The organism is Phenylobacterium aquaticum (genome assembly GCF_022695515.1).
Classification (GTDB): domain Bacteria; phylum Pseudomonadota; class Alphaproteobacteria; order Caulobacterales; family Caulobacteraceae; genus Phenylobacterium; species Phenylobacterium aquaticum.
Map to the genome: position 1 here is coordinate 1 of NZ_JALDPT010000015.1, position 57,671 is coordinate 57,671.

Sequence of the window (57,671 nt, forward strand, 5' to 3'; positions counted from 1 at the left end):
CCCGCGAGGGCCAGGGCGCGCTCGCCGGCGCCCTTCAGGCCCTGACCCGCGCCTCGGCCCTGGACGGCGGCGCCGCGCTGGCCGCGCGGGCCGCCCGCGAGCGGATGCGCATGAAGCTGAACTGAGCCCCTGGCCTTGCCGCCCCGCGCGGCCTATCTCAGGGGCCGCCTGTCGAACCCGCGAGGAAAAGCCGATGTCGTTGAAGGTCGCCGTCCAGATGGACCCCCTGGAACACATCCGCATCCAGGGTGACACGACCTTCCTGATGATGCTCACCGCCCAGGAACGCGGCCACAGCCTGTTCGTCTACACGCCCGAGCGCATGTCCCTGGAAGAGGGCAAGGTCTTCGCCCGCGGCCGGTCCGTGACGGTGAAGGACATCGAGGGCGACCATGCGAGCTTCGGCCCCTGGGAGCGCCGCGACCTGTCGGAGTTCGACGTCGTCCTGCTGCGCCAGGATCCGCCCTTCGACATGGCCTATATCACCTCGACCCACTTCCTCGACGTGATCCACCCCAAGACCCTGGTGGTGAACAATCCGACCGAGGTGCGCAACGCCCCGGAAAAGCTGTTCGTGACCGCCTTCCCGGGGGTGCAGCCCCCGACCCTGATCACCTCCGACATCGAGGCGATCTATGATTTCCGCGCCCGCCACGGCGACATGGTGCTGAAGCCGCTCTATGGCGGCGGCGGCTCCGGCGTCGCCCGGCTGCTGGCCGACGACCCCAATCTCGACGCCCTGATGGACCTGCACCGGATGATCGGCCGCGAGCCGGTGATCGCCCAGAAGTTCATTCCCGCCGTGGTCAAGGGCGACAAGCGCATCCTGCTGGTCGACGGCGAGCCGGTGGGCGCCATCAACCGCGTGCCCGACAAGGGCCAGATCCGCTCCAACCTGGCGGTCGGCGGGCGCGCCGAGGCGGTGGAGATCACCGAACGCGACCATGAGCTGTGCCGCATCATCGGGCCGGAGCTCAAGGCCCGCGGCCTGATGTTCGTCGGCATCGACGTGATCGGCGACTATCTCACGGAAATCAACGTGACCTCGCCCACCGGCGCCCGCGCCCTGAAGCGGTTCACTGGCATCGACGCCACCGAGATCCTCTGGAATCGCGTGGAGCAGATTCGGGCCACAGCCTAGACTTGTCTGTGAAGAGGCGGCCCTAGGTCACGGAATCGTCTCGTCTTCTTGAAAAGTTCTATATTTGTTCTTGATCCGACCCGCAATGCGTGCTGGGGTTGTGGATAAATCGTGCCCATTTTGAGGGATCACAACCATGGCCGCTCGCGTCGTGACCGTCGCCTTCCAGGGGGTTGAGGCGCGCCGGGTGGACGTCGAGGTTCAGCTCACCGGCAACGAGAGCTTTTTCGTGATTGTCGGCCTGGGCGACAAGGCAGTGGGCGAGAGTCGGGAACGGGTGCGCGCCGCCTTCGCCGGCCTGGGCCTGGCCCTGCCGGCCAAGCGGATCATCTGCAATCTGGCGCCGGCCGACCTGCCCAAGGAGGGCAGCCACTACGACCTGCCCATCGCCTTGGCGATCATGGCCGCCATGGGGATCATTCCGCCTGACGCCCTGTCCGGCTGGGCGGCCATGGGCGAGCTGTCCCTCGACGGGCGCGTGGTTCAGGCGGCGGGCGCCCTGCCCGCCGCGGTGGCCGCAGGCGCCATGGGCCTGGGGCTGATCTGCCCGGAGGCCTGCGGGGCGGAGGCCGCCTGGGCGGGGGACACCGCCATTCTCGCGGCGCCCTCGCTGATCGCCCTGGTCAACCACTTCCGCGGCCAGCAGATGATGTCGCCGCCCCGGCCGGGCCCGCTGATTGAGGGCGCCGCCGTCCCCGACCTGAAGGACGTCAAGGGCCAGGAGAACGCCAAGCGCGCCCTGGAGATCGCCGCGGCGGGGGGACACAACCTCCTGTTCATCGGCCCGCCCGGCTCCGGCAAGTCGATGATGGCCGCCCGCCTGCCCGGCCTCCTGCCGCCCCTGTCGGCGACCGAACTCTTGGAAACCTCCATGGTCCATTCGGTGGCTGGGCTGATCGCCAAGGGGGAGCTGACCCGGGCGCGGCCGTTCCGCACGCCGCACCATTCGGCGACCATGGCGGCGCTGACCGGCGGCGGGGTGCGCATCAAGCCCGGCGAAGTGTCCCTGGCCCATAACGGCGTCCTGTTCCTCGACGAACTGCCGGAGTTCAGCGCCCAGGCCCTGGACAGTCTGCGGCAACCCCTGGAGACCGGGGAGGTCACGGTCGCCCGCGCCAACGCCCATGTGCGCTATCCCGCCCGCTTCCAGCTGATCGCGGCGGAAAACCCCTGTGAGTGCGTTGCCTTTCCAGCATCATTTCCAGGAGGAGTGAAGAGGAGGATGATTTCAACATCCTCCTTTCCGACCACGATGCGGTCGGTGATGGTTTCGACGATCTGTCGGCGTTCAGGGAAAGGAAGGGCTTTCCAGCGGGACGCCAGATCGCGCGCTTCGTTCAAGGTGGTCTCCCGAGACAGGATGCCGATCCGCAGGACATCGACCTCCGCCTGAAGGCGCGGAATCTCCTCTTCGAGCTGCTTGCGCCGTGCCGAGAGCGGCCGGTGCAGCGGGCCGAAGTCCTCCTTGGTGACCCCGTCAGCGAGATAGAGCTGATAGAGCTTGTCTGCCTCGGCCTGCACCTTGCGCAGCTCCGCCTCAGCGGCTCCGACCAGCGCCTCCTTCTCGCGAATGCTCTCGCTCGCCGCCTCCATATGCGCCGCCACCTCGTCAGGCGAGATCAGGAACTCATTGAGCTGCGCGCGGTAGACCTCTTCGAGATCGCCGACAGGGATCTTGTTGCGGCAGACCGAGCACACGTACTTGGGCGAGTTGGACCACACGTACATCTTCGTCCCGCACGTGCAGAAGGCGTAGCCGGCGAAGAGGTGCGCGGTGCCGCGCCCCGGCGGGCGGCTGCGGTTACGGGAGTTGCACCGCTCCCAGAGCTCCTCTGGTACGATCGCCTCGACCTCCTGGTACACCCACTCGCTCTCGGGCTTCATGGTCCAGGCGCGGCGGTTGTCGGTGGTCTGGGTGTAGTTCACCCGCCGCACGCCCTTGGCCGTCGTGTCTTCGAGCAAGCGGCTGACGCTGCTGTCGGTGAACTGTGCGCCCTTCCGGGTCCTGTAGCCGCGCTCGTTCAGAATACGCGCCACGCGCTTGATGCGGCGATGCTGATCGAACAGTTCGTACATGAGGAGGCGCACCGGAGCCTCATCCGGATCCGGCACGAGCTTCTTGTCCTGCCAGCGATACCCGTAGGGAGCTGCGCCGCCTGTCGTCTTGCCGAGTTTCGCGCGGATCGAGACGGACGCCGATACGCGGTCTGCGATCTCCTCGCGTTCCCACTGCGCCATGGCCGCGATCATCGTGAAGAAGAGGCGGCCAGCGGGCGTCGAGGTATCGATGCTCTCGGCCAGGCTCACCATGTCCGCGCCGCACGCCCGGAAGGCGTCCGCGAAATCGAGAAGCTCCTTGGTGTTGCGTGCCAGCCGGGCCAACTTGGAGAACACCAGCGCCGAGATGCGCCCGCTCCGGAGGTCCGCGAGCATGCGCTGCGCCTCCGGATGGCCCAACACGGCCTTGCCGGAGACGGCCTCCAGCCGGTACACCTCGACAACCCGCCAGCCCTTAGCTTCGGCATAGGCGCAGGCCCGCCGCTCGTGGTGCTCGGGGCTCTCCCCCCGCGCCTGGTCTTCGGTGGACACCCTGATCCAGACGCCTACTTCCTTGGTGTCGCGAACCGCTTCATTCCGCATCGCGCGCTCTCCCCGTGAAGAACAAAGAGAATACACCACCGCACGTTCAGAGTGAATCTTGCAAACTGATCAATCGCCCCCCACCTGCCCTTAACAGGCGCTGCAATGAGGGGTGACCCATGGCGACGAACACGAACAACGGCTTCCGCAAAGGCTCGGTCTCCGGCCGCAGCCAGGTGAAGAACCCCAAGACCGGGCTCTTCGTGAAGCGCGACGACAGCACGGGCAAGTTCATGGCCGTGAAGACGAGCGGAGGCGCCTTCAAGGGCGTCGCGAAAGAGCGCGACGGACGCCGCTCCTAAGACGCGAGGGCGCGAAGCGTCGCGTCGAGCGTTGGCGCCGACGCCCCCTGAGAGCACGCATCGACGGTCGTGACGTCGTGGCGCCAGGAACGTCGGCGAGAAGCACAAGCACGCCCGGCGAAACGTTCGCAAGTCCCGACCTCACCCCTTTCACACCCCCATTGTCCCGACGGGCTCCTCCCCTTCGGCTGGATCTCCGCGCGATCCAATCGAAGAGGCACGGCGACGCTTGCGCGATACGCCGTGCTTCCGTGGACTTATGAGGCGTCCATGAGCCCTTCAAAGAGCGTGTTCGCACCGAGCTGATAGTGGGTCTGGACCAGAGCGGCGGCGCTAAACAGCGCCATCCGACGATCTTGTGAGCGCCAGTCACCGCGCGTTCGCGGCAGCTTGTGGGCCAGCACATCGATTTGCCGCGCGACCGCCTCGGCGACCTCCTGGCGAGTCCGAGCGCCGACCGTCGCGTAGCACCTAAGAACATCGTCTCGGGGATAGACCGCGACCTCGATGTTGCGGGCCTGGGCCGCCGCAGCCATCGCCTGATGCAGGCTCTCCATTCGGACGGTGCGCTGGACCTTCGGATTGGTGGCCTCTAGCACCAGGGTCTCTGGCTGGAGGCGGTCGAGCAGGTTCTCGAACGCGCGCATCGAACGCCGATTCTTATCGCCCCGCACAAAGACCAGGCCCCAGTCATAGGCCGCGAAGGGCGCCTCGAAAGCGATCCATCCGAAGCCGCGACCATTGGGGCAGACACCGAGCGTCAAGCTCTTGGACAGCGGGCGCACCGTCATGCGGGTTCAGCGGATATCCCGCGTTTGACCATCGCGCTGAGCAGGCTGAGCTTGCGACGCGAGACCGGGTCAGTCGCGTGTCGCAAGGCCTCGTCGAGCTTGGCCGCGCGCCGCATGACCGCCTCTTCGATCTCATGATGAAGGAACGGAAAGAGCCTGCGTCCGCAGTGCCCGAAGATCACTTCGAGCGCCATCAGGGTGCGGGCGCTGGGCGTCAAATCTCCCCGCTCGTAGCGGGAGATGACGCTGCGCCCGACGCCCGTGAGGGTCGCCAACTCCCGCTGTGAGAACGCCCAGCCTTTGCGGCTTCCGGGCAGTTGATTTTGTTTTCGCATAGGCGCGACAGCTAGGGTGTCGCCCGTGACTAAGGCGGGGCGACTTTCCTATTTTCGCCGGTGCAGACCCTGACCGCCAGAGTGCGCAATGTTCGCGCCAGGAACCTTCAGGCTGTCGCCGCCTGGTCGGTCGGCGGCGTGATGCCGAACCGCGCGGCGAGCGCGCGCACATGCGGGCGAGCTTCGGGGGGCAGGACCGAGACGCCGTGAGACTTCACGGTCTTGAGCTGCAGGCGTGAGCGCAGAAAAGATCCAACCCAGCGATTGGGCATGGACTGGCCAAGCTCGAAGACCGCCTGGGCATTGAAGCGCTCGGTGATGGCCGAGAGCGCCGCCATGCCGTTCGCGCTCTGCTCAAAAACCTCCAGCACCGTCGAGATCATGACCGTTTCCCAGGACACCGCTGGCGCGGTCGGCATGGCGGCGTGCTCGGACCAGACCTGTTCAGCGATCGCTCCACGCAGGTCCGGGTCATCCACCAGGGACAATAGGGGCAGGAGCATCTGTTGCGCGCGATGGCTAAGCCCGCCAGGCGGAGGCGCGGCCACGCCTTCCTGCGGCCGGCCAAACTGGAAGCGCCAGGCCAGCAGCTTGTCGCGCAACGCTTGAGCCTCACGGTGCGCGGCGTCGGGCAAGGCGATGGGGATATTGGCGCGCAGCGGCCGGCCGCCGGTCTCTTCAGTCAGGAAGCGGCTCTCCAGCGCCACGTCCGCGAAGCGCTCGCGCATGCCGATGAGCTTGGGCCCAAAGACCCGAAAGGCCTGAGGGTTCAGTTCGCGGTGGCGGTCGGTCATGGTCCTCAGCACCGGCATGCCCTTGGTCGTGCCGTTGTTGAAAATCTTGGTGAGATCGGCGGTGGCGTCAGACAAGCGGAAATCCGCTTCATCGAGCACCAAGGTGCCCCGAAAGGCCTCCAAGACATGGAAGATCGGGGAGAGGGTGGACGCGCCCGAGGCGAAGAACGGCCGACAGCAGACCGCGCCAATGATCGTCAGGGCTCGGGTCTTGCCCGTCCCGAACTGCCCGCGAAAGCGCAGATAGGGCATCTCGTTGAAGGTGTCATAGACCCAAGACAACAGGATGTAGTGGGCGGCGATCTCTTCATAGAGCGGCGACAGATCGACATAGCGGTGGAGGTAGGTCTGGATGTCCCCCAGCAGCGCGGCCTTGGTGGTGAAGACGCCGATCGCCGAAGGTAGGCGCACGCAACCGGTGGCGATCAGGTTGTTCTGAGCGGAATAGGGGATCAGCCGCTCGCCGTCGCGCGGCGTGTACTCGCTCCGCAGCTCCATCGCACCATTGGGAAAGCCTATCGCCAGCGCGGTCGTTCGAGCCTCTGGATCATAGACCAGCTCGACGAGGACGCCGTCCTCCAAGACCTCCGAGACCGTGGGCTTCGCGCCTTCGCCGTACATATGTCAGAAGCCTAACCCGGCCGCGCCCGTCGCACCCGAGGGCGCAATGTGCGGGGCGCGCACCCTGCGCGGCCTGGCGCATCGCCGCCCATGGTCTAGGCTGGATCGTGACGCCTGCCCCTGAGCGCGACTCGCGCGATGTCTGGGGGCGCCGTAAGATTTCTCAGACGCCCGTCGTCACTTCCCTCTATGTCCCGCCGCCGCACCACCCAAGACCGCGACCGCGTTTGCGATGTCACGTCCCTCCCCACCGTTCCCGCCGTGGAAGGGGGCGTTCGGGGGCCTGGGGGGCTTCGGGGACTTGGGGGTCCGGGGGGAGGTCACAGGCGCTACTTCGTCTATTGCCGCAAATCCTCCGAGGCGGAGGAGCGCCAGGTACAGTCCATTCAATCCCAGCAGGAGGAGCTTCGGCGCATTTTCGGCGACGCCGCGCTCGAGATCGTCGACAGCTTCGAGGAGGCGCGCAGCGCAAAATCGCCAGGTCGTCCGGTGTTCGAGGCGATGATGGCGCGCATTGAACGGGGCGAGGCGGATGGGATCATCGCCTGGGCCCCGGACCGTCTGGCGCGCAACTCCATCGATGGCGGTCGGATCGTCTATCTGCTGGACCTGGGCACGCTGCGGGACCTGAAGTTCGCGACCTACACCTTCGAGAACAACTCGCAGGGCAAGTTCATGCTGCAGATCATGTTCGGGCAGTCGAAATACTATTCCGACGCCCTGTCGGAGAACGTGAAGCGCGGCAACCGCACCAAGGCGGCGCGGGGCTGGCGACCGAACATGGCGCCTTTAGGCTATCGCAATGACCCGGTGACCAAGACTATCGCCATCGATCCCATATATTTCACCCTGGTCCGCCGGATGTTCGATCTTGTGCTCTCAGGGGGCCGGTCCTCGCGTGAAATCGCCCGGATCGCGCGGGAGGACTGGGGGATGCGATCACCGCAGCGGCCCCGCAGCGGCGGGCGGCCCATTGGCACCAGTTCGCTGCACAAGATGCTCACCAACCCCTTCTATGCCGGGGTCTTCGTCTGGGAGGGCGAGCTGCATCAGGGCAAGCATGCGCCGGTGCTGACGCTGGAGGACTTCCGCCGCGTCCAGGAGCTCCTGCGGCGGCCCACGCGTCAACATGTCCGGAAGAACAGCTTCGCCTTCACAGGTCTGATCCGCTGCGGGGCGTGCGGGGCGACCATTACCGCCGAGCACAAGACCAACCGTCATGGCCGGCGCTACATCTATTATCACTGTAGCCGCCGCAGTGGCCCGACACCCTGCCGCGAGCCCAGTGTTCGGACCGAAGCTCTGGAGGCCCAGATCGCCAGCTTCGTCGGTCGCCTCGGCATTTCGCCGTCGGTCGAGCGATGGGTGCTCGGGCGATTGGAGCGCGCGTCTGCTGGAAACGTGGCGAGTGTCGAGGCGGTGCGCGAGACCCTCAGCCAGGCGCTTCGGGAGGCCCAGGCTCAGATCAGCCAGCTGCTGGACCTGCGGCTTCGGGACTTGATTGGGGATGAGGAGTTCGTCGCGCGACGCACGGAGCTCCAACGCACCGCGATAGACCTCGCCCAGCGCCTTGAGGCGCAAGACCGCCAGGTTGATCTCATCCCACCCTTCCGAACCCTGGTTTCAGCCAGTCATTTAGCGGGTGAAATGTTCTTCAAGGTGGACGATGAGACCAAACGCCTGATCCTGCGCACCATGTGCTCATCCCACCCTTTGCTGAAGGGCAAAATCCTCAGTCTTGAGGCCGCGAAACCGTTCGCCGAAGTGGCGAGATTGGCTGCGTGTCCACGACAGCGGGCTGGCGTAGACACTTTCACCACCCCTGAGGCCCTGGCGCTGATGGATTCGCTCACGGAGGAAGGCCGCCGCCCTCGGGTGGGGACGCTTGTGTCAGCTCTAGAGTCTCAAGGTCGGGCGCGACCGAAGGTGACGCGGAACGCCGCGTGAGACGCTCGTAGAGGGCGATGAGGTTGTGAGCGATCACCGTCGCCTCATCTCGCGAAAGCCCTTCGCCGCCGTCAGCCGCACAGGCTTCCATCAAACGGTCGATGTCGTCGGCGTTGAACAGCATGACAGCATGATGCCAGCGCACACGGCCCCTGACCTGGCGGCGCTTCGTGCGTGCACCGAACTTGGCCGCTGGATGATGTTGACCTGACCTCCCCCAGCTCCCCTACGTCCCCGATATCCCCGGCGGCGACGCCGCGCGGCGCGGCGATCCTTCGCAGCCGCGCCGACCCCCAGCGCGCATGGCAGGAGCCGCCCGATAGGACAGCCCCCGCTCCAAGCGCCTAGTCGTCCGACGCCTCGATGACTTGATCGGGCATCCTTAGCAGCGACGGTAACCACCGCTGGCCCTTGAGGATGGCTTCGGCCGCCTCCGCCATCGGCTCCTTTTTCAGCCCTTCGATCCGGCGGACCTGTTCTTGGCCCGCGCCTTCGGCCACGGCGGCAAGGATATGGGCCTTGGTGACCCGGCCGAGATAGGTCTCGACCGTGGGCTCCCAATAGTCGGCCATGTCGAGACCGAGCGCGAGGGCCAGTTGATCGGCCTGGACGACGCTGGGCGCGCGATGGGCTCCGATCTGGATCGCATTGACCGCGAGGCTGACGCAGTGCGCCAGGAGGGCCAGGAGCCGATCCTGCGAGAGGGCCGACAGGTAGGACCAGAGCGCCGACGAGGTGGTGGGAAGCTCCGTCGCCCAGCCTGCATGCCGCGCCTCGATAGCCTTGCCGGCGTCCGTCTCCGTGCTCCAGGCCGGCAGGGCGGTGAGGGTGAGACGAAGCTGGAGACAGGACTGCGCGCGTCGGTCGAGCCCAAAGGCTTGCAAGACCAGCGCATGGGCGATCGCGATCAAAGCGATGTCGGGCCGATCCCCCAATGTGGCTTGCAGGGCCGCTGTCCGCTGAGCGGTCAAATCGGCGACCAAACGCTCGGCCAAGGCGCGTGGCTCGCCTTCGCCTTCTTCGGACTCGTCGTCGTTCGCCCACGATCTCAGAGGGAGGCTGCCGTCTTCGGCATCGTCTTCATGCGCCGTGCTATCCTCGTCCTCCCGCCGCACGAACCCGCATTCGATGCGGGGCGCACCGTCCTGACCCAACAGCACGAACGCGCCGGCTCTGGCGATATCCTCCGCGTCATAGGCGATCTGATGAGCGTCCAGGCCGTCTAGCTTATCGGCCAGCCGGTCCAGTTCCTCGGACACCGTCGGGTCCAGGTCCTCGTCCTCTTCATGCGCGGAAACGAGCGCATCATAGTCGGCCTGGAGCGCCTGCCGGTGCGCCTCGACCTCATCCGTCAGGGGCAGGCGTTGCGGATAGACCCGCCGCAGGCCCTGGACGGGTGGCATGTCGAGACTGGCGCTCGCCCACTTCCAGCCCTGGCCGCGCACCTCCTCAGTCAGAGCAACCAAGCGCTCCAAGGCGAGCCGTTCGAGCAGGAGCGGGTCGGCGAAGTAACCGCCATGGTCCTCGGAGAAGAGGTCGCGTTCGATGACGCCTCCAGCCGCCATGTAGGCCTCCGCGCCCACCAGCACCGCGCGGCGGTCCCGTGCCGACACCCGATCCTGGGTGAGCACCCGGCGGATGAGGGCCGGCTCCTTGTTCCAAGAGAGACTCTCCCAGGCCGCCTCCTGACGGTCGATGTCGCTGGTGATGGTGAAAGCCATCAGTTGGTCGAGGCTCATCTCGCCGGCGCGGTAGAGGTCGATCAGCTTGGGACTGACAGTCGCCAGCCGCAGGCGTTGGCGCACCACGGTGGCGGTGACGCCGAACCGGGCGGCGATCTCCTCAGGCCCGAAGCCGCGTTCCTGGGCCAGGGTCTGGAACGCCTCGAACTGATCGGCGGGGTGCATGGGGAAGCGGGTGACGTTCTCGTCGAGGCTGATCTCGAAGGCGTCATGGGTCACATCGACGATGCAGCGCACGAGCGCAGCCTTGCCGATCTCCTTGCGCTTGGCCCGCAACGCCAGGGCTTGGCGACGACCCTCGCCGACGGTGACAAAATAGAAGCCGGTTCCTTCGCCGGCCGCATCACGTTCGGGCTCCACGACCGGCGGCTGGATCATGCCCTTGGCGGCGATGCTCGCCGCCAAGGCTTCGATATTGGCCGGGGTATGGGGCGTCTTGCGGGCGTTGCGGGGAGACGGCTTCAGCCTGTTCAGCGGCACGTCCAGCACAACGCCAGGATCGGGGTTGGTGTCAGGGGTCGGGATTGTGAGTTGGGTCATGGGAGGAGCTCCAATGGATAAGGGTCGAAGAGCGTCTGCGCTCTGCGGCCCTGCCCGTCGGCGAGACTGGGGGTAGCAAGGGCCAGGACGACCGGCGGGAGGGGGATCGCCCGGTCTGCACGGAGCCGAAGGCGGAGGAAGACCGGGGAGACCCGCCGGGCGGCGGCCGCAGGCCGCGCATCCTGGCCGGCGCGAGGGGCAACGCCCCTTAGCTCTTGCGGCGTGCAGGTCGGCTAGGGCGGCGGTGAATTTACCCCAAAGGCGCAGCGCCCAACCCCAGGTGGGTGAGATCATCTGGCCTGAGGGTCCGAGCGCTGAAGGGCGGGCTCGGCGTGCCGTCGATCATCAGCTTGAGATAGATGTGCTGGTTGGGGAGATTCAGCAGGTCCTCGACCTCGAACTGCGGTTGGAATTCCTTCGCCAGCACCTGGGCGTCCTCCGGCCCGACTCGAAAAACGATCAGGGTCGCGGCGTTGCCCAGCACCGCGTGGCGGATGTCGGGGTCGAGCTGATGCAGATGCTGATGGGCCAGAGTGAGGCCGACGCCATATTTGCGCAGCTCCGACATCATGTTGATGACCGAGAGCGTGGTGAAGCTCTGAAACTCGTCCAGATATAGGATGAAGGGCCGGCGCCGCTCAGCGGCCAGCTCGGCGCGGCTGAAGGCGGCCAGGCTCAGAGTGGAGGCGATCAGGCCGCCGAGGATGTGAGCGCTATCCTCCCCGATCTGGCCTTTGCAGAGATTGACCAGCAGGATCTTCCCTTGGTCGATGAGCCCGCGAAACCGCAGATCGATGCTGGGCTCGACGAGGATCCGATAGAGCAGCGGATCGGACAGCAAGGCGCCCAGCTTATTCTGGATCGGGGCGATCGCCTCGGCGCGCAGGCGGGCGGGATAGTTCTCGTATTCGTAGCGCCAGAAGTCCCGAACGGTTGGATTGCGCAGCTGACGGACCACCACCTTCCGATAGTCGTCGTCCTGCAGCAGGGTCAGGATGTCGGGCAGCCGCGCGTCAGCCTGCTCCAGGAGCGCGTAGAGACAATTGCGGAACACGTGCTCCATACGCATGCCCCAGGCGTCCGGCCAGAGCTTGCGGAGCGTCTCCAGCAGCCCTGACACCGCGAGCGGAATCTTGTCCTGCCGGACCCTATGGAGGGGATTGTACCCGAAGGGCTGACGAGGATCGGCCGCGTCCAGATAGATCAGCCGCGCGCGCGCTTCGCGCGGCAAGGTCTCAGCCAGGCGAGTCGCCAGGTCGCCATGCGGGTCGACGAGGGCGAAGCCCCGCCCGTCACGAGCGTCCTGGTAGGCCATGGCCTCCAGCAGGGTGGACTTCCCCACGCCGGTCTTCCCGACGATATAGACATGCGAAAGTCGGTCGGCCTGATGAACACCGAAGGGTTGGTCTGTGCGGCGGAAGGTCGTCCGGCCCAAATAGGTGACATCATCAGCCATCGACCCATTGTCACGCCAGGATGAGGACACCGCACGACGGCGCTCTGTTCGTCATCGGAACCCTGTTCGGCCGGGTTGCGACGTCCGTGACGCGACTTCCCAGCCGGGGGATGCAAGAGTTCGTCCATGTCTGCTGGCGGGCGTCGACGACGTTCGAACCCAAGAAGTCATTCGCGAGCTTGCAACGCGCCTTACCCAAGCGATCCAGGAAGACCCGCAGCGCGTGCGAGGCCTTCGGATGTTGTGCGAGCGCATGAGCGCTTCGGCGCCTATGCGGCTTGCTGCGTAGAGCTCTGCGCAACGTCCCCATCGTCCCCCATGTCCTGCGGCAGCGGACGGGAGATCGTTCGATACAGCGCGACTAGGCGCTGCAACTGGATCGCCGCTTCGCCTCGGGACAGGCGTTCGCCATAGGACTTCTCCCAGGCGGCGATGAAGCTATCGAGATGATCGTCGGAAAAGTGCGTCACGGGCGGTGATTGCATTACTGCGCCCGAATACTACGACCTGGACGGAAGATGAGGCGTCAGGGCCACAACGAGCTGAGACCGAAGCGCCTCCAGCTGCGATTCTCCATCAGAGTCAGGCTGATTGAGCGCCTGGGTCACGAGATTGAGGTATGTTGCCTTGGCTATACCGAGTTTTCTACAGAGAACATCAAGGCACTCTTTTCCAGGAACCACTCGAAGAACATCCTCAACTGTTCCGTTCAATGCAGTAGCGGTGTCAGCCTGATGACTATCGAATAGCACGCCGACGTCTGGAACCGCCCTACTGAGATCAACGGCTGTGGTGAAATTCACCCGGGTGGTTGCAAGATCGGCGCCGGATTTGCCGAGTTCGCGAGCCCGACAAGCGCACAATCCGCGTCTCGCTTCGCTCGCTCTAAAATGAGCTTATTCAAGCGGACGCCGGTGAAAAGCCCTCGCACCTCGGTATCGAATGCCGCATAGGCGGCGGGAAAATCGACAAACGCAACGTGCGCCGCTACCGCTTCAGCAACAGCTCTCAGGCAAAGCAGACCCTCAATCTCATGGGCGGGAAGGACGTGCAGGCCATCTGCTGAAAGTTTCGTGAGATAGGATTCCGGCCAGTAGTCCCTCTCCACAACCCCAAGGGGGACGGCGTTCGCGATAAGGGGGTTGGCCTTGAATACCGAAACAGCCTGACGAACCTCAGTGCAACTCCCCACCGGCACCACGACAGAACCTGGGCTCTGAAACCACGCCCCATAGACATGAATATCGGGGCTTCGGTCGTACTTGCCTTCACAAAAAATGATGCGCTTCGCGACCACCGACAGACTGGCTGCGCCCAATATGCTCTCGTAAAGCGCGGGCGGGATGGGTGCGTTCTCTGGAACAAGTTCCACTTCTGTCGGGCTGCGGACGATGCCAATGCGGGCGTTGGCGCGTGACAGGGCGAATGGCAAATCGTGGGTTATGTAGATGAACCGGCAATCTGGCCGCTCAGCTTCGATAATGTCCCAGAATGCTCGAGCCAACAGAGCGTGAAAGTGAACCTCTGGCTCGTCTACGATGACGACGCCGGGGGCCGCGCGCAGGATGCGCGTTATCAGATACATCGCGCCGCGCTCGCCATCGCTCATCTGATTGGCGCTGTAGGGCTCGGTTGTTCGGTCGGGATGCTTCCAACTAACCTTCGGCTCGTAGGTGGATAGGTCCAATTCGCGGCCGGGAAATATCAGAGCCCAAAGCCGAGTAAGCTTCTGAAGACGGGTGACTTCTGGCCCCTCTGCACCCTGCCCCCGAGCTACCTTGTCGCGGAATTCGACTGCCGATTGGGCGTCTTCAGCTTTAAGTTCTGAGAGCACGAAGGTGAGCTCTGAGACCATCTGCCATGGGTTGGACTTACCTTGACTAATTTGACTGTCCGCGTTGCTCTTAGCATCCTCTCTCTTCTGATACGGAATTGATGTGTCGAACGAGAGTGATCGCAGTGCAGGTACTCGGTCATAGTTGAATTGCTGCACCAGCGTCGTGCCGAAGCGTGTCTTTCCAACTCCATTTGGGCCGATCAGAACGAGGGCGCGCGCCCACCTAGGACCGTGCCATTCGGGAGAGTTAGGGGCGTCTCGGGAAAGTTTTCCGGGTGCATGATTCTATTATAGCGAGCGGCGCATGTACCGCCACCTGCGCCGGATTTGCATCACATACCTCACCGACTTGAGGGGCATTCAACCGGCGACGTGACGCGACCTCTAAGCTCCGGCGCATTGGCGAATGTCGAGACTTCCCGAAGCCGCGCCTCAGTCTTGTAGACTAGCCAAGGCGTCAATTTTGGACGCCTTGACAGAAATGCTGGCGGGCGTCGACGAAGTTCGAACCCAGGAGATCATTCGCGAGCTCGCGACGCGTCTTACGCAAGCGATCGAGGAAGACCCACAGCGTATGAAGGGGCTTCGTATGCTGCGCGAGCGCATGAGCACTTCGGCGCCTATGCCGCTTGCTGCGTAGAGCTCTGCTCAAGGTCCCCATCGTCCCTGATGTCCTGCGGCAGCGGGCGGGAGATCGTTCGATACAGGGCGACCAGGCGCTGCAACTGCACTCCAGCTTCTCCTCGGGACAGGCGTTCGCCGTAGGACTTCTCCCAAGCTCCCGCGAATATGTTCAGCTGCTCTTCCGAATAGGCCATCAAGACATCCTGCAGGAGCCGCGTGTAGCTCGGTAGGCGTCAGGCAGGAGCGTCCCGCTCTCTGCTGCCTAAACGCCCTGAACTGGAGTTCTCCGCGTCAATTCCCTATGGCGATTTGAGCGGACCAATCAGCCCACGACGCCCGTTGTCGCCGGGTTAGAAACTCAGGAGCACATGACTATTTCGGCCAGGTGCTGCAAACCTGCATTCTCAAAGTGATCCATTAATCGACCAACCGATGCTGCGTTCGTTCAAGAGACGCGCGCGGCATTGAAGCGATCGATAAACTGTGTGGCCGCCCCAGCGGCCCTTATCGCGATACCAATTTCTTGTCGCGGGTTGCTGTCGGGCGGATCAGCCGAGAGCCAGTTCTGACTAGAAATGACAACCGTGTCGGTATCCCAAGCCAGAACTTTGGCGTGAAGCCGGGGATCGTGGATGGGTCGAATTGTGATGCCTTCTTGGGAGGTGGCGAGAGTGATTTCTGCCACCTCTGAGCCGCCCACTGGGCCGCTAGTAGTTCCGTAAAAGATCTCCGTCGAAATTCCTCTGTCCCGAGCCGCCGCTAGCGCGGGGGTGAGCACAGCGGTACGGGCGGCCAAACCGAATCTATGACTGGCGACGAGGATACGATCCGTTGCTTCATCTCTGGCTGATCGCATCTCCTCGGCGTGCTTTGATCCGATAACCAACATGATCTGCGCCTTCCCGCCGCTCGGGCGTGGCAACGTCCTCAAACGTGCCGCAAGCGCGGCCATTTCACCCGTCAGCGTCGTCCAGTGGCCATTTGAGCCGCGGGAGAGCTCTGCAACTTGATCGACGGCGTCAGCGATGATTACCGGGTCTCTCAGACGAACACTCGCTTCGAAGCTCTGGAACGATGTCGACAGCCAATTGCAGGAGCCGATGTAGCCGACGTAACGAGATGGACTGCCGTCATCGCCAATAAGAAGCTTGCAGTGCGAGTTCGTAGAGAAGGGGTGGACCCTAAGCCGCTCGAATCCTTCGGACTTGAGCTTCTCACGGATCCGTCCAACGGCCTCCCGCGTAGACCGCACACCAGTCGTCGATTCATCTTGCCCCCAAAGCACGTCGATAACGGCACCATGACTGTGGGCCACCCGCAAATCTTCCTTCAGGTCATTGAAGCGATCTTCCGAGATGAACGTCGAGTGGATGATGACCCGGTGGCGGGCCTTGCGCAGAACCGCCGAGACGACGCCTTTGTGGTCCGCTCCACCCAGTATCAGATCCGAGCCAAGGAATGCTGTTTGATGAACCTTAGTATTCATATCCGGTGTCAGGCCAGATTGAGCGGCGGGGTGATACGCGAGGCTCGAAGGTCCTCCATTCTCGGGAGCGGCATTCGCCGCGCGGAGGATCTCCTTCACCAGGGGCTCAGAAGCGCGTGTGGTTAGCCCATCAATTTCACCGTCGCGAACTGTAACCAAAGACCACCGCTCGGCAAGACGGTCTCCTGATGAGTCCATGGCCACAAATTTTTCATCGTCTTGGAACAACGCAGCGAGCAGTGAGCGCGTCTCCTCAAACAACATCCGACCTGGCCGCTCCATCCAGACGATGGTTTCCCTCTTGGCCCGCTCGTCGATCATGTATTTATGCTGAAATGGAAGCTCCCGGCTGCGAAACACACCACCGGACACTTGCTCCACAACAAACGTCATATTGCGACTCATCCGCCGCGCAGCATTGGGAAGTTCATCAGCCAGTGCTGCGATCAAGCCTTCACGGGTAGGCTGGAACGTCACAGCAGCCCCCGCAGACGCCATTTGGACCCAACCTGCCCTCATGAGTCTAATGAGAGCCTCTATGATCGCGCGCTGTGGCACGTCGGCGCTATTCGCAAGCTCCTCTGCTGTGGCATCCCGCTTAGCGAGAGCATTCAAGAGTAAATGCTCCAGGATGCTCCAGGGAGTTCCCTTGTCGAAGTGGAACTTGCGCCGCCCTTGCAGGACCGGAACTGCGACACGGACAACACTCATTGAGGTTTTCCTCCAATAAGCGTGGCATAGGGTACAATCGCGGCCGAGCCTGTTGTCTTTTCGACTTCAAGCGCTCCAATTAGCTTTGAGATGAATCCTATATCAGCGCCCGTTGCTGTGTTCTCGGATGACTTCAGGACTTCTTTGAGGAAATCCATCGATCCGACAAGCACGAGTCTCCACTTCGCTCGGCTCAGCAGGACGTTCATGCGTCGCGGATCGCTCAGGAAGCCGAGCGAGCTTCGGACTCCCGAGTGATGATTGTTCCTCACGAGTGATATGATGACGATGTCGGCCTCGTTCCCTTGGAAGGAGTCAACCGTTCCGCAGAAGGTTGAGGGACCCACGGCGGGTCTGAACGAAGTGAGGTTGGCAAAGGCCGGAAGGTCCTCGTCGACAGCCTGCTTCAAGCGACGGACCTGCTCACTGTAGGGCGATAGGATCGCGAGGCTGGGCAGCTTACCTTCGCCAGAATTCGGGGCGAGCAATCGGATCGCCTCAAGAACGGCTTTGATTTCGTCTGGGTTGTGCCAACGAGGTAGCTGCTCTGCGGTTTTCAGCCCTATCTGCTTTTGTACGTAGGGCATTTCGACAACGACGATTGGCTTATCAGGCAAGCGCGTCGGCGAGGTTGAGAACACCGGACAGGTCGCTGCCGCGAACCTTTTCTCGGTGTCAGAGTGGCTCTTAAGCTCCCCATCGTAGAACGCATTCGAAACGACCCTCGCTATCGCCGGGTGCATACGGTGTTGCTGAGTCAGCCGGTGAGCGATTGGTCGCGCACTAGGTTTCCGCTTTTGAAGCTCGAATTCTGCTTCGATCAGATGCTCAAAGAGCATTACACATTCGATCGCTAGCGAACACAGGGCGGGAAAGTCTGGAGCTTCGCCTTCCAGCTCGTCGAGAACCTCATCAGTTGAGGGATCTCGCAACGCACGACTAATGAATTCCTCTCCCACCGAAAGCGCTTCCTTGACCGCCTCCGGGCTCTCAAGGAGTTTAATAATTCGCTCTGAGTTGAAGGGGGATAGCTGTTTGTGATCTCCAATCATCAAGCGGCGGTGTGAAAGGAGCAAAGGCGATAGGAGCTCGCCTCCCGTGGCCTTTCCGGCTTCTTCAACGATAGCCCAATCAAATTGACCGCGCTCGTCGATCAGCCGTTCGAGTTCGAACGAGTTCGTGGTGGCAAAAACTACGTTTGCGGCCCGCACCATCAAGCCTTCAAAGGCCTGCTTCGCATATTTCGGACGATCTCTTTCCGTCCCGACTGAGGGCTTCGCAACGCCCGCCAACTGCTCGACGATGCGCTGAAGCTTTGGGGGAGCATCTGCAACGAGTTGGCTCTTCGCCAGTCTCTGCAGGACTTCTTGTGACTGCTTCCGAATTTCATAGGGGCCGGCGTCTTCGGCGCTGTCGCGCGCACGACAGCGAACAATCAAAGCGTCCGTCCCGCTCGACTGAAGAGCACCGTGAAGCTCTTCCATCAGGTGGTCTACAGCTGAGTTGCTCTGCGCTGTAAGCAGCAGTCGCGAGGCTGAATCTTCCTTGAAGGAATTGCCGACAAGGTCACGCACCAATCTCGTTTTCCCAACCCCTGGGGGACCTTGGACCAAGAACAAGGGCAGGGTGCTGACGATCTTGGTGATCGCCTGTTGCTTTGACTCGTCGAGATCAGCAAAGGCTTCGCCCTTCTCGATTTTGTCGTGGGAATCGAGAATTCGCCTGCGTGGATCCACAAGCATTTTCAGGAGCTCTGAGTGATCGGCAAGCGCCCGTAAAGCCTTCAATCGACGTCGAAATTGAATGTCCCTACCGAGGAAATCGCCGGGTATGAGTACCGGGTTCCGAAGCGTCGATGGCGGGGCTTGACCACTGAAGCTGAAAGTCGCCGAGCCGTCTCCGTTCTCGGTCATGCCAAGGTATCTCCAGGCCCTGTCGGATGGCTGTCGCTCACCGACCGTTCGCGCCTCAGTGAGGATCCACTCATCGGATCGGCGCTCATCTCGGAGCACCTCAGCCAGACGGACGGCGGGGGCCATGATATTCAGGGCCTTCGACAGCGCATCTCGTTCCTGGTCCTGTCGGGCCTTGACCTTCAGGAGGTTCATCCCGTCAGGCAAGTCGCCCGTTTCACCTTGAATCTCGACCGGATAAGCGTCGGTCGCCGCGAAGAGAGCTTCGAGAAATTGAGTTATGGCGATGGCTTGATGGACTCGCTCCTCACGGGTTGGTTTTGAAATCTTCTCTTCGAATTGTCTTCTGTATTCTTGCCAGCTAGTTAACTTTCCCCGAAGGCGGCCAAACCGTTCCGCCGCATCTCTAGCAGTCAACAACTCAATTGATTCCGGCTGAAGTTTTATGTTTCCGAGCAAATTTATCGAAGCAGGGAGTTGCTTCTCAGCTCTATCGCTATAGGCAAACTCCCACGTAGATTCCGCGATACCTTTTGGGGATGTATAAGGAGCAACATTATAGATCAGCTTTTTACCTTGAAGGGCCAGTCTAAAACCAGGACCATTTGGCAGCTTGATCGCTAGCAAGAGCGGCCCCTCGCTCAGGTCATCTTTTATCGCGTTGAGTTGCTCGGAAACGGAGCCAATATCGATATCTCCGTCTATTCCTTCTCGAATTTGCTCCGATAGTGTCGACCCAGTACCCAAGCGAACTACGAAATTCAGCTTTGGATCACGCCCTGCGATTTCCGCGTCGAGCACCACGAGAATGTCAGCGATGCGTCGCGCGATAACTTCGCCGTCCAAGCGATCCAATGGCTCGAATTGGATCAGGTTGCGTAAGAGGCGAATCTCTTCAATTGAGATATGATCGGAAACACCTGAAGCGGGTACCGATTGATCTACCAGACGATCGTGACTTATTCCCATAAGCCTAGCGGCAATATGCCCAAAGCCTCTCCAATCTTGGAGAAAGGAGGCTGGCGCGGCGGATTCAATTTCGGATTTGGTCGGCGTCCTCTTGCCTGCCGCAGCGCTCATCAAGCGGAGCGACCATTCGAAGCCAGTTAGTTGGAAATCTGGCTCATCGCCACCAGTCGCGAGAATTGCCCATTCATCAATATTGCGGTGCAGTAATCCCTGGGCATGGAGCGTATCCAAGCCGGAAGCAATCCGCTGCAAGTTGAGCGACAGCTTGTTGCGGTTAGCTGGGGCTCGTGGATTTGAAAGCCAATGCCCAGCACTAAGGCGCTGTAGGACGCTGTGTAGTGGCCGGCGCTGGCCCGGCTTGAGAACAAGGTAGAAGCCCGCCTTGTCCATCGCAGCTTGGTGCAAAGGCGCAATGGCCTCGGCCGCACCCGGATAGCCACCGAGCCGATGCAGTTGCCTCACCTCATGATGCCAAACCTCCTGGAGGTCACGGTCATCTACACCGGCCTGGCGTTGCCATAGCTTGATGAGGACCGGATCTCCTTCATCGTCGAAGCCGGTCAGCAAGCCAGGGCGGCCCGATTTCCGATCCGGCCTTAGAAGATAGGCATCGTCGAGACGAAAGGCCTCCAGAAAGCCGTCACGGCTCTTCTTGACCGATCGCGCCATGATGTCTCCCAGGGTTCCGAGTCAGAGCAGCCCTAAGGCGCTTAGCTCCACCGTTACACGTTGGCCGCTAGCGGCCAAAAGTGCAAACTGGACCATCATGGTCGGCGGGTGAATGTCATCGGGAGATTGCTTGGTCTGGGCCTAAGGCGTTGCCGGGCGCTTCCAACCAGACTGCCGCGAATGAAGCCGACCAATCCCGGTGCGGTGAGATTCAATCCAGCATGACCCCGCTCAATTCACACCGCCGCCTAGGGTGATAGCGTGCACCAGAGCTTACGCTACAGGAGGACGAGCATGCGTCCCAACTTCACGTACTGGGCGGCCCTGGCCGCCTGCGCTGGCATACTGGCCGTTGCCTGGATCATGACGGACGAACTGGCAGGCTGGGTGTCCCTGCCACTGCTCATGGCCTTGATGGCCGGAGGCCTGTTGATCGCGCGCGAAAAGACCGCACCAGGCGCTTCGGTCGTGGCAGGCCTCGCCTGCACTGCGCACGCCGGTCTGTTGCTTGCCGGGGGCAACAAGGAGATCGTCCTCCTCGCTGGCTACCTGCTCAGCGCCGTGGTGTTGGCGGCCGGCGGGCTTGCATTGCGCCAAGCCGCCAAAGCCAATGGCCCCCTATCGCCGACGGCGGATGGACCACACCAGCTTGGCTAGGGCTTCGGCAAGGAGCGCAAGGGCGGTGACCAACGAAGGATCGAGATGGGGCATAGGCACACTCCGTCATTGATTGAGAAGTGCAATCCCTTGGCCCTAGAAGCCCGCTAACGGGACGTTCGTCAAAGACTTGTACGCTGTAAACGCTAGCCTGCGTCCGATCCTGTCGGAGCGTTCTGATCGGAACTGGGCCTGCAGCGCCCTGCGCGCCAGCGATTGAGCGCCGTGACCTGCCGCCAGTCCGTCGGCTCGAATCCGACCTGTGCATAGACCTTAGCCAGGCCGCCCCCCAGCCGATCGCAGCAGATGGTGGCGCTGGGAAGCTCGGGCGCGTCATCGATCAGCGACCGACTTAGTCGCCCATGCCGGCGCAGCAGATCCGCCAGCCGTGCCAGCAGGTCGTCATTGGTCAGAAGTTCGCCGGTATTGCGTCGGACATAGGACCGCTGGCCTCGCCGGTCGACCGTGGCGATCCAAGCCTGCCGATGGGTCGGGTCGTATCCTGCCAGGCGATAGGCGTTCACGAGTGACCCGAAGCGCTTTCGATAGACTTCGGTGCAGGGCAATCCCTCCTCCGCGTCGATGAGATCGGACGTGAGGCGGCCATACTTGGCGAACACCCCGCGCAGACATTCGATCATCGACGCATCGTCGAGCCGAACCTGTCGGCCGGCGACGATCCTGATCGCCGCGTCCGACATCCAGCGCTCCACGATTGGCTCGTGAGCGGCCTCGGCAGTAATCCATTGGTCGGGCGGCGTCCGACCCATTCGGCGTCCGAGCACGTAGGAGGTTTGGCCGTACACGTAGATGCCGGCGTATTTCCGCGACACCAGGATTCGGTGGACCTTCGAGTTGTCCCAGGGACGGCCCGTATTGGTCGCCACGCCTTCGCGATTGAGCAGCCGCGCGATGGCTGTCCGCTTCAGGCCACCGACGACGAAGAGGCTGTAGATGCGCCTGACGGTCTCCACTTCGCCCGGCGGGCCGGGTGCCAGGACGGTCTTGTAGGCGCTCGTCGCCTTGCGCTCGTGCGCCTCGAGGATCTGCACGGGCCGGCGCTGCTCATCCACCAGCATCCTGCGCAGACCGAAGCCGGGCTCCGCGCATTGCCAATAGCCCTTGGCGGCAGTCAGGCGCTTGGCGCGCCTGATCTTGCTGGACAGCTCGCGGCTATATTCGGCCGCCATAATCCGCTTCATGTGCTTGAGGAGCGATGAGACCGGCGCCCCGTCGTTCTCGAAGGGCTCGGCGCAATATTCGACGCCCACCCCGGCTTGGCGGCACACGAACTCGTAGTGGGCGCTCTCGTCGAGGTCCTGGAAACGTCCCCAGCGGCTGATGTCCAGGGTGAGGATAACCTCGAACCCAGCATCGCCGCCGAGGACATCGGCCAGGAGCTGCTGCAGGGCCTTCCGCTTTCGGAGGTCCAGGCCACTGATGCCGGCGTCGGCGTAGGAGCGGACCACCGTGTATCCGCGGTCCGCCGCATAGGCAGCGATGGCGGCCTCCTGATGCTCGATGGAATAGCGCTGATGTTCGGTCGACATCCGCAGGTACTGGGCAGCGCGGCGCGGGCTGGACGACGGCGTCATGGGACGCTCCTCTCAATCCCCATGGCCCGAAGTTTAGCTCAGATGCGGAGAGGTATCACCGCGCGGCGCAGCTTGGCCGGCAAGCGTAACGGCGACTTGAATGGCGTTCATGATCTCCCAGGAGCCATGACCTTAGCGAGGAACTCTCTGGCATGAGTTCTTCAGGCTTTTGGCGTCGTTCCCCATCCGCCGGCCAAGGAGGCCTTCCTGGATGTAGGCACCCGCACAACAGCCGGCTAGATTTCACGAACGCCCTCGCAAGGCCCTACTTCGGCTTCGCCGGAACCGCTTCGGTACCGGGCGCGCCGCACTTGGCGAACTTCTTGGTCTTGATGTCTCGGCACTTGGTCGAGGGTGCAGTCGACGCGGCCGATGCCGGACACTTGATGAACTTACCCTTCGCGTCACGGCATTGGGTCGCGGCATCGGCCGCAGACGCAAGGCTGACCATGAAGGCGAATGTGGCGAACAGGGCGATGGATCGACGCATGGGGCTCTCCTGATAGCTGCACGCAGGTTCCCACCCTTCGGCCCGAGCCGCCAGCGGGTTCTGCCCCACTTTGCGGTGATCAGAGGGCCCGCATGGGCGCCCGCATTGCACCCCGTTGCCTCCTGCTTGTTCATAAGGAGACAGCCATGCAGACCGTCGCTCGCCTTGTGCCCCAAACCGCTCCGCGCCCGCGTGCGGAAGCCCCATGTCCGGTCGCAGATCTCGCGAGCGAGGCCGCCCGCATCCTCCGCGCCATGAAGGCTCTCGGCCATTTCGACATGCGTGACGAACAGACTGAGGAGTGGGAAGACGCGGACTTCCCCGCTGTCCGCCAGCTGCGCACGGTGATCGAGGGGCCTACGGCAGAAGAGCTCATGCGGACGCTCTATGAGCGTCTCTACGCGATCCGGGATCTGGCCAGCTTCAAGCGCGCCACGTCCCCCAAAGGCGCGCTCTTCCAGCTCTACATCGCGGCCAATCACGCGATCTGCATCACCGGGCACGTGGTCGAGGGCCGTCTGGACCACCACGACCTCACCCAGCTTAAGACCATCGAGCGGAGCTGCGACCGGACCCTGCAGAGCGCGCTCGGGGTGTTGGAGCCGGCGCTCGCCGCGGACGAAGACCTCACCGTCCTGAGGCGGTGGTTCTTCCGCGCCGAGCCCGATGCGCTCCAGCATGCGGAATACGCCATCGCGCAAGCGACGCCCGCTGCCGTCAAAGGTTCAAAGGTACGCGCGCGGGCGTAGCGAAGTCTCCGAAGTCCTGCCCGCCCGCCTGATACAATGACAGCGGATGTCTCTCCCGCCCATCCGGGAGCGCCGGATCGGCCGGCGTTCCCGACGTGAGCGGGAGAGACGACATGTTCCTTCTTGGTGCTTGGCGAGCGGAATCCTTCCGCCGTGCAGTTCGCAGGGGGCGCTAATGTCCCCGCGCGACAGAGACGCGGCAGCGATCCGCATCCTCAATGACGCAGCCCGGGCCGCTGGGCCCGCGACAACCAAATCCGTACGGTGGCTCCTAACCAGCGGGGTCCAAGCCCTGGGGCCGGCTCTTGTTAACGAGGCCGTTCGCGCGGTGATCGCGTTCAGCGCATTCGACCGGGACAACGATCCCCACGGCGAGCACGACTTCGGAGCCTTCTCGCTCGCGGGCGAGCGTCTGTTCTGGAAGATTGACTACTACAACCGAGATCTTGATGGCGGGTCTCCGGACCCGGCAGATGAAGCTGTGACGTGTCGCGTCCTTACGGCCATGCTCGCGTCAGAATACTAGCTTCCGCGGCGGCCTCAACAGCCGCCGTTCCATTTTCGTTTTTAGGGTTAGGCCCTTTCGTCTTCGACTACATCCAACACCATCGCAAAGATCGTCCCGACAAGGAGTTGGAAAGCAATCGCGCCCGCCTCGAAGAAATAGAAAGAAAACTCACGGCCAGATCCAGTGGCATTTTTCAACAATGTATCAACAATAAGCAGCCCCAATAATATTGGAGCATCTATAAAGACAATAATATTTGAAAATCTTCTTCTCCACCCATCGTGAGATCTATTTGAGCCCCACAGCACGAGAAGGTCTATCAAAGTAAATAGCCCCACAAATACAATCGCATGATACTCAAGAACAAAATCTACAATTCGTCCAACATTCCCAAGTTCAACTCCTGACACATAGAGGCTATTTGGCGAAAAATCATCTCGCACAATTTTCGATGCGTAGAATGCCACTATACCGGCGCTAAATATTAGTATTATCACAAATAGAGTTAAAAACATCAAGTACACGGCAATCTTATTGCCAAACACAGAGTTACTTTGCCAAGTAGCAGGAAAAAGCAAATTTATGTACGACCACGCCGCTGTGGAGAATAGTGAAATAGCTACAATTATGGCCGGCACCTTTTCAGGAGTCACTTTCACGCCGAAATAAACAAAAATTATCGGGACAACGATTGTAACGGCCCACCAAAAGAATTTGGAATTGAGATATGCGCTTCTGATATTCGACCAGATGCTTCCGATTTGTACGGCCACACTCGTCCCCCATAGCATTTGCGCGCCCTCGCCCGATGTGCAGACGCCCGGATACGCTTAGGCGCGGACCTCAACTATTTCGCCCGCGTGGTCTTCGATTTCTGACGCACTGCCGAGCTCAAAAGCCCAATCCCAAGCAAAACAGCAGACCCAATCACTGGCAAAAAGGCATATGAAAGCGGTATCGAAAGCCTAAATGCAATAGCCAGCATAATAAACGAGAGAATTCCGGCCCAAATAGACGCCGAAACGGCCAGCTTATTAGAAATTCCAAACACTATTGCGAGCACTCCCGGTGCCACGGCCGTTAACAATATCAGCAGGCTCTCGTATAATCCCTGCGCGTTTCTCGTAATGAACGCAAGAGTAACTGCCACAATCGTCACGATTGGGATCATGATCCTTGTCTGACGCTTTGCATCCTTCTGGAAATTCTCATCTTGCTCACCCAATGAGGGCGAACCCTTCCTTAGACCTAGCAGGGTCGTGGAGATTACCCAGATCTCAGTGTCGCCCGTCGCCATAACGGCCCCGATAATCATCAACGCCATTAGCGGTGCGAACTCAGGCGAAACCGCGTGGGTCGACGCGGCGACAAGGGCAGAGACGCCGGTGCCGAGATGCGGAACAAGCTGCCTGGTCAGGGCTCCGAGCAGACCAATCAGCGATCCGACCACAAGAAAGACCGCCGCCGCGCCAAACATTGATCGCTGGAGAACGACCTTGCTGCGGGATGCGATCGCAGTCTGCCAAACGTCCGCAGCACAAATGACTCCAAAGACGCCCAGAACAAGAAGCGTCATCCCGTCAGAAATTGGCAACGCTCCATACTCTGCGCCCGCCAACCTGTCGACGCGGAGGCCGTGCACCTGAAACGATAGTAAGGCAACGAATAGCACCACGGAGAGCATAATCGCCCTCAATACATCCGTACTCAGGACGGCCACATAACCTGCAGCCAGAAGATAGGAGACAATTACAGCCCCCATCATTATCGACGTTATTGAAGGATTCAGTCCCGTGACGGTGGATAGAAGATCGCCTCCTACTATAAATTGAATCGTCAAAAGAGAACCGAGAGCAATTAGGTACACGGATCCGAGCCCTGAAGCGGCCGTCAATCCGTATTCGGCCCGGACAAGTCCAGTAAATGTGTTTGCCCCTATAGCACCGGCCCTTGAACGAATCCGGTCTCCGACGAAAGCAAGAACTACAAAACCCGCCACGATCCCGCCGAGAAACCACAACACGCCTAAGCCATTGTCGTAGCCGAATTGGGAAAGGGTTAGCAGTTCGCCCCCGCCGATTAGGCTGAGGTAGCCAGCGGTCGCCCGGACAACGCCAGCTCGCCGCCCGAATACATTGAACATTCGGCCTTCGCCAGCCAGACGGCGCCCACGAACACCAACCCAAATTAGCGCGAACATGTACAATATTACAGCTGATATGGCGTAGTAATTCATGGTTTTTTGGCCACTATATTATTGCTATATTATCCACGACTCTTGAGTAATATTCAACCTGCCCCCTCCAGCACTTGCATGGGGAAAGCGGACGTGCCGATGACAGAGCCGTTTAAGCGGCTCGGCTTCCAACGGAATTTCGTACCGCGTGCGAGCGTGCGCAACCACGTACCCGCTACCGTCCGCCTTCTTCCAGGCCATAGTAAATGACCCAAATACATAGCGATCGCCTGGAACCCAGACCTCGACGACCGAATCCGCCACTTCTATCGAGGGAATCCGAAGGTCGCCCTTAACGTCAAAGACGCTCTCAAGAAGTGACCCGCCTGCGTCAGATCTAACAACGCAATCTGCATCATAGGAAATGGCGCCGTGATCACCAAAGTCGAGAGATCGACGATAGGAGTAACTTCCTGCCTTGAAGGGGTTTTGAACACCCCCTATCGACCGGCATATTGAAGGATATCCGGTAACCAGAACCGATTTGAAAAAAAGCGGGTCTACGAGGAGGGGTAAGGACTCATATCGATACTCGCCTTCAACCACCCCAGATTCTGGTTGAACTCGTCCCTCTCCATCAAGCTTCGATTCCTGACCATTCAGCTCTAGGTTTGCTACCGCAAGAAAGCGGTCACTCGGTTCAATGCGCATCACATGCCCCACTAGCCACTCCCGCGACGCCACCGTTGCGCGAATTATTTGAGATGGCAACCTCCGTTGGGATTGCTCGGGTTAGGGCGTAGAGCGAGACCCTAGTGAAAGCTTTCGTGCGCTGGTCTGCAGGAACAGCGAAGCTTAGGACGCGGCTAGATCTGAAGCCCGCGGGGACCTGAAATGAGATAGGGTGTCGATCAAATACAACGAAGTATGCTCGCTGCACCTCTGGTCGCGCCGCAGCCAAGAGAAACGGCGTCAAGTACCTTCTAAATTCGGCAGCTGAATAGGAAAATCCTCGCACTACGGGGAAGGCATCAAAGTATACAATAGGCGGGAGTTTGGCAGAGGCATCGTTGAAGTATTTTTGCCATGATCCAGCAATAATATTTCCTTGATGGACACCTCGTCGCCTGACGGCGAACGATATAACATCCCGATTTAGCTCTATCACTCGAGCGGCGCGTCTCGAAGACTGGCAGATGGCCTTATACGCGACACCAAGTCCGTATCCGACGACAAGGACATCGTCACCAAGGCGGCCGACATGCCGGCCGAATATTCTCTGGAACCGCGCCTCGAACCAATGAAGTTGAACAACGCCCCCTATGCGAAGCACTGACGCGGACCGGACAACCCTTGCACGAGCTAGTCGCCGCAGCGCCGTTTGCGCCTCGAAGCTCCGACGTGGCGTGCGATGACCGATGGGCGCTTGCGCTTGAAGGTCCGAGCTCATTTGACTCTCTTAAATTGTTTTGTCACCAATGCCTCTTGGGGTTGTTTTCGCCTCAAGTCTGAGAGATTTTGGGGGCAACGTGAAACTCCTTCTTCGCCGTAACCAGCGCGACGGCATGCTGGGCAAGGTCGTCTTCACTCTTTCGGTCCGCGCGGACCTGACCGCCGAGGAGCGCGAACACATCCGCAAATACAAGCTCGGCAACGTCCTCCTGTATGAGAAGAAGCCGCTCAAAGAGGGCGGCAACGAATACCAGAAGCTCGGCCGCTTCATCGCGTACTCGGTGCTCAACCTCACCATCACCGTGAACAATCTCGACGAGGGCAAATCCGTCGAGTGCGAGGACATCCTGGAGATGCTCGCGGTCGAGGATCAGATCCGGGAGGCCGCCCAGACCTTCAAGGCGATCCTTACCGCCGCCGCCACGTTCGGCGGCGAGGAAGTCGTCGAACTCGCGTAGCGGCGGTGGCGCTCGGCAACATCCGGAACTGGCTGGCCGGCGGTAGCCGCAACCGCGAGTTCGAAGAGACCCGCGCGGCCTGGGAGGACTGCCAGGCGCGCTGGCGCGCCTCCGCCCTCGGGAAGCATGATCTGTCCGATATCGTCCTTGCATTCATACGGCAGGGCGTGATCGCGTTATCGGACGAAGATGTCGCGGTTCCGGTGCTCGTCGCGCTCGCCGAGGCCGTCGAAGCCATCCTCGACGACGAAGACATCGGCCCCATGGCGCCCCGCTGGCAGGCCATCGAGTCCGATCCGGTCCTGGCGGTGGCCTTCCGCAAGATGCTGGTACGCCGCCGCCGCTATGCGGCGGACTTCCAGCACATCCATGAGATCGTGAGCCGCCGCCTAATCGTGGCCTGCCAGGCCATCATCGACGCGCTGCCGCCGAGCTGCCTCAGTGATTGGGACGAAGAGGGCGCGTCGTTCGAAGTCCCCCTCATCGAACTCTTGGAAGACCCGGCCGGCCTCATCGACCAGCTCATCTACTTCCCCTACGACGACGACACCCTACGCCTGGACCTGTTCGAGGGCGTGCGCGCCACCTATGCCCAGAACCTGGTGATCGCCTCGGGGCTGCCGCCCTCCACCAACCCTGTGGGCAACGAGCATCGGCTCGTGCTGGCCTCCGCCCAGCGGAACAAGTCGCCGGCGGAGCTGGCAGACCTGTACCTCGCCGGCACGCCGTTCGCGCCGCTCATGGAGCTGCCGGTTCCCTTCGCGATCCCCGAGGAGGCCCGCTTCGAGCACTGCCACATCGTCGGCGGCACCGGGCACGGCAAGACGCAGCTCATGCAGCGCATGATCCACGGGGATCTCGTGGCCGCGCAGCGGGCCAAGCGGTCCGTCGTGGTGGTGGATAGCCAAGGAGACCTCATCAACCGCCTCGTCCGGCTCGGGCTCTTTTCCCCGGACGCCGAGGATAGTCTCGCTGATCGGCTCATCGTGATTGACCCGGCGGACGTCGAGTTCCCCGCCGCCCTCAACCTCTTCGACGCGCACCTGGATCGTCTGCGGGAATACCGGCCGGTGGACCGCGAGCGCGTGCTGAACGGCGTCGTGGAGCTGTATGAGACGTTCTTCGGCGCGCTGCTGGGCGCCGAACTCACCCAGAAGCAGGGCGTGATCTTCAAGTACCTTGCCCGGCTCATGATCACGATCCCGGGCGCCACCATCCATACGCTCATGGAGCTGATGGAGGACGGGAAGCCCTTCAAGAAGCACATGGACGAGTTGGAGGGCTCGGCGCGGTACTTCTTCGAGACCGAGTTCTTCCACCCATCCTTCGCCGCCACGAAGAAGCAGATCCTGCGCCGGCTCTGGGGCGTCCTCTCCACCCCAGCCTTTGAACGTATGTTCGCCCAGCCGGCCAACAAGCTCGACCTCTTCCAGGCCATGCAAGACGGGAAGATCATCCTCATCAACACGGCCAAGGACCTCCTGAAGCAGGAAGGCTCACAGCTCTTCGGCCGGTTCTTCATCGCCATGCTGGCCCAAGCGGCGCTGGAGCGCTCCACCGTGCCGCTAGAGGACCGCACCCCGACCCTCGTCTATGTGGACGAGGCGCAGGAGTATTTCGACGACAACACCGAGACGATCCTCAACCAGGCCCGCAAATACCGCGTCGGGCTTACGGTGGCGCACCAGACGCTCGATCAGCTGTCCCCGCGGCTGCGCTCCATCCTGCATTCGAACACCAGCATGAAGTGCGCGGGCGGGGTCTCCGCCAAGGATGCCCGCGCCTTCGCCGACGAGTTGCACACCTCTGCGGACTTCATCGAGAGCATGAAGCGCCGGCCGGGGAAGACGGAGTTCGCGGTCTGGATCAAGCATCAGACGCCCCAGGCTATCCGCCTGGCCGTGCCGCTCGGCTTTCTGGAGCGCCAGCCGCTCCTCACCGAGGAGGAATACGAGGCCCTGCTCGCCCGCAATCGCCTGGCGTACTGCGGCACGCTCGCGGACGCGGCCCGCGCCCAGCCGAAGCGGTCCCCTCCCGAGGAGCCGGCGGCCGAAGCATCGCCCAGGGCGGAGCGGCCACGCGCCCCGCCGCAGGAGGAACCAGCGGTCCGGCCTGCCCCACCGCCATCCGACGAACCTCAGGCTGATCCGAGTCCGGATCGTGCTGAGGAGTCGGCCGATGGGCGGGAGGCTGCTTCGGAGAGTAGCGAACCGAACAGGCCGTCGCATGATGCGAGGCCCCCTCCCCCGCCACGCGCCAAGCCCACCGAATCCGGCAAGGGCGGCTCCCAGCATCGGTACGTGCAGCACCTCGTGAAGCGTCTGGCCGAAGACCAGGGGTTCCGCGCCGTGATCGAGGAGCCGGTGTCCGGGGGGCAGGTGGACGTGGGGCTGCACCGGGGAGACCTCTCGATCGCCTGCGAGATCTCCATCACCTCCACCACCGACTACGAGGCGCAGAACCTCGCCAAGTGCCTGCGCGCCGGCTTCACCTTCGTCTGGGCTATCGCGCCGGATCAGAAGCGACAGCGCGCGCTCAGGCGGGCAGCCGAGGCCCGGCTATCGACAGACGAGATGGAGAAGATCCAGTTCCTCACCCCGGACGAGGTGGTCTTGTCTCTGGAGCAGCTCGCCACCCCGGAGCCCGAGGAGAACACGGTGCTCGGGTACAAGGTGAAGGTGACGCGGAAGGTGGTGTCTCCCGAGGAAGCTAAACGGCGGCGCGAGAACATCGCGCGGATCGTGGCCGGTGCGGTCCGTCCGGACGCTGATCGCTAGCGTCCGCGCATTTGGCGGTCGCCCGCTAGACCGGCAGGGCGGGCGGCATCGCGAAGAACGCCTGACACACCCTGGTGAGCCCTGCTCCGAGATGGCCGCGCAGAATTCCCCGCTGCTGAATGGCCCGGTCAACGCTCGCAGGAGACTGCACTACGCCGCATTTCATCGGACCCGACGTCGCCTATGCGCATCGGCGGGCTGAAGTCAGATCGTCAGTCACGGCGGCAAGCAATTGCAGCCCACTTCCCTGCGGCGCCTAAGCCAGCGCGTCCCCGGATGACGCAGTTTGCGCGTGCGGAAGGCATCCGGTCAGCAACACCTCCGCGTTCTGCGACAACGGCTGAACCGGGAGGCAGGTCATCGCCAGCAGGCGGATGGCGTCGGGGTGCCCGTTCCTGGATATGAACTGAGCCTAAACGGCCTCCCCGGGTCCTGTTCAGGCCAATGCGCTCAGCGTGCCTCTCACCGGCCAAATCACGGGTCCGACGAACTGGGGAATTGGAGAAACAGCTGGTGCCGAATGCCCAATTGACTGCGCTCTTGGAAAAGAGAAACGTGCATTCACGATGGGGGATTGCGCTGAGCATGGCGCGGCGAACAAAAGAAGGGGCTTTTCAATGCGTATTGTACGGATAGCAATGCTTGCCGGGACACTTGCCGCGGCAATGACGACTACGGCCGATGCCGCCTGCTACGTCTGCAGGCCCGGGCACGGATGCTTCATCATGTACAAGTATGGCTGCGCGGATCTCGACATCGGCAACTTCCCGGGGATCCTCTGCGCCGACTATCTGCACGCCAAGCCTGGCTCCACCGCTCAATCCATGGACGTGAACGGGCGGACCTTCCCCCTCGCGTCCGCTGAGCTTCAGCGGCTCGTCCTGAAGCCTGAGCAGCCCAAGGGCGACAGGACAAAGCTGGCCGCTCAGCTGGATCAGCTCATGGCGAAGGACCGCACGGTGATTTCCAGCTCGCAGGCGAAGCTGCTGATCGAGGCGCCCCCGGCCGTGAAGGCGGCCGGCCGGAAGGCTAGCACCTGGAGCAATCGCGATGACTCGGCGAGCTCGCCTGGGCGAAGCGACCGCCTCTGGAGCGTCCAATGATTAGATCGAGACTCATCACCGCCGCGGGCGTCCTTCTGATCGCCAGCGTGCCCCTCGTCGCAAGGGCCCAAGCTCCGCATGGTTCCTGGACCCGCGGGCCCGGGACCTACAGCTTCACGATCTGCAAGGCCGAGCCCGCGACCGGGCCGGTCGCGGCGGGCCAGGGCCGCGGCGGCGGCGATTGCGATATCACCCTGCCGGCTGGCCAGAGCATCCTGATCACCATCCAGGTCTGGGGCGCGGGCGGCGGCGGCGGCGGAGGTACGATCGGGGGCGTCCAGGGCTCCGGCGGCGACGGCGGCAATGGCGGCGGCGGTGGCGGGTACGCCAAGCGAACCCAGCCCATCTATGCGCCTGCGGCAGGCGTAGACGTCTGGACCGCGAACGTCGGCGCGGGCGGAGCGGGAGGGCACGAGGTGCTCATGTACGACAATACCACCGTCTCCGTCGGTGCGGTGGGCGGCGATGGCGGAGCCTCGTCCGTGCTGGAGGATGGGCCCAACGGCCCGTTCGTGGTCAGCGCGACCGGCGGCCACGGCGGCAACCCGTCAGGAACAGTCCGCAATCCGGTCCAGCTGCTTCCGAGCGTAGCGGGGCAGGGATCGGTCAATAGCTGGATGGGAACGAGCGGCTTGCGCGGCGGGTACGGCGCGAATTGCTCGGGGGGTCCTGGCGGCCTAGGAGGGGCCGGCGGCGGACCAGGACGTACCGGCGCAGGCTACGTCAATGATGGCGGGGCTGGCGGCCACGGCGGCTACTACCATCATGTTCCCAGATGCACGGCCGCCAGTCAGAACGCCCTGCTCGACGACGGGGCCCGGGGTGGCGGCGGCAAGGTGACGCTGACCTGGTGAGATTCAGCGTCATTCGGATTTCCTTTGAATCGGAACCTCGCGAGCGACGGCCTTCCGGCCGTGACCCTCAAAATCAAGGACGCGCCTATGCCTAGCTCGATCCAAGTGGCCGCCGTCTTCCTGACGATCGCCGCGCTAGCGGGCGCCGCTGACGCGCAGACCGCTCACCCGCCGCATGGTACCTGGACCCGCGGGCCTGGCGCCTACCGTTTCACGATCTGTTCGGTCCCGCCCCCGACGGGGCCGGTCCTAGCGGGCCAGGGCCGCGGCGACGTGAAGGCGGGCCAGGGCCGCGGGGGCGATTGCGATCTCATCCTGCAGCTCGGCACGAGCATCCCGATCAAGGTCCAGGTCTGGGGCGCAGGTGGCGGCGGCGGTTTCGGGGGGTACGGGCAGGCGGGCGGCAGCGGCGGCGGAGGCGGCGGCTACGCTGAGCTAACGAAAGTTGTCGCACTGCCGACGAGCGGTTCCACTGTTTGGAGCGTGACCGTTGGGCAAGGCGGGCCTCGTGAGGCGCTCGATATGGCTCCCGGCACAACGACCGACGGTGGAGCATCCTCGGCGCTGGCGAACGGCGCAGGCGGCCCGGTCCTCGTCACGGCGACCGGCGGCGCAGGAGCGGGGCGGCATGAGCCCTATGGGGACCAGCCCCCCGTGGGAAATGAACCTCCCGGCGGGCCCGGACATGGATCGGTCGGCAGCTGGCAGGGCACGAGCGGCTATTGGGGAGGCGGCAGCCCGGACCGCGGCTGCCTGGGCGGCGCGGGCGGCTTGGGCGGAGCAGGTGGCGGCCCGGGACGCACCGGCCCCGGCTACGTCAACGACGGGGGGAGAGGCGAGCAGCCCGGCTATGCCAATGGCATCGGTTGCAGAGCCCACGGCGACGGCTACCTGTACTCGCCAGCTGACAAGGGCGGTGACGGCAAGGTGACCCTGACCTGGTGATGTGTCGAGGCCGGCTCGCTCAGGCGCTATTGCGGCGTTCAGGGTTGGAAGGCGCTCGGGGCGACAAGCCGATCCATTGTACGTACCTAGTCTTCCCCTTCCTTCCGATCACCTTTTCCTCCACGGCCGAAGAAGCGCGCGATCGGTCCTCCAACCTCATGGGCGGGAGAGCCAGGACTGTCCCTCTCGACGAGCCGCAGCGGCGCCTCGCTCAGCCGGTCGAGCGCGATCGAGAAGAGGCGTTTCGCCAGTTCGTCATCGATATGAGCCGCTTCAGCGCGGTATCCCTCATAGGCCTTGGCGACAGCGGCCTTGTACCCATAGTCCTCCGCGAGGCGGAATCGCTGCCCGATCTGTCGGGTGAGAAGCCACGCGAACCATACCGGCGCCGAGACGCTCAGGGCCGTGAACGTGAGGTTTATCCACAGCACGTTATAGCTGACCTTAGGATTTAGCATTAGTTGGTGAACGAACTCGACGCGCTCATAGGTGATGTATGCGGCAATCCCTAGAGAACACGCCAAGAGCACCCCAAGTATCCAAGTCGAATTAGACAATCCATTCGCTCTATCGGTGAAGGCCTTTCCTAATCCTACCGTCGTCGCGGCTCCATAAGCCTCATTCGCACGAGAGAGCACCGCCCTCGCCTCCTTCTCAATCTCAGCGAGACGCGAGAGCGCATTTTCGGATTCGCCCTTGGCACGGGTGACATCAGCAACCGTGTTCTCTAGACTCCTCTTTGAAGCCTCGAATCCTTCGCGAGCCTCCTGCAGGCTTTGCATATCAGCAGGAAGGCTTTCTGCGACAGCATGGGCCTGATTGATCTCGTCGACCTTCGCTTGATAAGTCGCCGCTTCGAATTCCAGCCGATCAATGCCGCTTGAGAAGCCTTTCAGTCGCTTGATCTGAGCGGCAGGCAAGAGCTTCTTGTCTTCCAATTCCTTCAAGTCGAACGCATGTTCGGCGTATCTCGACAGAATCTCCGTCAGCGAGTCCACCAGCGACATCGTCGTCGCGTACGCGTGGAACGCATTTCCACCGGGAAGATTGGGCATCACATTGGCAAGAACCCACTGAATTCTCGACGGCAAGGCCTGGAGACGCGCGACATCGGCATCGTCAACTGCCGACTTATCCATTTCTTGGATAAGCTCTTTCGGCTTTCTCACCAGCTCCGCAAAGTCGTGCCGATTGATCGCGGGCATGTTCCAGCCCCATATTTCCGCAAAGATCCTGTCGTCAGGAACGATAGCGACGATCTGGGCGGCTAGGCCGTCTAATGCCCCGGAAATTTCATTCAGAGTGCTCGTCGCGTCGGCCATCTGGCAGTCCCCCTGACCGGATGCGACGGCATTGTGTAGCTCCCGTCAAGAGCATCTAGAGGTTGAGGAGCGAGACACCACTCTCAAGGCGTCGTCGAATTGACCGGTCCACATCGCCAGTAGAGTGGTGGAAGAGCGCCTACCAGATCCAAAGGCGTTCGGAATTCCGAACCGCGCATTCTTCGTCAAGGATGGATCCGCGACGTCAGATTCGGTCGTCTCCCCACGGCTGTGCCTCTGCGCTCACTTGCGCGCCACCCTTTCATCTTGAGATGACTATGGACAGTTTGATCAGAACAAGTCGGGTGCGACAGCATGGGCGAAATTAACACCCCGCGGGCTGAGCGGGAGGCGATCACCGCCATCGACACCAAGGCGCTATACGAACTTGTCGAACGGGCTATGCGTGTCGGACACGCCAGCGAGTTACGGCGACAACTTTGGAACTGCGGCCCATTTATCGGGCGCAACCTAGATGCTTTCGAGCGGGCCCTACAAAGGGACCAGCAGGCCAAGTCGTCTCGAAAGCGTGAGGAGACACAGAATGATCTCTACCGCGCGGCCTCCGACATAAGGTGGGCGGTGGACCAAATGCAAAAGCGCGTCGAGGAAGAGTTGAGGGACGGCGAGCGCTTCACCATCAACGACCTGATCTGGTTACCTCAGCGCCTCACCGCAGCCCTCAACATTCGGGTTTCCTTCAGTTGGCGCGCGACGCCCGACGATGCCTGGAACCATGGCTCGATCACCTTCACCCACGAGGTGGACCTTCGCCCAGACTACTCTATCCGGCCCCCGACGAAACGAAAGCCGACGAAAGCCCAACAGGAGCGAGAGCTTCAAGGCCGCCTTAATCAGGCCTGGGATCACCTCAGGCGCAACGCGCTTTATTCGGTTCGGGATTTCTTTAAGGCTGGCGGCAACGGCGCAGAGATCCCAAAGACCTTCCAGGCCGTTGTTGACACCCACACGCGCGGACTGAACAACCACAGCACCAAGTTCTGGCGAGAGTAGCCTGTCCCCGGCATAGGACCCCTCAGCAAAGGAAGTTGGGCAAGTCCGTTCGACGTGACGATCTACCTCAGATCATGCTTGCCTCAGACTTCGCTCCACCGCGCGGACAATCACACTGGAAGTAGCGCGCCTGAGCACGGCCGCGAACGCCAATCTGCTAGGAAGCGGGGGTTCCGGTGGGCCACGATGAGTCGAATTGGTTGTTACACCAAGCACCATGCGTAGCCTCGCGCAGGGTGCCGGAGGCTCGGTGACGCCGTGCCGAATTTCACGGTCGGCGACACTATGAGCGCATGCTCCCGCCCGAAGACCACCTCACCTGCCTAGGCGAGACTACCTTCCGCAGGCGCTTTGAGCGCTTCGGCATCAAGCAGGCCGATCGCCTCTCGCATCTGCATGTCATCGGGAAGACCGGCGTCGGGAAGTCGGCGTTTCTTGAAGGCCTCGCCCGCCAGGATCTCGCTGCCGGCCGCGGATTCGCGCTGATCGATCCGCACGGAGACCTAGTGGGGCGGATGGCGGCTGCCGTGCCGGAGACGATGCAGTCTCGCATCCGATATCTGAACGCCCCGGATCCGGCGCAGCCGTACGGATACAATCCGCTGCGGCGGGTCCGCGCCGACAAGATTCCACTCGCCGCCTCCGGGCTGATGGAGACGCTGAAGAAGCTCTGGCCGGACGCCTGGGGCATCCGCATGGAACACGTCCTGCGCAACTCCCTGTACCTGCTCATGGAGCGGGACGGCTCGATCCTCCCGGACCTGCTGCGGCTCTATGCAGACGCGGACTTCCGCAAGAATCTTGCGAACCGGGTTCGCAACGGCGTGGTCCGCGCCTTCTGGAAGGACGAATTCGCGCGGTACCCGGACCGCTATCGGCTGGAGGTGGTCGCGCCGATCCAGAACAAGCTCGGCGCGCTGCTCGCAGACCCGACCCTGCACCGCATCTTGGTGCCAGAGCAGGTGGACCTCCACTTCCGCAGCCTCATGGACGAGGGCGGGGTCCTACTCGCCAACCTGGCCAAAGGCCGGCTCGGAGAGGATAGCGCAGCCACCGTCGGCGGACTGCTGGTCTCGACAATCGGGCTAGCTGCCCTTAGCCGCGCGGACCAACAGGGGTCGCTACGCCGCCCCTTCCACCTGTATGTGGATGAGTTCCAGAGCTTCACGACGCTGTCTTTCGCCAACCTGCTGTCCGAGCTGCGCAAGTACGGCCTCGGGGTCACCCTCGCGCATCAGCACCTGCATCAGCTCGAACCGGACATCCGCCATGCCGTCCTCGGCAACGTCGGCACACTGGTGGCGTTCCGGGTGGGGGCGGAAGACGCGCCGCTCCTGGCGCGGGAGTTCGCGCCGGCCTTCGGCGAGCAAGACCTGATGAATCTGCCGAACCGCCGCTTCTATCTGAAGCTGATGATAGACGGGACGCCGTCCCGGCCGTTCAGCGGCCAGACGCTTCCGCTTGCCAGCTAGCGCCCGAGGCGTCCGTACTTCCGCTCAAGCGCTTCCTGCCGGCGAACGAACTCCGCCAAGTCTCGCCACTCGGCAGCGAGCGCTTCTATCGCCAGCATCTCAGCATAGCTGCCGGCCTCGTCGGCGCGGCGCACGAGCGAGGACACCTTCGCGTCGCATTCGGCTGCGTTCATCATGGGCGCATCGTCTGCCGGTCAGTCGTCGCCGGCAAGCGTCCGTGTGAGTTCGAGAATCGAGCGCCGGAGCGCTGGAGGCTTGATGCGAACGAAAGCCCGCATGAGATCGAGCGCGCCGGTGTGAGTGGCGAGCTGTGCGAACTCGTCGAGCGCAGCCGAACCGGTCGCGGAGGACCCGAAGAGGTCCGCGATCGGCACGTCGAGCGCGCGGGCCGCCTTCACGAGCATCGACGCGCTCACGCGGTTCGCGCCCCGCTCATACTTTTGCACCTGCTGGAAGGTGAGGCCGAGGCCCTCGGCGAGCTTGGACTGGGACATGCCGCGCGCCTTGCGCAGCAGCCGTATCCGCCCGCCCACGGCCACATCTACGGGGTCCGGCGCTTTCCGTTCCTGGGTCATGGAAGTCCTCCTGCGCACGTCCCCCGGCAGGCGAGCATGCACGCAACGTGCCGGAGGCGCCATCGGGGAGCGGAGCCACGCGTCAGTCCCCGAGCTGGCTCTCGCGTTCGAGGCCGGCCCAGGCCAGCGCGCCGAGCGGCAGGGCGAGGCAGAAGAGCGTGAGCAGCCACATCTGGTGGCTCGCGGAGACCGCCTGCTCTCGGCTCGCGTTCACGGCGTCGCGCATCGATCCCCAGGTAGCTGGCGGGCCCGGGAAGAGCATGAGATGCCAGGTCGGGGAGAGGAAAAATATCTTCACGGCGGACACCACCTCCACGACGAGCACCCAGGTCTTCTCGCCGCCGAAGGCAGCCCCGGCGGAAATGGCGAGGGCAAGGAACGTGATGTAGGTCCCCACGACCGGGATGAGGACTGAGAGGAGCAGCACGACGAATGCGGCGATGCCGAGGGCCTTACCCATGGTAGTCTCCTAGCGCGGGTCCGGGTGGAAGAAGGTGGTGTCGTCCACGCGCCAGCCGGTGGCGTCCAGGCGCTGGAGGCTGGCGCGGTACTCGGTGCTGGTCGGGAAATTCAGGGCGTCGTGATTGGCCTTCCGGAGGTCCAGGAGCCGCACGCCCGAATCGTTGGCGGAGCCGGGCTCCGCAAGCACCTTCCCGATTGAGGTGGGCGCGAGGACGCTCACGTAGAGGACGGTGGCGCGCTTGGGATTCTGCGCGTCCGGCGTGATGTCGAGGATTGAGACATCCGACGGCGTGGCAACGCAGCCCGTGAGGGTGCCAGCGCTCCCGTCGGTCGGCAGGCGTGCGCAGCCTCGGAAGAATATGGTCCAGCCGTCCGTCGGGCTCCTCACGTCCATCGACGTGATGCAGCTCCCCACGAACTTCGTTCCGACATGGCTATACCGGTCGCGGACGGACACGGCGTGCAACCAAGTCAGCGCAGTCTCGGTCTCGCTCTCGACGCTGCCTGGAATCCGCATGTGGAAGCCGCCGTACCCGTCATCATAGAGGCTGGTGACGTGGCAGTGGCTGCGGTCGAAGGCGAGGACGAGGGACCTGGCCTGCGCCTTCGAGAGCGCTTTGGGGTCCAGCGCCTTGCCGCCGCACCCCGCCAGGAGGATGCACGCGGCGAACACGACCCTAGCCGAGGACATGGTACCCCCGGTCGGCCAGGCAATCCGTGAGCGCGCTCCGGTACTTCGCGTCCGCGAGGTTCTTGCCGACGTAGCCGGCGGTGAGCGCGCCGCCGCCGACGGAAAGGGCGGCGCTTCCGGCGACCGCCGGCAGCGCGGCGACGGCCGCCATGCCGCCGGTGAGGACGGTGGCGACGCCGATGACGGCCGCCATGCCGAGCCCGCCCTTCAGCGCGCCCTTCTTTGCTTCCTTGCTCCCGTCCGAGCCGGGGACCGAGGCGGCCAGCGTCCGGCACTCGCCGAGGTCCCGTGCGTAGCGGGCCTGGTTCACATGACGAGTGTCTATCGTGGGCGTCCAGGACGGCGGCGGCGCGGCCGCTGCGGCCTTCGGAGCCGAGGCGGTCGGCGGCGATACAGTCGCACAGCCGCCTGCGATGAGAGCCAACACACAGGCCAGAGACACGAACCGTTTGTCCATAAATCCCCCCGGATAGACCACTTCGCCTGTCCCCATGATGGGGACGGCTGGCGCGACCATTACCAGAGACCGCCTGAGTTGAAAAGCGGCGCTATCTGGCCATGCAACGGCGTTGGGTTGTCTCTGCCGACTACCGCGCGGTGATCGACGCCCTGAAGGCGCGCGCGCCGAGAAGGGCCTGTCGCTGCGCGAGGTCGGGCGGCGAATGGGCAAGCCACCGTCCTTCCCGAACAAAATTGAGCTCATGGAGCGTCGGCTCGATATCCTGGAGTTCATCGTGCTCGCGCGTGCCTACGAAATGGACCCGCGCGACCTTCTAGAGCGGGTCATGAAGGCTGTGCCGGAGAAGCCAGACTTCTAGCAAGACCCTCAAAGGCAATCGCCATGAACGTCGCTATCTACCTGCCCCAAGACAATCAGCTAGCAGTCTGGCTCGGCATCGTCATCAATGGCCTGGTGGTTGTAGTGACCGGCGGCGTTGCCCTCTGGAACGTAATTGAGGCGGCCGGCCTTCGCCGAGAGTTGCACCGGCAGAGGATTGAAGCGGCGCTACTTGGTAGCCAGCAGGCGATAGAAATCGTCAGCGTCATCTTCCAAGCGGTTGCCGAGGCCCCTCAGATGCAATTCCTGAACCGAGATTGGGTCAGGTCTGTGGTCCAGCCCGCTGTTATCGTCATTAATCAGGTTCTTGGCCGGGACATACCTGATGCAGGGCTCCTCCACTTTGCATTGCAAGTGCAGACCATGGTCAATGCCGTTGCTGCTGACATCGAGAACCGACCCGGCGGCGCTGCCGCTGAGACGAATGCCGCCTATCTTGCTGCTGTGGAAGGCCTTCGGGAAACTGCGGGTAAGCAGCGCATCCAGCTGGCCGAGTTGAAGGCCAGGTTCAGGGAGCCATCAGGCAATCAATCCTCGCCGGGCGGGCACAGGAATTGAAAGCTAGTTCGCCATCAGGTCGCTTCCACATCGCCGACCGCTCGGCGTGCAAAATCGAAATCGCAGGCGTTTTGTAGCCAATTCGTCGTCATTTCCGAAAGGGACTTGGGGGGTTATCTCCACGCCCTCCTTTCCGATCACAATGCGGTCGGTGATCGTTTCAACGATTAGACTGTGGTGTTCCTATGGAAGGTCACCCGCCTCACCGACGCCCTTCTGGACGGGCTACTCGACAAGGAGACGTCGAGGCGCTCGAGACCGCGCTGTTCGGTCAGCGGCGACACCGACCGTTCCGGAACCACTGCTGGCCGCCGACCTTTCAGAGGAAGGGCGAGGACTTTACTACGCGACCTGGCTGTCCCTGCAGGGCGCTGGCGAGTGGGCCTTCGAGGCCGAGCAGCGCGTCACCGCGATGAACTGCGCGTCGCCGGCGGTGCGCGAGTGGCTTCGCGCGGGAAGCGGCGAACGAGCCTGCGAGGCTCGGAAGTAGCGCTCCCAGACGTCCCGCGAGGTTGACCGCCGCGGGCCTGGATCGCCGCAGATCTTCATTCAGGCGCCGACTATGCTGATCCGGTGGCCCACTAAACTTCAACGGGGCCAGGGTCGGCCAAACCCGTCGAGTCGCGCCGCGACAACCGGCCGCGGATCGCAGCCAGAGGCGGTTGGTCGCAAGAGGCTCGAATGGTCAGGCATCCTTAACCCCTCGCCCGCCACATGCGCATAACAGCGTTCGCTCAGGGAGGGCGCGTGAGGACCTTTTCCGGGCTCGGGCGAATGATGCAGGATCGACGCGGGCCGCTTGCGCGCCGCCTCGCGCTCGGCGCTGCCTGCGCCCTGGTTTACGGCCCCTTCATGGGATGGAGAGCCATCGGGCCCTGGTTCTTGACCTATGCGGGCCTGCTTATCCTCGAAGCCCGGCTCTATCGCCGATCAGGCTCGGAGCATCGTCGCCCGTGGCGGCTGCTCGCCCTGCTGGTCGCGAGCAGCTCGGTGTTCGCGAGCGCCGCCGTCATCGCTCCCGCGACGCTCGGCGTTTGGGGGCTGGTGATCGGCGTCCTGCACCTAGCCGCAATCATGTTCAACGGTGCACTCATCGCGCGCGGCTGCCGGGTCGGCTACGTGGCGGTCGGCGCGCCCGCGGTGGCGGGACTCGTCGCGCTTTCAGTGGTGGTGGGCTGGCTCGGCGCCCCGCCCTCGATCGTCGGCGCCATTACGGCCGCGATGCTGATCGCTCTTGCCGCCTCGGTACTGCTGTGGCGAGCGGCGAGCGCCAGCTTGGCGCGGGAACAGGCAGCACTCAACGAGGCCACCGACCACCGGCACGCCGCCGAACAAGCCGCCGCGCGGCTGCGGGAGGCCCATCGAGTCGCGCTCCTCGCCGAGAAAATGGCCGGGATCGGCCATTGGCGCTACGACCTACGCGACGAGCGGCTGAGCTGGTCGGGGCAGATCTACTTGATCCATGGCCGGGCGATCGAGGACGGGGCCCCGAGCGTCGACGAAGCCGTCGCCTTCTACCATCCGGAAGATCGGGACCGCGTTCTCGCGCAATTCAACGAGGCGATCGAGCACGGCGCGCCCTTCGACTTCGAGCTTCGGCTCGTCCGAACCGATGGCGCCCTGCGCACGGTCCGCTCTCAAGGCGTTGCCGAACGCGATCTCGGCGGCGCCATCGTCGCGGTCATCGGCACCTTCATGGACGTGACCGAGACGCAGGCTGCGGCCCGACGCCTCGCCGAGAGCGAGCTCAAGTTCCGTCAGCTCGCCCTCCATTCGACCGACATGCTGGTGCTCACCTCGCTCGACGGCGTCCTCGGCTACGTCTCGCCCGCGGTGGAGGCGATCACTGGCTACACGGCGGAGGAGCTCGTCGGCGCGCCGTCGCTCGCCATCGTGCATCCGGACGACACCGGCATTGTCGCGCGCGCCGTGCGCACGGTCTCGGTCGGCGAGGACACCGACCTCTCGGCGCACCGCATCGAGTACCGCGCGATCCACAAGGACGGCCGGGAGCTGTGGTTCGAGGGGCGTCCCGCTCTGCTGAGAGATCCGGTCACGGGCCGCCCGAGCGCCATCGCCGACACGGTGCGCGACATCACCGCGCGCAAGGCCCTCGAAGCCGAGCTCGTAGCGGCCCGTCACGAGGCCGAGCAGCTAGCGACGGTGAAATCCGAATTCCTCGCGACCATGAGCCACGAGCTGCGCACGCCGTTGACCAGCATCCTGGGCTTCGCGCGCCTCTTGAACGAGCGCTCGAACCTGGACAGCGAGGGCCAGCGCTATCTGGGCCGAGTGTCTACCGCCGCCGACGCTCTGCTCACCACTGTGAACGACATCCTCGACTTCTCTAAGCTCAACGCGGGCCAGCTCGACATCAAGCCGCGCCCCATCGACCTCCACGCCCTGATCGCCGACACGCTCGCGCTCCTTCAGCCCCAGGCCGACGGAAAGGATGTCGAGCTTGTCAATCTCGCGACAGGCGGCCGTGGCGAGAAGTACCTTCTCGACCCCGACCGCCTACGCCAGGTGCTGCTGAATTTCCTGAGCAATGCCGTGAAATTCACGGATCACGGCCAGGTCGCAATCGAGGCGGCGATATCGCCTGCCGGCGACCGCCTGACCTGCTCGGTCCGGGACACTGGCCCGGGCATCCCGCCCGACCAGATGGACCGCCTGTTCCAGCGGTTCTCCCAGGTGGATGCGGAGCCGCAGCGCGCCAAGGGAGGCACCGGGCTCGGGCTTGCCATCTGTAAGGGCCTCGTCGAGGCCATGGGCGGGCAGATCGGCGCAGACAGTACCCTCGGCGTCGGGAGCCGCTTCTGGTTCGTCCTGCCGCTTGTGGCCGCGGGCGGCACACTAGAGGATTCGCCTGCCGCAGATGGAGACGATATCGATCTCACCCACGTCCGCATCCTGGTCGTCGACGACCATGACGCGAACCGCGACCTGATCCGCGCGGTGCTTGCCCCGTTCGGCCCGGAGCTTCACGAGGCGGAGACCGGCGAAGCCGCGATCGCCGCGGCGCAGGCTGCGCCCTACGACCTCATCCTGATGGACCTGCGCATGCCAGGCATGGGCGGTTGCGAGGCGATGAAGAAAATCCGGTCGGGTCCGGGGCCGAACCGCGCGATCCCGATCGTCGCCCTCTCCGCCGACGTCGATGATGATCGCCGTCGCGAACTCGTGGCCTCCGGCTTCAGCGAAGCCGCGCCCAAGCCGATCCAGGCGATGGAGCTTCTTGCCATGGTGGCGGACCTGATCGACGAATCCCCGGCAATCACCGCCGTTCGGCGGGCGACCTGAGCGTGGGTTAGTGCGCCGCGCGCCGCAGTTCGCCCTGCGCGATATCGTGGAAGTCGCTCTGGCCCGGAGCCGCCATGCCGAACGAGACCCTGAGCACGTCCGGGCCCGCGAGCGTGTAGGCGAGCCGAAAGGTCGGCGCCCCCGCCTGCGCCACGCTGAAGAACGTGACCGCACGGCCCGGCGAAACGGTCGCTCGATCATAGTGGATGATATGCTGGCCGTCCGCGTAGTCGGCGCGCACCGCGCCCCGCTCTGAATAGATCCACATCAACTGGTCGAACCCGCCCTGCGACTTGCCCACCGCGTCGAGGAGGTCGGTATGGTCGCGCCGCAGCAGGACTGTCCCGCCGACTTCGGGCGTGAAGCTCGACCGCCCCGAGGACGTGCCGCCAGTGTCCGCCACCTGGCCCTGCCCGCCCCAGTCCCCCATCAGAAAGCCCAAGCCGCTGAGCTCCCCCTGCAACGCCACCGTGGCCGCTGACGCTGGCGCGGCTCCTGCGAGCGCTAGCGCCAATCCCATTCCGAAGAACACCCTCACGAGCTCAACCTCCAATCACAACGATTGGGCACATTGCAATCTCTCGCCAGACAAATCAAGAACACAATAGGAACACACAAGGCTCAACAGCGACGAGCGCGGCGCCCAGCCTGGCGCGCCTGGACAAGACGTTACGCATAGTGCGCGCCATGGTCGCACCATGACGAAGTTCACCCGCCATTAGGGCCTGGCCCGACACCCTCCCAGACATAGAGGAGATCATCCGTGCAAACCTCGGCCGAACAAGCCACGCCATTGGAGGCCAGCGCCGCGACCATGTTCGAGGTCCTGGCCTGGGAGATTGAACTGGCGGGCGCCCGCTGCATCTTCCTCGACACCCTGATCGGAGAGCTGATGGACACTATGCCCCCGAGCCAGCGCGCCAAGCTCGGCGAGGGCCTCCATGCGGTGGACCTGCTCGCACAGCACCTCACGAGCCTGTCGGCCTTCGCCCGCAAGATCAGCGAGGACGTTCCTGCTGGCGTGTCCGCCCCGGTCTCCCCCGCCCTTGCCGAGATCACCCTCGGCGCGCTCGCCGATCGCATGTCGACCTCCTTCGGCGGCGAAGAACGTGCCGCTGAGACCGAAATCGCACCCAGCGACCTGGATCTCTTCTAGCCGGGCGAACCGGGACGCGACGTTCAATGGAGGTGTCCGTCATGCACTTCGATACCCGAGGCTTGAAGGTCATGATCGCCGAGAACGATCGAGCGATCCTGGAGCTCCTGCAAATCCGGCTGAATCTCGTGGGCTTTCACACGTGCATCGCCCGCAGCGGCCCAATGGCACTGGAGACCCTGCGGACCTTCCGTCCGGCTGCCCTGGTCCTGGACCTCAACCTTCCGGAACTCGACGGATTCGGCCTCCTGCAGGCGATCAATCCACGCGGCGAGCGGCTGCCGTTTCCCACCCTGGTCATGGCTCGCAAGCTGGCCGTCGAGGATATTCAGCGCGCCGTCCGGCTTGGCGCCCGCGATTGCATGGCCAAGCCGTTTAGCGGAGCCGACATTCTAGAGCGCATCCAGCGGCTGCTACGCAGGCCAGCTCCATCTGCGCCGAGTTCGCCCGCGCACGCGACCGCCTACGTATAGGCGACCAGCGCCATGGCAGTCCGCAAGATAGGCGCAGCGCCTTCTCGGAGCGGCTCGCGTCTCTCCGCGAACATGCGCCAAATGCGCGCACTCGGGGAGAATCGGAGGCGCCCGCCCGTCAGGGCCATCGTCTTAAACCCGATCTTCACCCGCGCTCGCCAAGGTGGTCAACGGTTCTGTCGCCGACCGAGGGAAGAGCACGAGGTCATGTTTCAAGTCTATACGTGCCTTACGCGGGCTCATGACTTCCGCCTGGTGGTGTTGGCGGCCCTGGTTTGCCTGCTAACGGCGTCAACGGCGATGGGACTGCTACGCAGACTCTCGAAGGTCGAGGGCGCCTCGCGCCTAGGATGGCTCATCACCGCCGCCGCCGTCACCGGGGAAGGCGTCTGGGCCACGCATTTCGTCGCGATGCTCGCTTTCCGGCCGGGCCTCCACACCGGCTATGATCTGGCGGAAACCTTGATGTCCCTGGTCGTCGCGATCGGCCTCTTCGGGATCGGCTTCCAGATCTCCCACACCCGGCGTATGCCCGCGCGGTCATGGATCGGCGGCGCCTTCGTGGGCGGCGCTGTGGGCGCCATGCACTATCTCGGCATGGCGGCCTTCCGGATCGAGGGCGAGCTGCTGTGGGACCCGGGCCTGGTCGCCTTGTCCCTGGGCCTCGGAACGACGTTCAGCGCCCTCGCATTTGCGATCCAACAGGATGAGCCACGCCTTCGGGGCCGCATCGCCGCGATCTTGTCGCTCACGCTTGGCATCTGCGGATTACACTTCACCGGGATGGGCGCCGTCACGATCTTGCCCGACGCCTCCGTGCATCTGCCTCCGACGGTCATCCCAACGGATTTCCTCGCCGTCTGGGTGGCCGGCGGCGCGGCGGCCCTTCTGCTCCTGAGCGCCGTAGCGCTTTCCGTGGAACATCAGCAGCGCCGCGGCGAACAGCGGCGGATGCGTGAACTCGCCGACGCGGCCGTGGAAGGTCTCGCCATTTGCGATGACGCGATCATCACGACCGCGAACGCCAGCCTCGCGCGCATGATCGGCCTGCCGGCGACGGACCTCGTCGGACAGCCGTTCGCGAGCCTATTCCTGGACGCGGCGGTTTCGGACCGCGCCGACTTGGAGCATGGCCATCGCCTGGAACGCCACCTGCAGGGGGCCGAAGGCGAACGCGTGCCGGTCGAGTTGATCGCCCAGAAGATGAGCTTCGACGGCCAGGCGCGTCTCGGCGTGGCCGTTCGGGATCTGCGCGACCGTGTCGCGGCCGAGACCCAGATCCGCTTCCTCGCTCATCACGATGGACTGACCCAGCTACCCAACCGAGCGCGCTTTCATGAGCAGCTCAATCTGGAACTTCAGCGCCACCGGCGCAGGGACGACGGGTTCGCGGTCCTCTGTCTCGACCTCGACCGCTTCAAGCAGGTGAATGACGTGTTCGGGCACGCCGCCGGCGACCTCGTGCTCTCCGAGGTCGCCACGCGGATCTCGCGAACCCTCGGCGACGAGGACTTCCTCGCCCGGCTCGGCGGCGATGAATTCGCCATCATCCGCCTCGCGCCATGCCGACCAGCGGATCTTGCCGCGCTCTGCGGGGCGATCATCGACGCGATCGCGCCGGAAATCGCCCTGGACGCGCAGACGACGCTGGTTGGCGTCAGCATCGGCATCGCCCTCTATCCCAGCGACGGCGATACGGCCGCGACCCTGGTCCGCAATGCGGACGCCGCGCTCTATCGCGCCAAGGAAGACGGCCGTGGCGTCTACCGGTTCTTCGAGGCCGCGCTCGGCGCCCAGATGCGCGAGCGCCTCGCCCTGGAATTTGATCTGCGGCACGCCCTTGTCCGCAACGAGCTCAAGGTCGTCTACCAGCCCCAGAGCTCCCTCATCAGCCAAGAGGTTTTCGGGTTCGAAGCGCTGGTGCGATGGAACCATCGCACGCGCGGGGCGGTGCCCCCCGCCGACTTCATCCCGGTCGCCGAAGAGACGGGCCTGATCATGCCGATCGGGGACTGGGTGCTGCGCGAAGCGTGCGCCGAGGCGGCGAGCTGGCCGAACCCGCTGCAGATGGCCGTCAACCTATCCGCGGTCCAGCTCCGCTCGCCCACCTTGCCCCGGCGGGTGCATGAGATCCTGCTGGAAACCGGCCTCGCCGCCGAGCGCCTGGAACTCGAAGTGACCGAGACCGCCCTCATCGAGGATTTCAACCAGGCGCTCCACACCCTACGCCAGCTGAAGGCGCTTGGCGTCAAGATCGCCATGGACGACTTCGGCACCGGCTACTCGTCGCTCTCGAACCTCCGCGCATTCCCGTTCGACAAGATCAAGATCGACCAGTCCTTCATCCGTCACGTGCATGACAATGCGCAGGCCGCGACGATCGTGCGCGCCATCCTCGGGCTCGGACGCGGGCTTAATCTCAAGGTGCTCGCCGAGGGCGTCGAGACCGCCGAGGAGCTGGCGTTCCTGCGTCAGGAACTCTGCGGCGAAGCGCAGGGCTATCTGTTCGGCCGCCCGGGCGACATCGATGACTTCGCATCGCTGGTCGGGCGAAATCTCGCGCCGGACCGCCACGACCGGCCATTCCAAGCACAAGGCGCGTGACGACGGGTCGCGTCGCCTACGTACAGCAGGCGCGATAGAGTTCGCGCCGAGGGAGATTTGGATACCATGACAGCCATCGCCTGTCTCCGCATAGCCGTTGGCGATCATCCGGGCGCCGAGTCCGACCGCATGGCGGCCATCGTCGCCAAGGTCGCGGGAGCCTATCTGGAATCCACCTGGATGTGGCCGCGCCGGTCGGGCCTCGTCGCGCCGTTCTCCTTCGTGCTGGTCGATCCCCGGGCCCGGCGCCTCGATGCCCGCGAGCTGCAGGCGCTGGCCCGGGACCTCCAGGGCAAGCTGTTCGGCGTGCAGGGCGAGGGCGAAGTCAGCCTGCTGCTCTTCGAGGGCGATCAGGCCGAGGTGATGCGGTTCGCCGGCTCCCATCGCGCGCAGCTGCAGGCCCTGCTCGACGGCGAGGATGACGGCGGCTTCCCCGGCCGCATCTGCAAGATCACCCCGGACGGCGTGGAGAGCCTCGCGCCGCCCGGCGGACCGGTGGATGGCGAAGCGCTCGACGGGCCTCACGGGGCCTCGACACCGAGGAAGCCGCGCACGGGATGGTGGGGCATCTACTATCTGGCCAAGGAGGCGTTCGTCGGCGCTGGCGCCGCGGTACGCGCAAGCGACAAGAGCCCCTTGGCGGAACACGCCGCCAAGCCCTACGGCCTCGAACACGACTTGCTCTGCCTCGAAGCGGCTCGCGATCTGCTTGAGTCCTGCCCGCAGGGCTATCTGTTCATGCCGTTCGACTTCTCGACCATCGTGCGGCCCTCGGCCCGTGCGACGATCAAGGAGGCGCTGAACACCCTCCCGTCAAGCCAGCGCGCGCGGCTGGCGGCGACCATCCTGAACGTGCCGCGCGAGCCCTCCCATGGCGCCCTGGCTCAGATCAACAGCCTGATGCGCCCCCATGTCGCCTTCCTCGACCTGCACGTGAGCGATCCCGCGTTCCGGATCGACATCCTGCCGGCCGGGGCCGCGACCAGCGTGACCCTCACGCTCGAAGGCGAGGACGAATTGGGGCGGCTCGCTACCATCCGCCGCTTCCTCGCGCAGCAGCCCGCCTATAAGGCCAAGCGGGTCTGGGTCGGGGTCACCGACCTCATGAGCGCCCGGGAAGTGGACGTCTGCCGGCTGCAGAACGCGCCCTTCCTGAGCGGCCCCGCCGTGTCGGACCTGCTCTCCCTGCCCGTCCACGACCTCGCCTGCGCACCGGATCACCTGCCCTATCGGGAGAGCGGCGTAGGCGGCTTCGAGCTCAGCGAGGCGCGATTGGGACTCGCCTCCTAGGCCGGCGCGGCGGGTGCGCCTCGGATCCTCCGGCGCCGGATCGCCAAACCGCCGGAGGCCGGTTCGCGAGTCTGCCGCTCGCTCGGCCCGCGACGGGCGTCGATCAGCCCGCGAGGCGGCCATTGACTTGATCGCGCGCAGGGCGTCTCTTCACGCTGCGGCAATCTATGGTCGAAGGTACGCCGCGCACACCGATGCCTGAGATTCGGCGCCGTGCCGCGCTCGTCCCAGGCGCGCGCAGCAGGCGATAGGCGTCATGAGCGATAGCATCGGCCGTGCCGATCCGAGCCTGGACTATCGCCTGATCTTCGAGGGCGCGCCGACGCCCTATCTGCTGCTCAGGCCGGACCCGCCCCGGTTCTCGATCCTCGCCGTCAACGATGCCTACCTATCCGCCACCGGAACCGCGCGCGCCGCGCTGGTGGGGAAGGGTCTGTTCGAGGCCTTCCCGGACAATCCGAATGATGCCTCGTCGAGCGGGGTCAGCGACCTGCGCGCGTCGCTGGACCGGGCGCTCCGCGATCGCACGCCCGACGCCATGGGCGTCCAGAAGTACGATATTCCGCGGCATGACGGGTCCGGCGAATTCGAGGCGCGCTACTGGAGTCCGGTCAACACCCCGATCCCCGATGGCCAGGGCCAGGTCGCCTATCTGCTCCATCGGGTCCAGGACGTCACCGCCTTCATGCAGGCGCGGGAAGCCGGCGGAGCCCAATCGCCCCCGAGCGGGGCCCGCGGACCGGCGGAAGCCGTCGAAGCGGAGGTGCTCCGGGCCGGCGCGGCGCTCAAGGACGCCAACCGGCAGCTGAAGCACGCCGGCGAGGAGCTGGCGCGGGTCAACGAGAAGCTCCGCCAGGCCGACCAGGCCAAGAGCGAATTCTTCGCCAACGTCTCCCATGAGCTGAGGACCCCGCTGACCCTCATCCTGGGGCCGCTCGACGGTCTGATCGCGCAGGCCGAGGCCGATCGCTCCGGGGCCGATAAGGAACGCCTGCAGATCGCGCGACGCAACGCCCGCCGCCTGCTGCGCCTCGTGAACGCCTTGCTGGATTTCTCGCGCCTGGAAGCCGGACGCGACCCCGGTCGGCGGGAGCCGACGGATCTTGCGGCCTTCACCGCCGAGCTGACCAGCAGCTTCGCCTCGGCGTTCGAGCGCGCCAATCTCTCCCTCGTCGTCGACTGCCCGCCGCTCTCGGGGCCGATGCTCGTGGCGCGCGACGCGTGGGAGAAGATCGTCCTGAACCTGGTCTCCAACGCGTACAAGTTCACGCCGTCCGGCGGCGTCACGGTGCGCCTGTCAGAATCCGACGGCCAGGTTCGGCTGCGCGTCGAGGACACGGGCATCGGCATCGCGCCGGAGGACCGGGACGCGGTCTTCGAGCGGTTCCGCCGCATCGACGGCCGGCCGGGCCGGGGGCACGAAGGGTCCGGCATCGGGCTGGCGTTGGTCAGGGACCTGGCCGCCGCCTGCGGCGGTTCCGTCGCGATCGAGAGCGCGCTTGGCCGGGGCAGCGCCTTCCTCGTGACGCTGCCGAGCGAGATGAGACCGAGCGCACCGCATGATGCGGCCGAGCCAGAGTCCGCGTCGCTGCCGCCCGCGCGGCGTGCATGGCCCTTCGAGGACGAGGACGCCGAGGACGCGCTGCCTGCCCCTGCGCCCGAGATCGGCGGCGCGCGCGTCCTCCTGGTCGATGACAACCCGGACATGCGCTCCTACCTGGCCCGCGTCCTCCTCGACGCCGGCCATGCGGTCGTCGTCGCCTCGAACGTCGAGCAGGCCTTGCGCCTCGCGGCGGGCGACGAGCTTCCCGACCTGGTCCTGACCGACGTGATGATGCCGGGCGGTCCCGACGGCTTCGCGCTCCTGAGCGCACTGCGGACCCATCCGCGCACAGAGACCTTGCCCGTGCTTCTGTTGTCAGCCCGTGCAGGTGACGCGGCGCGCATCGAGGGCTTGGCGGCAGGGGCCGACGACTATCTGGTGAAGCCCTTCGGCGTGCGCGAGCTGCTGGCCCGGATCGAGGGGGCGATCCGCCTCGCCCGCCTGCGCGCTAGGGCGGCGGAGCGGGAGCGGGAGCTGGAAGCCGCTCAGGCCAGCGCCAAGCTGGGCTTCGCGATGGAGGCCGCCGGCATGGGCGAGGTGGTCGTCGACATGCGCGACGGCCGGGTGCTGCACACGCCGGGCTTCGCGCGGCTCTTCGGCCATCCCTCGTCGACGACCCTCTCTCTCGAACAGATTCGAGCCGGCTATCACCCCGAGGATCAGGCGCGGGTGGAACGCGAGCGGAACGAAGCGCTCGACGGGACCGGCCAGGTCATGACGATCGAGCACCGCGTGCGATGGCCAGACGGGTCGGTCCATTGGCTCAGCGGGCGGGGACGGATCGCCAGGGACGCGGCCGGCATCCCCGGCGAGGTGACGGCAGTCTATCTCGACGTGACCGAGCGCCGCGAGGCTGAGGAGCGCCAGCGCCTCCTGATCGACGAGCTCAATCACCGCGTGAAGAACACCCTGGCGGCGGTGCAATCCATCGCCTTGCTGAGCCGCCGGGGCGGGCAGTCGGCCTCAGCGGGCGACCAGGATTTCGAGGGCCGCCTCGTCACCCTGGCCAGCGCCCATGACCTCCTGACCGCGGCGTCTTGGACCGGCGCCATGCTGGAAGATATCCTGTCGCGGATCCTCGCCCCCTATCGGCTCGTCGGCGGCGCGGCTCGGATTTCCCTCGATGGCCCGCCTATCCGGCTCAGCGCCAATGCGGCCGTGACCCTGAGCATGGCCTTCCACGAGCTGGCCACCAACGCGGCCAAGTATGGCGCCTTCTCGACGGACGCCGGCCGCCTCGACATCGCGTGGACCCGCGACGAGCGAACCGCGCCGGAGACCCTCGACCTCGCCTGGGCCGAGCGCGGCGGACCGCCCGTCTCGCCGCCGGTCCGCCGCGGCTTCGGGTCCCGCCTGCTCGAACGGGGCCTCGCGCGAGAGATCGGCGGCCAGGTGGAGCTCGATTTCCGCGCGGATGGCCTCAGGTGCGGCATGCGCATTCCGATGACCCACAAGGTAGCGCTCGGATGACCTATTCCGCCTCGCCCGTCATCGGCCTGCGCGTCTTCATCGTCGAGGATGAGACCCTGATCGCCTTGATGCTTGAGACGATGCTCGAAGAGCTCGGCTGCATCGTGCTCGGAGTCGCCGGAAGCGTGGCGGAGGCGCTTCGCTCGCTTGACGGCCCCGCCGCGCAGGCGGACGCGGCCATCCTGGATATCAATATCGGCGGCGAGAAGGTCTATCCGGTCGCCGATGCGCTCGGCGAGCGGGGCGTCCCCTACCTGTTCGCGACCGGATATGGGCGCGAGGGCCTGGGCGAGCTCTATCCCCGCCGCATCGTGCTCCCGAAGCCCTACACGCAGGGCGTGCTCGCCCAGGCGCTCGTCGAGCTGCGGGCTCAGTCGGGCTAGCCGCGGGCGTCAGGCCCGCGAGCGCCGGCGCTCGCGGGCACATGAAGGATTCCTATCCCGCGCGATCGCGTGTAGGCTGGCGTCCTGCCGCTCGGATCACGCTTATGGTCGATCAGCCACGCCAACCGGCCTTCTCCCGCGACGCGGTCGAGACCATGCGGAGGCTGGAGGGCATCGTCGCCTCGGCGATGGACGGGATCATCACCGTCAACGACGCCCACCGCATCATCCTGTTCAATCCGGCCGCTGAGCACATGTTCGGCCTCCCCGCAGCGGAGGCGCTGGGCCGGCCGATTTCCGACTTCATCCCCGACCGCTATCGCGGCGCGCACGCCGCCCATATCCGACGCTTCGCCGAGACCGGCGCGACGACGCGGCGGATGGGATCATTGGGCGACATCAGCGGGCTGCGCGCCAATGGCGAGGAGTTCCCGATCGAAGCCTCCATCTCGCAGGTCGAGGTCGGCGGCGCGCGGATCGCGACCGTGATCCTGCGGGACATCACGGAGCGGAAGGCGAACGAGGAGGCGCGCCACCTCCTGGCCCGGGAAATCGATCACCGGGCCAAGAACGCCCTGGCCGTAGTTCAGGCCCTCGTCTCACTGACCCGGGCCGGGACCAAGGAGGAATTCGTCGAGGCCGTCCGGGGCCGCGTGTCCGCGCTCGGCCGCGCCCATTCCTTGCTGGCGCAGAGCCGCTGGGAGGGAGCGAATCTCGCCCGGATCATCGCCGACGAGACGGAGCCCTATCCGAGGCCGGGCCAGATTCACGTCGAAGGGCCGGGCATCGTGCTCAGCGCCAACGCCGTTCAGCCGGTGAGCCTGCTGATCCACGAGCTGGCGACCAACGCCATCAAGTATGGCGCGCTGTCCGTCGACCGCGGCCATGTCCACATCCGCCTGGGCATCCTGCCGGGGCAGGACCTGGAACTGAGCTGGACCGAGACGGGCGGGCCCGAGGTGCAGGAGCCGACTTCCAAGGGTTTCGGCTCCACGCTGGTGAGCGAGGTCGCGACGCGCCAATTGGCAGGAACGCTCAGGATGATTTGGCAGCCGGAGGGGATGCGGCTCGTCGCGACCTTCCCCCCGCGCACCTATCGGCTCGAAAGCCCGCCCGGCCCGAGGAGCGCCGATGAGCCCAAACCCCAGCCGCGCGAAAGCACAAGCGGAGGACGAGTGCTCGTCGTCGAGGACGAAACCTTGATCGCGATGGAGCTCTGCAACGACCTGGCCGCGCTCGGCTGGGAGATCGTCGGGCCGGCCTCGACGATCCTGGAGGCCGGGCGCCTGCTCGCGGGGATACGCCTCCCGGACGTCGCGGTCCTCGACGTCAATCTGGGGGAAGGCCTCGTCTATCCCTTGGCCGAAGAGCTCCGCGCGCAAGGCGTGCCCCTCATATTCTGCACCGGCTATGAGCAGCTCGACTATCCGGACCGGTATCGCGACTGCCCGATCATCCGCAAGCCGGTGAACCGGGGCGTGCTGGCCGACCAGCTGCGCCGGGTGCAGCGCGCGGCGTGAGTTGCCTGCAGGCACGGACCGGGCCCCGCGGCCGCCGGTCCGGCGGTCCGGCCTCGCCACGTGACGAGGGGCCCATCTGCTGACTTGATCTCGACTGGCCGACGCTTGCGAGCCTCCGCCTGACCGTGTTCTATGCCCCGCGCTGACGCCTTCGAGGCCGCGATGATCACGACGTCGAGGCTCCCCACCCGGAGGCGTCGGCTCCCTTACGAAAGGTGTCGAACTGCCGGACGCGTCGCGAGCGCTGATCGGGCGTCCGCCAGCCGCCGCACATGCTGATCGGTCAGCTCGGCGATGAGCGCGAACGCGTCGATGAGCGCGGGGCTGGTGGAGACCGCGGCCGGCACGATCATTCCCTCAGAGCTGCGCGCCACCAGCCCGCGCTGGACCAGCCGCGCGCACCGGCGGCGCGCGCTCTCCAGCGGCAGCGGCAGGTAGCGGGCGACCAGATAGGTCGAGACCGGCCGCCGCGCCTCGTCCGGCGGGACATCTCGCAGCCCGGCATAGGCCTGCGCCTCCTCGCCCGAGATCACCGCAGACCCCACATTATGCAGGCCGATCGCGAGCAAGATGACCACGTCGAGATGATCGATCTCGAGCGCCCGGCTGCAGGCCGCGATGACATCCAGGAAGAACTCGATCGAGAGCCGGAGCGTCTGCCGGCTCATATCCTCCGCGGCGCCGTCCTCGGCCTGGCCCGCGGCGGCGCCGAAGGCTTCGAGGTCCCGCAACAGGCCGTCGGTCAGGCGCTCGTTCGGGCCCAGAGCCGCGACGAACCGCGGCTGGGCGTAGGTCGATAGCGGGATAACCAGGCCGCGATCGAGGCGTTCGACCAGTCCGGCGGACCGCAGCTTGGCAGCATGCCGGCGCACCGTCTCGTACGGCAGGCCGAGCTCGATCGCGATCGAATAGACGCTCACCGCGGTGCGCAGCGCGTCTGGCGGGATATCCTTAGCGCCTGCGTAGGACTCTGCCATGCGCCGATCAGCCGTGATGCGGCGCACGTTCGCGCGGGAAATCGCCAGGAAGGTCAGGGCAGTGACCAGATCGGCGTCGATTATCGCCGTGATCAGACGCGCAGCCTCGACGACGTAGGCGAGGGTCCGCCGCGCGACGAGGCGGCGCTGGTCGGGCGCTTCCGTCATTGGCTCGCTGATGCTCCCATGCGCCACCACGGGTAGCGGGCGCCGCGCGCCCGATCCATGCGGCAAGACCGCGCCGCATATCGCCGTTCTCTCGTTTCGGCCAGCGCTGGGCGACCATTTGTCTCTGAAAACCAGCGCTCGGACTCGCGGATCGGGAATCGCGCGTCCCTTGCCCACGTCCTGAAGCCGCCGGACGGCCACCCGTCACACGAGAATCCGGCCGCTCTCGTCGTGCGGCTTGTCACTCCAATAGGCGCGCGTGTAGGCCGAGAGCGCCAGGTCGATATCGAGCGTGATCACGCGGGACAGCGAGCTCAGCGCGCCGGCGAGATCGTCGCGGCCGTTCACGGCCTTGGAGATGCGGGCGACGATCAGGCACTGCACGTAGGTATAGGCCGCCAGATAGACGTAGGGCGGGATCTTTCGATCGAAGTGCGCCTGTCCCACGCGCATGGCGTAGGTCGCGAAACGGTCGTCGAATTCGCAGGCGAACAGGGCCGCCCAGTGCGCCTTCTGCTTCACCTTGAGCGCCCGGATGTCCTTCTCGGGCAGAAGGCGCGCCACCTCCGGGAAGGAGAGCAGGTGCCGATAGAGCTCCTCGACGATCGGCTCAAGCTCGCGCAGGAGCAGCGGGCGGATCTGGCGCATATTGCTGAGCGTCGTGTCGTCGATACCGAGCAGGCGCAGTCTCGCGGCAAGCATCGTCGCCTTCGACATTCTCGAACCCCCGCGCCATGAAGGAATTGATTGCCCCCATGGCTTGGTCCCGGATGCTACGGTCCGGCGATGTCCGGGGATAGCGCAGAACAGGTCGCGCATCGCCCCCGGCAACGCCGCGAGCCATCAGCGGCCTTCGTTCGGGGAGCGTTGTGGAGCCGGCCCGCCGCCGGTCAACCCAGCAGCGCTTCCTCCGCGCACGCCGCGCGCTGCGTGCAGCTTGCTCCCTCCAGGCGCGCTTCGCGCGGGGTCTGACCGCCCGCTTGCAGCCGACTCCATGTCGCCCCCATGAAGCCGCGGAATGGTCCGCGGCCATGTTGGAGGAAGACTTCGATGGCTGTTCAGCAACCCCTTCTCGGCCGCAAACCCACCCACCGCCTGTACCGGGTCCAGGGAGACGGCCGATCTGCGATCTGGACGCCCATCGGCGCGGCGTGGCCGAACAAAGACGGCATGGGTTTCAGCCTCGCGTGCGAGGCCATGCCGCTCACCGGCCGCATCGTGATGCGGAAGATCGTGGAGCGGGCGGAGGACGGGGCGCAGTGATGCGCCCCAACCCTCGCCGCAGACCGAGAGATGCGAACCGCGTTCGCATCGAAATCAGTACTTTTTGTGAGGAATCGCGGTCGGACTCCGCAACGGACGCGAATCGACCGACAGTTCCCTGTGTCGCGCGAAACGCGAAGAGGTGCCACCCACCTCCCGCAAAAATATCCTGTGGAGAATTTTAGCACTCTCTGGACCGAGTGCTAAAGCGACGCTAGCCAAATGGTCGGGCGAGTCGATTGGCCCA

The 57,671-nt window shown here is 64.3% G+C and carries 48 protein-coding genes and 1 pseudogene; 25 read left to right on the plus strand and 24 right to left on the minus strand.

Annotated features, from left to right (window positions below):
• Positions 1 to 193: 193 nt before the first annotated feature.
• The gene (gene gshB, locus MQH10_RS12495; protein ID WP_242564375.1) at positions 194 to 1,141 is read left to right on the plus strand and encodes a glutathione synthase; all 948 of its coding nucleotides are present in this window, start codon (positions 194 to 196) and stop codon (positions 1,139 to 1,141) included.
• 136 nt (positions 1,142 to 1,277) lie between these two features.
• A pseudogene (locus tag MQH10_RS12500) lies at positions 1,278 to 2,321 on the plus strand (YifB family Mg chelatase-like AAA ATPase); the annotation flags it as partial.
• Here the strand turns inward: MQH10_RS12500 and MQH10_RS12505 are convergent.
• A complete protein-coding gene (locus MQH10_RS12505; protein WP_242564376.1) occupies positions 2,273 to 3,781 on the minus strand; it encodes a recombinase family protein in 1,509 nt (502 codons plus the stop codon). The pseudogene MQH10_RS12500 and the gene MQH10_RS12505 sit on opposite strands and share 49 nt — an antisense overlap.
• A 119-nt stretch (positions 3,782 to 3,900) precedes the next feature.
• Here MQH10_RS12505 and MQH10_RS12510 point away from each other — a divergent pair, with 119 nt between their 5' ends.
• A complete protein-coding gene (locus MQH10_RS12510; RefSeq protein ID WP_242564377.1) occupies positions 3,901 to 4,083 on the plus strand; it encodes a hypothetical protein in 183 nt (60 codons plus the stop codon).
• A gap of 257 nt (positions 4,084 to 4,340) precedes the next feature.
• Here the strand turns inward: MQH10_RS12510 and MQH10_RS12515 are convergent, their stop codons facing one another.
• The 3 genes from MQH10_RS12515 to MQH10_RS12525 form a co-directional block, all read right to left on the minus strand.
• A complete protein-coding gene (locus MQH10_RS12515; RefSeq protein ID WP_242564378.1) occupies positions 4,341 to 4,874 on the minus strand; it encodes a hypothetical protein in 534 nt (177 codons plus the stop codon).
• Positions 4,871 to 5,149, minus strand: coding sequence for a helix-turn-helix domain-containing protein (locus MQH10_RS12520; RefSeq protein ID WP_242564379.1), 279 nt, complete (start codon positions 5,147 to 5,149; stop codon positions 4,871 to 4,873). The genes MQH10_RS12515 and MQH10_RS12520 overlap by 4 nt, the downstream gene beginning before the upstream one ends.
• Before the next feature lie 167 nt (positions 5,150 to 5,316).
• Complete coding sequence (locus MQH10_RS12525; RefSeq protein ID WP_242564380.1) at positions 5,317 to 6,624, minus strand: hypothetical protein; 1,308 nt, start codon at positions 6,622 to 6,624, stop codon at positions 5,317 to 5,319.
• A 189-nt stretch (positions 6,625 to 6,813) separates the two neighbouring features.
• On the opposite strand from MQH10_RS12525, the gene MQH10_RS12530 reads away from it, so the two are divergent.
• On the plus strand, positions 6,814 to 8,571 hold the full coding sequence (locus tag MQH10_RS12530; protein WP_242564381.1) for a recombinase family protein: 1,758 nt from the start codon (positions 6,814 to 6,816) through the stop codon (positions 8,569 to 8,571).
• A 344-nt stretch (positions 8,572 to 8,915) separates the two neighbouring features.
• Here the strand turns inward: MQH10_RS12530 and MQH10_RS12535 are convergent, their stop codons facing one another.
• From MQH10_RS12535 to MQH10_RS12565, 7 genes are all read right to left on the minus strand, one after another.
• Complete coding sequence (locus MQH10_RS12535; RefSeq protein WP_242564382.1) at positions 8,916 to 10,802, minus strand: ParB/RepB/Spo0J family partition protein; 1,887 nt, start codon at positions 10,800 to 10,802, stop codon at positions 8,916 to 8,918.
• A 301-nt stretch (positions 10,803 to 11,103) separates the two neighbouring features.
• Entirely contained in the window at positions 11,104 to 12,309 is a 1,206-nt protein-coding gene (locus tag MQH10_RS12540) for a type IV secretory system conjugative DNA transfer family protein (RefSeq protein ID WP_242564383.1), read from the minus strand.
• 269 nt (positions 12,310 to 12,578) lie between these two features.
• Positions 12,579 to 12,794 (minus strand): hypothetical protein, encoded by a 216-nt coding sequence (locus MQH10_RS12545; RefSeq protein ID WP_242564384.1) that lies wholly within the window; start codon positions 12,792 to 12,794, stop codon positions 12,579 to 12,581.
• Between the two features lie 314 nt (positions 12,795 to 13,108).
• The gene (locus MQH10_RS12550) at positions 13,109 to 14,302 is read right to left on the minus strand and encodes an AAA family ATPase (protein ID WP_242564385.1); all 1,194 of its coding nucleotides are present in this window, start codon (positions 14,300 to 14,302) and stop codon (positions 13,109 to 13,111) included.
• 464 nt (positions 14,303 to 14,766) lie between these two features.
• Complete coding sequence (locus tag MQH10_RS12555; RefSeq protein ID WP_242564386.1) at positions 14,767 to 14,964, minus strand: hypothetical protein; 198 nt, start codon at positions 14,962 to 14,964, stop codon at positions 14,767 to 14,769.
• Positions 14,965 to 15,215: 251 nt separating this feature from the next.
• Positions 15,216 to 16,967, minus strand: coding sequence for a phospholipase D-like domain-containing protein (locus MQH10_RS12560; protein ID WP_242564387.1), 1,752 nt, complete (start codon positions 16,965 to 16,967; stop codon positions 15,216 to 15,218).
• A complete protein-coding gene (locus tag MQH10_RS12565; RefSeq protein ID WP_242564388.1) occupies positions 16,964 to 20,518 on the minus strand; it encodes a DEAD/DEAH box helicase in 3,555 nt (1,184 codons plus the stop codon). Before MQH10_RS12565 ends, MQH10_RS12560 begins: the two co-directional genes overlap by 4 nt.
• A gap of 294 nt (positions 20,519 to 20,812) precedes the next feature.
• On the opposite strand from MQH10_RS12565, the gene MQH10_RS12570 reads away from it, so the two are divergent.
• Positions 20,813 to 21,175, plus strand: coding sequence for a hypothetical protein (locus tag MQH10_RS12570; RefSeq protein WP_242564389.1), 363 nt, complete (start codon positions 20,813 to 20,815; stop codon positions 21,173 to 21,175).
• Positions 21,176 to 21,321: 146 nt separating this feature from the next.
• Here MQH10_RS12570 and MQH10_RS12575 read toward each other — a convergent pair whose 3' ends face one another.
• Both MQH10_RS12575 and MQH10_RS12580 read right to left on the minus strand, forming a co-directional pair.
• Positions 21,322 to 22,770, minus strand: coding sequence for a recombinase family protein (locus tag MQH10_RS12575; RefSeq protein ID WP_242564390.1), 1,449 nt, complete (start codon positions 22,768 to 22,770; stop codon positions 21,322 to 21,324).
• A 265-nt stretch (positions 22,771 to 23,035) separates the two neighbouring features.
• Entirely contained in the window at positions 23,036 to 23,260 is a 225-nt protein-coding gene (locus MQH10_RS12580; protein WP_242564391.1) for a hypothetical protein, read from the minus strand.
• A gap of 146 nt (positions 23,261 to 23,406) precedes the next feature.
• Between MQH10_RS12580 and MQH10_RS12585 the strand changes: the two genes are divergently transcribed.
• Together MQH10_RS12585 and MQH10_RS12590 are read left to right on the plus strand one after the other, a co-directional pair.
• Positions 23,407 to 24,009, plus strand: a complete 603-nt coding sequence (locus MQH10_RS12585; protein WP_242564392.1) for a hypothetical protein — start codon at positions 23,407 to 23,409, stop codon at positions 24,007 to 24,009.
• Positions 24,010 to 24,184: 175 nt separating this feature from the next.
• On the plus strand, positions 24,185 to 24,535 hold the full coding sequence (locus MQH10_RS12590; RefSeq protein WP_242564393.1) for a DUF3768 domain-containing protein: 351 nt from the start codon (positions 24,185 to 24,187) through the stop codon (positions 24,533 to 24,535).
• 47 nt (positions 24,536 to 24,582) lie between these two features.
• Here the strand turns inward: MQH10_RS12590 and MQH10_RS12595 are convergent, their stop codons facing one another.
• The gene (locus MQH10_RS12595) at positions 24,583 to 25,290 is read right to left on the minus strand and encodes a hypothetical protein (RefSeq protein ID WP_242564394.1); all 708 of its coding nucleotides are present in this window, start codon (positions 25,288 to 25,290) and stop codon (positions 24,583 to 24,585) included.
• 74 nt (positions 25,291 to 25,364) lie between these two features.
• Entirely contained in the window at positions 25,365 to 26,660 is a 1,296-nt protein-coding gene (locus MQH10_RS12600) for an SLC5/6 family protein (RefSeq protein WP_242564395.1), read from the minus strand.
• A gap of 1,562 nt (positions 26,661 to 28,222) precedes the next feature.
• Here MQH10_RS12600 and MQH10_RS12605 point away from each other — a divergent pair.
• The 5 genes from MQH10_RS12605 to MQH10_RS12625 all read left to right on the plus strand — a co-directional run bounded on the left by MQH10_RS12605 (position 28,223) and on the right by MQH10_RS12625 (position 34,282).
• The gene (locus MQH10_RS12605) at positions 28,223 to 28,603 is read left to right on the plus strand and encodes a hypothetical protein (RefSeq protein WP_242564396.1); all 381 of its coding nucleotides are present in this window, start codon (positions 28,223 to 28,225) and stop codon (positions 28,601 to 28,603) included.
• Positions 28,604 to 28,608: 5 nt separating this feature from the next.
• Positions 28,609 to 31,380: a type IV secretory system conjugative DNA transfer family protein gene (locus MQH10_RS12610; protein WP_242564397.1), complete on the plus strand. Its 2,772-nt coding sequence runs from the start codon at positions 28,609 to 28,611 to the stop codon at positions 31,378 to 31,380.
• 725 nt (positions 31,381 to 32,105) lie between these two features.
• A complete protein-coding gene (locus tag MQH10_RS12615) occupies positions 32,106 to 32,483 on the plus strand; it encodes a hypothetical protein (RefSeq protein ID WP_242564398.1) in 378 nt (125 codons plus the stop codon).
• Positions 32,480 to 33,337: a hypothetical protein gene (locus tag MQH10_RS12620; RefSeq protein ID WP_242564466.1), complete on the plus strand. Its 858-nt coding sequence runs from the start codon at positions 32,480 to 32,482 to the stop codon at positions 33,335 to 33,337. The genes MQH10_RS12615 and MQH10_RS12620 overlap by 4 nt, the downstream gene beginning before the upstream one ends.
• Before the next feature lie 87 nt (positions 33,338 to 33,424).
• Positions 33,425 to 34,282 (plus strand): glycine-rich domain-containing protein, encoded by an 858-nt coding sequence (locus MQH10_RS12625; RefSeq protein WP_242564399.1) that lies wholly within the window; start codon positions 33,425 to 33,427, stop codon positions 34,280 to 34,282.
• Positions 34,283 to 34,368: 86 nt separating this feature from the next.
• Here the strand turns inward: MQH10_RS12625 and MQH10_RS12630 are convergent, their stop codons facing one another.
• Complete coding sequence (locus MQH10_RS12630) at positions 34,369 to 35,604, minus strand: hypothetical protein (RefSeq protein ID WP_242564400.1); 1,236 nt, start codon at positions 35,602 to 35,604, stop codon at positions 34,369 to 34,371.
• 315 nt (positions 35,605 to 35,919) lie between these two features.
• Here MQH10_RS12630 and MQH10_RS12635 point away from each other — a divergent pair, with 315 nt between their 5' ends.
• Both MQH10_RS12635 and MQH10_RS12640 read left to right on the plus strand, forming a co-directional pair.
• Entirely contained in the window at positions 35,920 to 36,618 is a 699-nt protein-coding gene (locus MQH10_RS12635) for a hypothetical protein (RefSeq protein WP_242564401.1), read from the plus strand.
• 293 nt (positions 36,619 to 36,911) lie between these two features.
• Complete coding sequence (locus MQH10_RS12640) at positions 36,912 to 38,090, plus strand: type IV secretory system conjugative DNA transfer family protein (protein ID WP_242564402.1); 1,179 nt, start codon at positions 36,912 to 36,914, stop codon at positions 38,088 to 38,090.
• Here the strand turns inward: MQH10_RS12640 and MQH10_RS12645 are convergent.
• The 5 genes from MQH10_RS12645 to MQH10_RS12665 form a co-directional block, all read right to left on the minus strand.
• A complete protein-coding gene (locus tag MQH10_RS12645) occupies positions 38,087 to 38,266 on the minus strand; it encodes a 3-alpha domain-containing protein (protein WP_242564403.1) in 180 nt (59 codons plus the stop codon). The genes MQH10_RS12640 and MQH10_RS12645 overlap by 4 nt on opposite strands.
• Positions 38,267 to 38,284: 18 nt before the next feature.
• On the minus strand, positions 38,285 to 38,665 hold the full coding sequence (locus MQH10_RS12650) for a helix-turn-helix domain-containing protein (RefSeq protein WP_242564404.1): 381 nt from the start codon (positions 38,663 to 38,665) through the stop codon (positions 38,285 to 38,287).
• Between the two features lie 82 nt (positions 38,666 to 38,747).
• Positions 38,748 to 39,125 carry a hypothetical protein gene (locus MQH10_RS12655; RefSeq protein WP_242564405.1) on the minus strand — a complete coding sequence of 126 codons (378 nt, stop codon included), beginning with the start codon at positions 39,123 to 39,125 and terminating at the stop codon, positions 38,748 to 38,750.
• Positions 39,126 to 39,134: 9 nt separating this feature from the next.
• On the minus strand, positions 39,135 to 39,818 hold the full coding sequence (locus tag MQH10_RS12660) for a hypothetical protein (protein WP_242564406.1): 684 nt from the start codon (positions 39,816 to 39,818) through the stop codon (positions 39,135 to 39,137).
• Entirely contained in the window at positions 39,805 to 40,275 is a 471-nt protein-coding gene (locus tag MQH10_RS12665) for a hypothetical protein (protein ID WP_242564407.1), read from the minus strand. The genes MQH10_RS12660 and MQH10_RS12665 overlap by 14 nt, the downstream gene beginning before the upstream one ends.
• A 205-nt stretch (positions 40,276 to 40,480) precedes the next feature.
• Here MQH10_RS12665 and MQH10_RS12670 point away from each other — a divergent pair, with 205 nt between their 5' ends.
• The 3 genes from MQH10_RS12670 (at position 40,481) to MQH10_RS12680 (ending at position 44,517) form a co-directional block, all read left to right on the plus strand.
• Positions 40,481 to 40,636: a hypothetical protein gene (locus MQH10_RS12670; protein WP_242564408.1), complete on the plus strand. Its 156-nt coding sequence runs from the start codon at positions 40,481 to 40,483 to the stop codon at positions 40,634 to 40,636.
• A 23-nt stretch (positions 40,637 to 40,659) separates the two neighbouring features.
• Positions 40,660 to 41,214: a hypothetical protein gene (locus tag MQH10_RS12675; RefSeq protein ID WP_242564409.1), complete on the plus strand. Its 555-nt coding sequence runs from the start codon at positions 40,660 to 40,662 to the stop codon at positions 41,212 to 41,214.
• 747 nt (positions 41,215 to 41,961) lie between these two features.
• Positions 41,962 to 44,517 (plus strand): hybrid sensor histidine kinase/response regulator, encoded by a 2,556-nt coding sequence (locus MQH10_RS12680; protein ID WP_242564410.1) that lies wholly within the window; start codon positions 41,962 to 41,964, stop codon positions 44,515 to 44,517.
• 7 nt (positions 44,518 to 44,524) lie between these two features.
• Here the strand turns inward: MQH10_RS12680 and MQH10_RS12685 are convergent, their stop codons facing one another.
• Positions 44,525 to 44,959 (minus strand): hypothetical protein, encoded by a 435-nt coding sequence (locus MQH10_RS12685; RefSeq protein ID WP_242564411.1) that lies wholly within the window; start codon positions 44,957 to 44,959, stop codon positions 44,525 to 44,527.
• Positions 44,960 to 45,280: 321 nt separating this feature from the next.
• On the opposite strand from MQH10_RS12685, the gene MQH10_RS12690 reads away from it, so the two are divergent.
• From MQH10_RS12690 to MQH10_RS12720, 7 genes are all read left to right on the plus strand, one after another.
• On the plus strand, positions 45,281 to 45,673 hold the full coding sequence (locus MQH10_RS12690) for a hypothetical protein (RefSeq protein WP_242564412.1): 393 nt from the start codon (positions 45,281 to 45,283) through the stop codon (positions 45,671 to 45,673).
• A gap of 41 nt (positions 45,674 to 45,714) precedes the next feature.
• Positions 45,715 to 46,146: a response regulator transcription factor gene (locus tag MQH10_RS12695; protein WP_242564413.1), complete on the plus strand. Its 432-nt coding sequence runs from the start codon at positions 45,715 to 45,717 to the stop codon at positions 46,144 to 46,146.
• A 207-nt stretch (positions 46,147 to 46,353) separates the two neighbouring features.
• The gene (locus MQH10_RS12700; RefSeq protein ID WP_242564414.1) at positions 46,354 to 48,750 is read left to right on the plus strand and encodes an EAL domain-containing protein; all 2,397 of its coding nucleotides are present in this window, start codon (positions 46,354 to 46,356) and stop codon (positions 48,748 to 48,750) included.
• Between the two features lie 66 nt (positions 48,751 to 48,816).
• Positions 48,817 to 50,040 (plus strand): hypothetical protein, encoded by a 1,224-nt coding sequence (locus MQH10_RS12705; RefSeq protein ID WP_242564415.1) that lies wholly within the window; start codon positions 48,817 to 48,819, stop codon positions 50,038 to 50,040.
• Between the two features lie 256 nt (positions 50,041 to 50,296).
• Complete coding sequence (locus MQH10_RS12710; protein WP_242564416.1) at positions 50,297 to 53,113, plus strand: ATP-binding protein; 2,817 nt, start codon at positions 50,297 to 50,299, stop codon at positions 53,111 to 53,113.
• Positions 53,110 to 53,496 (plus strand): response regulator, encoded by a 387-nt coding sequence (locus tag MQH10_RS12715; protein ID WP_242564417.1) that lies wholly within the window; start codon positions 53,110 to 53,112, stop codon positions 53,494 to 53,496. Before MQH10_RS12710 ends, MQH10_RS12715 begins: the two co-directional genes overlap by 4 nt.
• A 41-nt stretch (positions 53,497 to 53,537) precedes the next feature.
• Positions 53,538 to 55,016, plus strand: coding sequence for an HWE histidine kinase domain-containing protein (locus MQH10_RS12720; protein WP_242564418.1), 1,479 nt, complete (start codon positions 53,538 to 53,540; stop codon positions 55,014 to 55,016).
• Positions 55,017 to 55,222: 206 nt separating this feature from the next.
• On the opposite strand, the gene MQH10_RS12725 is transcribed toward MQH10_RS12720, so the two are convergent.
• Together MQH10_RS12725 and MQH10_RS12730 are read right to left on the minus strand one after the other, a co-directional pair.
• Complete coding sequence (locus MQH10_RS12725) at positions 55,223 to 56,161, minus strand: hypothetical protein (RefSeq protein ID WP_242564419.1); 939 nt, start codon at positions 56,159 to 56,161, stop codon at positions 55,223 to 55,225.
• Positions 56,162 to 56,365: 204 nt separating this feature from the next.
• Positions 56,366 to 56,863, minus strand: coding sequence for a protoglobin domain-containing protein (locus MQH10_RS12730; RefSeq protein WP_242564420.1), 498 nt, complete (start codon positions 56,861 to 56,863; stop codon positions 56,366 to 56,368).
• A gap of 348 nt (positions 56,864 to 57,211) precedes the next feature.
• Here MQH10_RS12730 and MQH10_RS12735 point away from each other — a divergent pair, with 348 nt between their 5' ends.
• Positions 57,212 to 57,424, plus strand: coding sequence for a hypothetical protein (locus tag MQH10_RS12735; protein ID WP_242564421.1), 213 nt, complete (start codon positions 57,212 to 57,214; stop codon positions 57,422 to 57,424).
• Positions 57,425 to 57,671: the final 247 nt, after the last annotated feature.

Coding starts and splice junctions, on each gene's coding strand:
- gshB (WP_242564375.1), top strand. CDS start 194: ATGTCGTTGAAGGTCGCCGTCCAGATGGACCCCCTGGAACACATCCGC.
- MQH10_RS12505 (WP_242564376.1), bottom strand. CDS start 3,781: ATGCGGAATGAAGCGGTTCGCGACACCAAGGAAGTAGGCGTCTGGATC.
- MQH10_RS12510 (WP_242564377.1), top strand. CDS start 3,901: ATGGCGACGAACACGAACAACGGCTTCCGCAAAGGCTCGGTCTCCGGC.
- MQH10_RS12515 (WP_242564378.1), bottom strand. CDS start 4,874: ATGACGGTGCGCCCGCTGTCCAAGAGCTTGACGCTCGGTGTCTGCCCC.
- MQH10_RS12525 (WP_242564380.1), bottom strand. CDS start 6,624: ATGTACGGCGAAGGCGCGAAGCCCACGGTCTCGGAGGTCTTGGAGGAC.
- MQH10_RS12530 (WP_242564381.1), top strand. CDS start 6,814: ATGTCCCGCCGCCGCACCACCCAAGACCGCGACCGCGTTTGCGATGTC.
- MQH10_RS12540 (WP_242564383.1), bottom strand. CDS start 12,309: ATGGCTGATGATGTCACCTATTTGGGCCGGACGACCTTCCGCCGCACA.
- MQH10_RS12545 (WP_242564384.1), bottom strand. CDS start 12,794: ATGCAATCACCGCCCGTGACGCACTTTTCCGACGATCATCTCGATAGC.
- MQH10_RS12555 (WP_242564386.1), bottom strand. CDS start 14,964: ATGGCCTATTCGGAAGAGCAGCTGAACATATTCGCGGGAGCTTGGGAG.
- MQH10_RS12560 (WP_242564387.1), bottom strand. CDS start 16,967: ATGAGTGTTGTCCGTGTCGCAGTTCCGGTCCTGCAAGGGCGGCGCAAG.
- MQH10_RS12565 (WP_242564388.1), bottom strand. CDS start 20,518: ATGGCGCGATCGGTCAAGAAGAGCCGTGACGGCTTTCTGGAGGCCTTT.
- MQH10_RS12570 (WP_242564389.1), top strand. CDS start 20,813: ATGCGTCCCAACTTCACGTACTGGGCGGCCCTGGCCGCCTGCGCTGGC.
- MQH10_RS12575 (WP_242564390.1), bottom strand. CDS start 22,770: ATGACGCCGTCGTCCAGCCCGCGCCGCGCTGCCCAGTACCTGCGGATG.
- MQH10_RS12580 (WP_242564391.1), bottom strand. CDS start 23,260: ATGCGTCGATCCATCGCCCTGTTCGCCACATTCGCCTTCATGGTCAGC.
- MQH10_RS12585 (WP_242564392.1), top strand. CDS start 23,407: ATGCAGACCGTCGCTCGCCTTGTGCCCCAAACCGCTCCGCGCCCGCGT.
- MQH10_RS12590 (WP_242564393.1), top strand. CDS start 24,185: ATGTCCCCGCGCGACAGAGACGCGGCAGCGATCCGCATCCTCAATGAC.
- MQH10_RS12600 (WP_242564395.1), bottom strand. CDS start 26,660: ATGTTCAATGTATTCGGGCGGCGAGCTGGCGTTGTCCGGGCGACCGCT.
- MQH10_RS12615 (WP_242564398.1), top strand. CDS start 32,106: ATGTACAAGTATGGCTGCGCGGATCTCGACATCGGCAACTTCCCGGGG.
- MQH10_RS12620 (WP_242564466.1), top strand. CDS start 32,480: ATGATTAGATCGAGACTCATCACCGCCGCGGGCGTCCTTCTGATCGCC.
- MQH10_RS12625 (WP_242564399.1), top strand. CDS start 33,425: ATGCCTAGCTCGATCCAAGTGGCCGCCGTCTTCCTGACGATCGCCGCG.
- MQH10_RS12630 (WP_242564400.1), bottom strand. CDS start 35,604: ATGGCCGACGCGACGAGCACTCTGAATGAAATTTCCGGGGCATTAGAC.
- MQH10_RS12635 (WP_242564401.1), top strand. CDS start 35,920: ATGGGCGAAATTAACACCCCGCGGGCTGAGCGGGAGGCGATCACCGCC.
- MQH10_RS12640 (WP_242564402.1), top strand. CDS start 36,912: ATGCTCCCGCCCGAAGACCACCTCACCTGCCTAGGCGAGACTACCTTC.
- MQH10_RS12645 (WP_242564403.1), bottom strand. CDS start 38,266: ATGATGAACGCAGCCGAATGCGACGCGAAGGTGTCCTCGCTCGTGCGC.
- MQH10_RS12650 (WP_242564404.1), bottom strand. CDS start 38,665: ATGACCCAGGAACGGAAAGCGCCGGACCCCGTAGATGTGGCCGTGGGC.
- MQH10_RS12655 (WP_242564405.1), bottom strand. CDS start 39,125: ATGGGTAAGGCCCTCGGCATCGCCGCATTCGTCGTGCTGCTCCTCTCA.
- MQH10_RS12660 (WP_242564406.1), bottom strand. CDS start 39,818: ATGTCCTCGGCTAGGGTCGTGTTCGCCGCGTGCATCCTCCTGGCGGGG.
- MQH10_RS12665 (WP_242564407.1), bottom strand. CDS start 40,275: ATGGACAAACGGTTCGTGTCTCTGGCCTGTGTGTTGGCTCTCATCGCA.
- MQH10_RS12670 (WP_242564408.1), top strand. CDS start 40,481: ATGGGCAAGCCACCGTCCTTCCCGAACAAAATTGAGCTCATGGAGCGT.
- MQH10_RS12675 (WP_242564409.1), top strand. CDS start 40,660: ATGAACGTCGCTATCTACCTGCCCCAAGACAATCAGCTAGCAGTCTGG.
- MQH10_RS12695 (WP_242564413.1), top strand. CDS start 45,715: ATGCACTTCGATACCCGAGGCTTGAAGGTCATGATCGCCGAGAACGAT.
- MQH10_RS12700 (WP_242564414.1), top strand. CDS start 46,354: ATGTTTCAAGTCTATACGTGCCTTACGCGGGCTCATGACTTCCGCCTG.
- MQH10_RS12705 (WP_242564415.1), top strand. CDS start 48,817: ATGACAGCCATCGCCTGTCTCCGCATAGCCGTTGGCGATCATCCGGGC.
- MQH10_RS12710 (WP_242564416.1), top strand. CDS start 50,297: ATGAGCGATAGCATCGGCCGTGCCGATCCGAGCCTGGACTATCGCCTG.
- MQH10_RS12715 (WP_242564417.1), top strand. CDS start 53,110: ATGACCTATTCCGCCTCGCCCGTCATCGGCCTGCGCGTCTTCATCGTC.
- MQH10_RS12720 (WP_242564418.1), top strand. CDS start 53,538: ATGAAGGATTCCTATCCCGCGCGATCGCGTGTAGGCTGGCGTCCTGCC.
- MQH10_RS12725 (WP_242564419.1), bottom strand. CDS start 56,161: ATGACGGAAGCGCCCGACCAGCGCCGCCTCGTCGCGCGGCGGACCCTC.
- MQH10_RS12730 (WP_242564420.1), bottom strand. CDS start 56,863: ATGCTTGCCGCGAGACTGCGCCTGCTCGGTATCGACGACACGACGCTC.
- MQH10_RS12735 (WP_242564421.1), top strand. CDS start 57,212: ATGGCTGTTCAGCAACCCCTTCTCGGCCGCAAACCCACCCACCGCCTG.